Source organism: Nocardia amamiensis, from assembly GCF_015477605.1.
GTDB classification, from domain to species: domain Bacteria; phylum Actinomycetota; class Actinomycetes; order Mycobacteriales; family Mycobacteriaceae; genus Nocardia; species Nocardia amamiensis_A.
Window position 1 is genome coordinate 1 of record NZ_JADLQX010000038.1, and the last position, 56,202, is coordinate 56,202.

Below are 56,202 nucleotides of genomic sequence, written 5' to 3' on the forward strand. Positions count from 1 at the left end.
CCCCACACCAGCGATCGTAAACGGTCACAGTGCGTAGCCGCCCAGACAACCGAACCCGTCCACCCACCGGCACGGTTAATGTGCCCGGCCCGCCACGCACACCAACCCCTTGGAATCATTCATCTAGAGGTCGATGACCAGGGAGTCGCCCGCCGCTCGGGACACGCAGGCGAGCATGTGATCGCCGCGTTCGGCGCCGGGCAGGATGTGGTCCCGGTGATCGATCTGCCCGGCCAGCACGCCGATCTTGCAGGTGCCGCAGAAACCCTGCTGGCAGGAGTAGACCGCTCCGGGAACCGCGCGCCGGATCGCGGTGAGCGCGGTTTCGTCGGCACCGACCCGGATGGTGCGGCCGGTGCGGGCCAGGATGAGATCGAATTCCCGGCCGTCGATGACCGGCGGCGCGGAGAAGCGCTCGGTGTGCAGCGACCCGGTCGGATTGATCGCGAACATGCTGCGCTGGGCAGCGGCCAGTACCGGCGGCGGACCGCACACGTACACGGCCGCACCCGGTTCCGCTCGCTTCAGCAGTTCCGCGATATCCGGCACGCCGCATTCGTCGTCGGGACGAATCTCGGCGACCGGCAGTTCATCGACAAACGGCATCGAATCCCGCGTCCGTCCCAGATACACCAGGTGGCCGCGTGCCCCGGCCGCCTGCACCATCGGCAGGATCGGTGTGATGCCGATGCCGCCCGCGATGAACAGGTATGACGGGGCATCCACGAATGGGAACGCATTGCGTGGCCCGCGCGCCCGCAACAATTCGCCGGGCCGCACGGCGTAATGCATCTCGATCGACCCCCCACCGCCATCGATGATGCGCCGCACCGCGATTCGATAGCGGAACGGGTCGTTCGGATCGCCGCACAGCGAATACTGTCGCTGCTTGCCGGACGGGAGGAACACATCGAGATGCGCTCCCGGCCGCCACTGCGGCAGCGGCCCGCCATCCGCCCGGCGCAGCGTGAAGCTGATCACGTCGACTGCCTCCGCGTGCACTCGGTCGACCACCAGATCGAGATCGAATCCGTAATGCCGCACCGGTTTCGATCTCGACAGCAGCGGCGCGGCCGGACCGGAGACGAAGACGTGCTTATAAGCATCGATCACCGTGCCGAGCATGCGCAGGCTCGGCGGCGGCGTGAATTCCGCTGCGACCATGACGTTTCCCATCAGTGCTCGGCCGCCCGGGCGGCGGGCGAGTGCGCGAGATACCGCAGCGCGGTATCCATCGAACCCAGCTGCGATGGATGAAAGCTCGGCCGGAGATATCTCGGCATCTCGGTGAAAAACACTGTCCAACTCGGGATCACACCGCGCCGGGTCGCGCTGACGAACTGCCGGATCCACGACCGGCCCTTGTGCTCCGACGGATCCCTCTTGTACAAGTACGCCGTCGACACGATGAACAGCGGCAGCAGTGTAGCGGTGGCCAGGATCGCGGTACGCGCCCGGCGCGCGTAACTCCCGTCGACGTACTGGAACGCGTCGAACACGACGCTGCGATGCTCGACCTCTTCCGCGCCGTGCCAGCGGACCAGGTCCAGCATGGCCGGATGCATGCCCTGTTCCGCCAGGATGTTCGCGTTCAGCAGCCATTCGCCGATCACCGCGGTGAAATGTTCCATGCCGGCGAACAGGCCGAGGCGCTCCTTCAGCCATTCCTCGCCGGCACGGCCGGTGAGCCCGTGGCCGCCGAGGATGCGGTCGACCAGCCAGGCGACCTTCGACACGTAGGAATCGACATCCAGGCCGATCGACTGCAGATGCTTGCGCGCGCCCTCGTGACTGCTGGCATGCATGGACTCCTGGCCGATGAAACCCTGCACCTCCTCCCGCAGCCGCTCGTCGTCGATATGCGGGAGGGCCTCCGCCAGACACTGCGCCATGGCGCGCTCGCCCTCGGGCAGCACCAGATGCATCACGTTGACGATGTGGGTCGCCAGCACCTCGCCGGGGATGTAGTGCATCGGAACCGAGGCGAAGTCGAACCGGACGTCGCGGGCATTGATCGCGTGCGCCTCGTCGCGGTAGGGGCGCTCCGTCGTAGCAGCTTTCTCAGCCATGGAACGGACAGTACACCGCAACAAATTCTATTGCAATGTGTCCGCAACATTTGATTGCCATATGTTGCAGAGCCCTCGAAAACTGCTACGCTTCGAGGCGTGATAGCCGAGCCGACCAGCCCCGTCAGCCCGAAAAGCGAGGACGACAGCATCGAATCGCGGATCCTCGACGCGGCCCTGGTCCAGTTCGAGAAGGTCGGCGTCAAGAAGACGACCATCGAGGATGTCGCCCGTCAGGCGGGCGTCGATCGCGTCACCGTCTACCGGCGCGTCGGCTCACGCGACGACCTGGTGCGAGCAGTGGTCAGCCGCGAGGTCGGCGCCGTCCTCGCCGAAGTGGCGCAGATCCCCGACCGGCACGACAACATCGCCGACCTGGTCGCCGACATCTTCGTCACCGTCCTCACTCGGTGGCGCAACCACTCGCTGGTCCACCGGATGCTGACGATCGAGCCCGACCGCATGATCACCAAGCTCACCACCGAGGGCGCGACGACATTCGCGATGTCCGTGGCGACCGCGGCTGCCGCCCTCGAACGCGCTGTCGAGCGCGAGTTGCTCCCCGAGACACCGGACGTGATGGCCCGCGCGGAAGTCGTCTGCCGCGTCGTCCACTCCCTGATCCTCGCCCCGGACGGCGGCATGCGGCTCGACTCCGACTCGGAGATGGACGATTTCGCGCGAAAGTACCTTCTGCCGATCATCGTCTGCTGAAGCAGTCGGCCCAGCTCGCGTTGTCCCGACCCGCTACGGGACTGCCTTCGTTGAAGCAGATTCCCGCGGCAGTAGCCGGCGACCCGGGCCGGACAGAATGACCCACCTCGGCGGAGGCGGGTAATCCGGCCGAGGCGGTGGGGCGACTCATGTCGTTGTCTGCACGACCGGAGGCCAGTCCTGGGGCTCCACATTTCCCGGCTGATGGGACAGCAAGGTTTCATCCCAATCGAACGTCGGCGGTGGCGGACCCCACTGACGTGGGTTTCGGAAAGATACCGGGTCGGTGCCGAACTCGGTCCTACCGAACGTTGCCCTGTCTCGGAATGCCACTCCCGTGAAGTTGGTGGAGCTGGAGAAACTCGCTCGTGAGAACTCTACTGAGCCGGAGAACGTCGTCGCCGAGAAGTCCGCCTCGCCGGAGAACGCCGCCATAGAGAAGTCGGCCTCGCCGGAGAACCTCGCCCCTTGGAACTCCGCCCTGCCCGAGAACCTCGCCGACAGAAACCGCGCCTCGCCGCAGAAGCTCGCCTGTGAGAACTCCGCTGTGATGGCGAAACTCGCGAACCCGAAGTCTGCCGAGCTGGAGAATGTCGCCTTCGGGAAAATTCCTGAGCCGTCGAACTTCGCCTTCGAGAAGTCCGCATCGCCGGAGAATGTCGTCGCCGAGAAGTCGGCCGGGCCGGAGAACCTCGCCACCTCGAAGTTCGCCGGGCCGAAAACCGTCTCAGTGAACCTCACTATTCCGGAGAACTTCGCTCCCCCGAACAGCGCCTCGCCGGTGAACGTCGCTTTCGTGAAGCTTGCCTCGCCGGTGAATCTCGCCAACACGAAGAGCGCCATGCCGGTGAAGGTCGCCTGCGTGAAGTCCGCCGCGATGTCGAACCTCGCCTGCCTGAACCAGGTATCGCCGGAGAAGGTCGCTCCCGGGAACGACGCGGTACTGGTGAACTTCGACTCCCGGAAGTTCGCGGTACCGGAAAACGTTGCCCCCTCGAACACCGACCAGCCTATCGTCGCGCCCAAGAACGACACGTCGCCGGAGAACGTTGTCTCCTCGAACCACGCCGCGCCGGAGAACGTCGCTCCCGCGAACTCTGTCGTACCGGAGAACCTCGCCTGGTCGAACCGGGCGGTGCCGCGGAATTGAGCTCCGTAGAAGTTGGCGGATTCCAGCTGAGCGGTGCGGAAGTCGAAGTCGTTTGTTGTCCAGTCGTATTCGGCATCGGGACGCAGATGGTCGGCGATCACGCGGACGATGGTTTTCCGGACTTCGCGGTCGTTCTGCCGGTATTCGGTGTGCTCCTCCTGCTCGACATCGGCTGCCCCACTGCTGGTGCGCTGCACCACCGTTTTCGTCACCAGCTTGGCGCGGCCGCTGCCGCCGTGCGTGGCGTCGTAGGGAAGTCGCAGATACCCGCACAGGACGTCGATGCACTGCTGGCGGTTGAGTCCGCTCGATTCGTCGGCGACACCGGCCATCGCGTATACCCCGGCCATGCGGATCGCGACATCGGCCGAGCCCAGCTGCGCCGCGGCCGCGCCGAAGCGTTCGGTGAAGCGGTTCTGCTCCAGGTCGCGTTGACGGCGGTAGGCCACCACCAGCGCTACCGCGCCACCGACCCCACCCACGATGGTCAACGCCAGCTTCGTGATGTCGATCGGGGCTGCCGCGTTCTTATTGGTGGCGATCACCTGTGACAGCACCCACTGCGCGATCGCCGCGATACCGACGCCGACGACCAGCGCCAGCGCGACCGAGGTGAACAGCGGGACCCTGCCGACGCGCCGACCGAGACCCACCATCGAACGTTTCGTCTGCGTACCCGCCGCACGCACCCACCCGAACACTGCTCGATTGTGAGCCGTTCAGCTGCGCGAGGCGACCCGAACGGACGATCCAAGCCCGTTGGCCTGCAGACCTGTGGGCGCCTACGCCGCCACAGCGAACTGGACGCCACAACCTGATCCAGCACCCCTGGCTCCGAAGCGTTCCCCGCGTATCACTGGAACTCTTCCAGCAGCAACACGCCGAGCAGTCCAATTCAAAGTGACTGTCGCCCAGGCATTTACGTACGCCTACGATAGTTTTCGGCAGTCGGACGCCGGCATACGACGAACTTCGTATACCACTCTTGACGCAACCTGATCTCCGGGAACCGTTGGTGCACAATGCTGGAATGGAGGCTGTGCCAGGGGGAGACGCCAAACGCATCCACGATCTCGCGCTGCAGATCATCACCGAGAAGGAGCCGGTCCGGGTCTGGCCGCTGCTGATGGAACGATTGACCGCCGATCTCCCATGCGACTTGGCGGTTCTCATCGACCTGAACTGGCGGGCAGGAACCGGCCATGCGCTCACCGGATCGCCGGACTGGCTACACGAGGCACCGCTCGACGCACTGATCCATGCGCATATGCGTTCTCATCCTTTGCTGCGGCATTACGCGCAGACGCAGGACAATACTCCGCTGACGATGGATGAGGTGGCCGACGACCGCTGGTGGAAGGGCGAGGCATACCGGGCGGGAAAGGATGCCATCGGTATCGACCGGCAACTGGCGTTGCCATTGAGCTCCGAACCCGGCCGAATCCGCGGCGTCATCATGAGCCGCAGCGGTCACGGATTCAGCGACCGCGATCTCGAGTACGCCGTGCTCGCCCGTTCGCTGCTCGACAAAGTCGAAGCGCACGAGGCGGCAGCTTTCGCCCACCACACGACGCTCGCCGATCCGGCGGAGTACAAGATCACTCCCCGGGAGTCGGCGGTGCTGGCGCTGCTGTGCGAAGGTCTTACCGCTCACGCCATCGGCACCCGGCTCGGGATCAAAGCGGCGACGGCCACGAAACATACCGAGAACCTCTACCGCAAGCTCGGTGTGCACGACCGCATCGCGGCACTGCGAAAGGCGCAGTCCCTCAACCTCATTCCTCCACCCTCCGGACAGTAGACGGCCATGTCGTGCCGCCGTCCGCGCGCGGGCGCCCGCGCCGTCACGGCGGACCGGGTCGATCATGGTTGTCGGTGCTGCATGTTAGCTTGCGCGGCATGACAGACAGGCGCAGCACGGGGTCGCGTTGACGCGGCGGGTCATCGAGTCGGTGCAGCGGGATCCCGGCCGGTCGATGTTCGAGCCCGTCGCGTGGGTCGGCCACACACCGTGGGGGGAGGGAGAGCCCCGGCCGATGCCGGAGGACGCGTTGGCGGGGGTGATGTTCCCGTCGGGGCGCCCGCTGTCGCCGAGTCTGCGAGAGTGGCTGGCGTTCGACGCGGGCCTGTTCGAGCGCTACGGATGGTTCGCCTCGGACGGCGGCTTCGCGCCCCGCCCGCTGGACCGGCTGGTCGACGACGAGCTGGGGCAGCCGTGGGGCGGGACGTATGAGCCGCTGGCCGAGCGGTTCCCGGAATGCTTCCTGCTACCGGGCGGGTCGGACTCCCGGCGCGTGCTGGCGGTGGGTGAGCCCGACTCGGAGGGTGAGTACCCGGTGCTGGCCCTCGACGTCGACGACATGCCGTACGCGGGGCTGATGTACCCGGGCTTCGACGTCTACGCGGCTGAGGCGGCGGGGTTGGTCCACTGCGAGTTCGAGACCTACACGGACCTGGCCGGGGACCCGGTTTACGGGCGGCGCATGCGCGAGCACGCCGTGCGCAGTTTCGCGGGCCAGTTGTGCGCGGAGTACCCCTTCTGATCCGTGTCGCCTATCCACGACACCAAACGCGCCACCGGCCCGTGCGAATGGCATCCGGCTCGGTCCCCGCCAAAACCGCTGCGGAGGAATAGCATGTGCGCTCCGCCTACATCGTGAGGGACGACGCCGAGATCCGCCCGTTCCCCCGCTCCGCGACCCATGGAATCAGGCTGTGAGCGGCATCCGCATCGCCACAGTGGTCCCGCTGTCCCCGGTAGTCACATTCACCTCGGGAATCACCGCGCGGATGATCGCGAGCCCGCGGCCGCGCACGGACGTCGCCTGCGGGTCGGGCGGCTTCCAGCGACCGTGATCGGCGACCGCGACGTTCAGCTCCGCGCCGGTGCACGAGGCGCGCAGGCGCACGGTGCCGCCGTCGCCGCGATGTCCGTGCTCGACCGCGTTCGCGCACGCCTCCCCGACCGCGAGCAGCACGTCGTAGATCCGGTCGGCGTCGATGCCGCATCGCTCCAGCCAGTCCTGAAAGGTGTGCCGGACTTTGGCCAAACGATCGGCGGTGGCCGGAAACTCCAGCTCCAACGGTCTGGGCGGCGTTCGAAGCCGAAGTGAGCGGAACGTGGTCACCTCGCTGCCTCCCTGCAACGTCGATATCGATTGCTCTCTAGCTCGTAGCAATACCCATTCGTTCACCGCGCAAGCCCGATCGAACGCGATCAGGCGCCCGATAGTGGTGTCCGTCTCCGTATTTCGGCGCGGCGATTAGGCCGGTCACAATCGGGTAGGTTGACTTCGGAGAACGCTTACAGCCTTGTCGCGCCCCGGCGTGACGAGGCTCGATGCTGCAGAGGTGGGAAAGTGACGAATTGCGAGCTGGGGTGTCAGCTGTGAGCGGCGCGGGCGCGTCCAAGGTTCTCGACCTACAGGTGCGCGAGCGCGGCGAGGTCGTCGTCGTCATTGTGCACGGCGAGGTCGACATGGCTTCGGCGCCGCAGCTTGGCGCCGCCTTGGAAGAGGCTCAGCGGGGCGGAAAGCCGCTGGTCGTCGACATGTCGGAGGTCGACTTCCTCGGCTCGGCGGGACTGAGCGTGCTGCTCGTCGCTTCCGAAGCGCAGCAGGCACGACTGCGCGTCGTTGCCTCCGACGCGGTGCGCCGCCCGATCGAACTCACCGCGCTCGATGAGCTGCTTTCGGTGTTCCCCTCGCTGGACGCCGCGCTCGCAGCGGACGGGAGCAGCACCGCGAGCTGATCGCGCCCAATGGGCGCTGGTCGGCCGAGGTCCGTCCGAAGCGCCGCGCATGACCGGGGTGCAGGCGGAGGAACGCCTAACGCTGCCGTGGCAACCGTACGACCTGCACGAAGAACTCGTCGATCTGCTTGATCGCGGCGACGAACTGGTCGAGATCCACCGGCTTGGTCACGTACGCATTGGCGTGCAGTTTGTAGCTGCGCAGAATGTCCTCCTCGGCCGCCGAGGTGGTCAGCACGACGACCGGGATGTGCGTCAGCTCCGGATCGGCCTTGATCTTCTCCAGCACCTGCCTGCCGTCGTACTTCGGCAGGTTCAGGTCTAGCAGGATCAGATCGGGTCTCGGCGCGTTCGCGAACGGCCCCTGCCGGTACAGGAAGTCGAGCGCCTCCTGCCCGTCGTGCGCGACGTGCAGTGTGTTGCCGATCTTGTTGTCCTCGAACGCCTCCCGCGTCATCAACTCGTCGCCTGGATCGTCCTCGACGAGCAGGATGTCGACCGGCTGGCCGGGAATGGTCATACGCTGCTGGCTCCTTCGGTGCGTGAGCTGGACTCCGTGCTCGCGGATTCGACGGGTTGGAGGGTGAAACAGAGACGGGTGCCGTCGCGGTGGTCTGTATCGATCCAGATTCTGCCGCCGTGATATTCGACGATCTTCTTGCAGAGAGCCAATCCGATTCCCGTGCCGGTGTATTCGTCGCGGCCGTGCAGACGCTGGAAGATGACGAACACCTTCTCGGCGAACTCCGGTGCGATGCCGATGCCGTTGTCGGTCACCGAGAACTGCCAGCCCCCGGGCTCTTCCGTGGCGCGCTCGCAGTCGATGCGCACGACCGGACAGACGTCGGGCTTACGGAACTTGACGGCGTTGCCGATCAGGTTCTGCCACAACATCGCCAGCAGGGTCGGCTCGCCGAGGATCTCGGGCAGTTCGTCCGGCAGTTCGATGGTGGCGCCGCTGTCCTCGATCGCTGACGACAGGTTGGTGAGTGCCGCGTGCAACGGCTGGTCGAGCCGGGTCGGCTCGATCCCCTCGCTGATCCGGCCGACGCGGGAGAACGTCAGCAGGTCGTTGATGAGAACCTGCATGCGCTTGGCTCCGTCCACCGCGAAGTCGATGTATTGCTTGCCGCGTTCGTCCAGCTGCGAGCCATAGCGCTTCTCCAACAGCTGGCAGAACGAGGCGACCTTGCGCAGCGGCTCCTGCAAGTCGTGCGACGCGACGTAGGCGAACTGCTCCAGCTCCGCGTTCGAGCGGCGCAGCTCCTCGGCCTGGGAGTCGAGGTCGGCCTTCTGCTGCTCCAGCAGCGCCTGCTGCGCGCGGGAAGCACCGAGTTCGGCGACGATTCGGCGTCGCATGTCCTCCACCGACTCGGCGACCAGGGAGAGGTCGGCGGGACCGTGGGCGTCGATGCGATGGTCGAAATCGCCGTCGGCGACCCGTTTCGACGACTCGGTGAGGTGGCCGAGCGGGCGCGCGACCAACCGCCGGATCAGCACCGTCAACACGACGCCGGTCAGCAGGATGGTGGCGATCAAGCCGGAGAGCACCACGTTGCGCACCGTGCGGGCGCGCGCGAGTTCCTCGTTGCCCTGCACGACCTCGGCCGCGATGTTTTCGCGCTGCGCAGCGGAGGCGGCACGCACGCGATCGAAGACAGCTTTGCCGCGCAACGCCGCCGAGGTTTCGACCGGACGGCTGGTGTCCGCGGTCACGGTCGCGGCCAGCGGGTCGGCGTACTCGTCGCGCCACTGCTGCGCCGCCCGCTCCACCGCCTCGACATCGGCGATCCGGTCCGGCCGGTCGGCGAGCAGCTCGCGCAGCCGGGCCGCAGCGCGCTCTTGTTCCCGTTTGCCTTCGTCGTACGGCTCGAGGAACCGCGAGTCGGCGGCGATGGCGTAGCCGCGCAGTCCGGTCTCCTGGTTCACCAGCGCGCTTTCCAGGCGGTACGCCTCGGCTGCCGCGGGCATGGTCTGGCTCAGCAGCCGATCGGTGACCCGATTGGTGTGCGCGATGACCTGCCCGCCCGCGATCGCGCCGACAATCACCAGCAGGACCATCACGGCGAGCACGAGCTGGAACCACCCCTGTGCGGTCAGCCTGCCGACGGTTGTTCTCGTCATCGGTCCGGCCTCCCGTCCGCTCGCCAGCGCAGATATAAAATCGCCAGGTCATCGTCCAAACCGCCCGCGGCGCCGCCCAACTCCTCGACCCGGCGGATCAGCTCGTCGACGAACAGTTCGGTCCGTTCGGCGGGAACCGTGCCCGCCAGTTCGAGCAGGCCCTCTTCACCGAGCCGCTGCGCACCCGCGCCGACGCGGCCCTCGAAGAGGCCGTCGGTGAACAGCATCAAGCCCGCGTCGCCCGGGAGATCGATCTCGTGACTCGGCCATTGGGCGCGCCCGGGCAGGAATCCGAGCGCGGGTCCGCCCGGTACCTCGAGCCAGTGCAACTCGTCGCCGCGCCGGCGCAGCATGCCGGGGTGCCCGGCGCGCCAGACGCGCACCCGGCGCGTCCGCGGGTCGAGCACCAGGCTGGTCGCGGTCGCGAAGGTCTGCCGATCGGTCCGCTCGGCGAGCAGCACCTGCTCCAGCAGACGCAACTGCCGCATGCCGGTGGCACCGCTGAGAACCAGTGTGCGCCAAGCTAATCGCAACGCGACGCCGGTGGCGGCGGCGTCGGGTCCATGCCCGGACACGTCCCCGATGACGGCGTGCACGACGCCGTCCTCGCCCTGGACCACATCGTAGAAATCGCCGCCGAGCAGCGAATGCGCGCGACCCGGGCGGTACCGCGAAACCACGTCGACGGTCGGGTCCGGTCCGAGCAGCGGTGTCGGCAGCAAGCCACGCTCCAACCGCGCGTTCTCCTGCGCCCGCATCTGGCTGGCCTGAAGTGCGGCGCTGGTGCGTTCGGCGTGTTTGCGCTGTATCGCGTAACGCACCGCGCGTACGAACACTTCCGGTTCGACCCTGCCCTTCACCAGGTAGTCCTGCGCACCGGAGGCGACCGCCTCGAGGCCGGTTCGCTCTTGGTCGAGGCCGGTCATCACCACGACGGCGACCCGATCGTTGTACGCGCGGATCCGGTTCAGCGCCTCCAAGCCCTGCGCGTCGGAGAGGTGCAGATCGAGCAGCACGCAGTCGGGAACCGAGACGCGCAGCCGCTCGCCCGCCTCGGCCAGCGTCCGCACCCACTCCAGGCGCAGCCCCTGCGCGACGTCGGCGACGAGCTCCTCGACCAGCAACGCATCGCCGGGGTCGTCCTCGACCAACAGCATCGTCGGTTCCCGGTCCAGCCCCCCCGAATCGACAGCAACATCAGCATCGTGGGTGCGCAACAACACCACGGCCTCCGATCACGACAAACTGGCGTCACCCAGAAGGCACGCCGACATACTCAGCGGCCGGTTGCTGGACCGAGAGGCAGCAGTGATCGTATCCGATCTTGTGTGCGTGTCGCGCACTCGCCTGCAAACCGGTCAACGACAACACCGTCGTAGCCCTTTCCCAGCAGGAACCCCTCCCCGCTGGAGCGCTCCGACGCCCGCCCCTCGCCGGTCCCCGGGTCACCCATGTGGGAATCACCGAGTCGGTAGTATCGGGGCCTGCCTGCGCACTATCCTCGACTGGTTGCAAGCCTGCGGAATTTGCTCTTCGATGGCAGGATCCAGTCAGGCCCAGAACTGTTTCATCAGGTCACCGTAGAGTTCTGTGACGAAGGCCAGGTGTTCCGTCATCAAGACCGCCGCAAGAACGCGCACCACTTCAGCCACGCCGGGCTGCGGTGCGGAGTTTGCAGAATCGGCTATTCGACGGTCATCTCCCCCATTTCAGACCAGTCGGTGGCATCGATGGTCTGACTGATAATGCGCGGGGTCTGCGCCAGGGCCGCGGGAAGTTCGGCCATTGCGGCCTTGAAGTGGGGGCTGCCGACGTGTGCACTGCCGGCGGCCTCGTCTCGGAATGCCTCCACCAGGACAAATTCGGTCGGGTCGTCGACACTGCGAGACCAGTCGAACCAGAGGTTGCCCTCCTCGGCTCGGGTAGCGGCGGTGAACGGGCCGACGACGTCGAGCCATTCGTCCGCCATTTCGGGCTTGGTCTTGAATTTGACGACGATGAAGATCATCACGCGCCTCCTACGGCTGGCCGGGCTGCCGCGACACAGGCCGACTCCCACTGGTGTCGGCCTGTGATCGTCGCGCACATCCCATTGTCGGACGGTCAGTAGATGTTGGAGGGGCGAACGAGGCCTCCAGCCAGATCACCGAATCCTTGTGCGACGATCGCGCCCGGATTCACATGCATCAGGGACTTCGAACTGCACGGCATTGTGACTATCGAACCACACCGACAGATCGATGCAGGCCATCTCTGAGCCATGGAGCGCTGCAGCGATTGTCCCACCGGCGACACGCGTCAACCAATCCCTCCGAACCAACACGGCAACACCGCGGTTCGTCAGTTACGCCCTTCGACACCAACCACCTATTGTCTCTGTACTGTGGTTATCAAGGCGACGTCGGGCCTCTATTCGTATGATCGAACACAGAAGCGACCGTTGTGGATGTGGGTCTTGCCAGGGGTCGCTGTGCTGCTACTTGCTTGCGTCGGTCAAGCGGGGGTGTCCTCGGCGCAGAACCTGGACGCGATCCGAGAAATCGCGGCTCCTCCCACCTATGCCGGAACCGTGGACAACAGCGCCGACTGTAAGCGGCAGTACCAGACCCGCGGCTTCGAACCGGAACCTGCTGGTGCCGAGCGCTATCCGTTGTTCCTCTACTTCGTCGGCACCAATATCGGCAAAGATGCCGAAACCGACCGCCGCGAGAACGCGCCGGCAGCGAACGCCGTGACCGAGTCGATGGCCCGCCGCGGCTTCGTCGCGCTCACGGTCGAGTACGACAACAGCCTGCTGGCATTGTTCAGCGATCACGGCAATCAAACCCGCTGCCTGTTCGCGAAGCAGGAGCCCCGCAGCCTGCTCAACGTCGCCTGCGCGCTCGGTAATGTCGACTGCGAGTCGGGTATTGCGGCCTGGGGCCACAGCCAGGGCGGCGCTGTCGCCCACCTTGCTCCGAATCACGATCCACGGGTGCGCGCTGTATGGGCTACTGGCTACGGAGGCGACGTGTGGTCGGTACTGCCGAAGAACCGCCTGCGCGTTCTCGCCGGCGAGAAAGAGGACAACGGCAAGGCCGGCGTGCTCAACAAGGCCGCCGGTTTCACCCTGGCCGAATGCCCTGACGATGGCCGCAGTCAATGCCTGCGCGGCGACGGCAGTGGCTGGGTGATCGTACCGAAATCCGACGTCGAGACCAGTGCCGATCACTGCTGGTTCTACCGGCGCTCATGCTCGGACTACGAGGGCTTTCTCGAGCCGAGTTGGATCGATCGGAAGTCGACAAAGCCCTATGCGATCGAGTCCAACGCCGACTGGCTGGCCCGAACCGCGCGCACGCCATTGTGAAATTGCGGTCGGTCCTCGCCCACCGGCACGGTGGGCATGGATGACGACCGCGGCGCTCGGATTCGGTGCCAGACTGCTGGTGGCCGCCGCGGGCGCCGGTCAGTCGCCGTCGTGCCCGGCGAGCTGCCGCCCGAACAGCGTGGCCGCGTCGACGATGCCGCCCAATGGTCCTTCATACTTCCAGGCGTTCTCGAAGACTTCGTCGGGCTCGACGGCCTCGGTGAGCGGGAGCGCGTGTCGCAGCATGATCTGCTCATCCATCACGACGAGCCCGCCGATAGTGCCCGTGCTGCCGACCTTGTTGAGCACGGCCAGGAGATCCACCTTGTCGGCCCTGGCGAACGGCCTGTCGATCTGGATCCAGTCCTCGCCCGCCCGCCTGATCACCACGTCCGGGGCATCCCAGTCCTCTTCGGCGTCCTCGATCTCGAGGCTGATCTTGTCGGGCTTAATGCACGCCGTAGCTGTTCTCGGAAATGCGCTCGACCAGAGCGTCCCACTCGCAGCTGTTTCCACGCGTTTTCCTCCCCAGGCCGCGAGCTTTTCCGGATACAAAGTGTAACAGGATCCGCTGCGGCGGAAGGGAATACGTCCAATCTATACGCTGCTGCACGACCGGCTGGCCGCCGCCTGCGTTTCCTGGCTGCGAGCATGGTCTAGGAGTGCCCCCGGCTATCACGTCCGGAGATGACCGACGTGCCGCTGGATCGCCGGCCTGTGATGGCCCGTGTGCGAGTTCGCCGCCTCGCCTGCCCGAGATTATTGTGCTGCAACGAATTTTGACGAGCAGGTGCCCGGCGCTCTCGAACGCTGCAAGCGATGCACCACGCGCCTGACCACACAGCTCGTCCGGGAACTGGCAAGACGAGCTGTCCAACCGTTCTTGCGTTCCGAAACCCGCAAGCAGGCCGACACATACTCCCGCGCCCGCCCTCGCGGCTCGGTCCGAGTGAACCGCTCTCCGATCCGCGACATCAACGAATCCTCGGTAACAGCGCTATCCAACACCACGCGACAGGACTGCAGCAACGAGTCACGCGAGTGCAGTTGCAGTAAAAGCTGGGCGGTAGAGAGCAGGTACCGGGCGCCGGTCCGCTCAGCGCTGGCGCCAGCTCAGCGGACCCGGCAGGTCCACACTGTTCTTCTTGCTTCTGGAGTTCCACGACCACGGGCCGATCTTGATACTCCACGAGGACAGACCCGACTGTGTGAAGTTGAGTTTCAGCGGCCCAAAGGATTTGCGCTGACGATATCTGATGGGCATGAGAAACCTCCCTGACTCACCCCAGGATAGCCGATCAGGGTTATCCCTAAGGGCGTCGCCGGTCAGAAGTGACCGAACACCGAACCACCGGCTTACGGATTGGAGCTCTCCGTAATAGCGGGGGAACCTCAAGTCGCGGACGGGGCCATCCCCCCGCGTGTGCGGGGCCGACTCACTGATCCATTGCTGGCGTTGCGTTCACCTGGTGGGTGGATGGACGGTGGTAATGCCGGTGAAGAACAGGTCGATGCCGCTGAGGAATTGTTCGGTATCTGGACTGGCGGGCTGGTGTGCTACGGGACGTAAACGATGCGGTCGTCGGTTTGGGCGTTCCACGTCTCGCTGACCTGAGCGAGGGGCACGGGACGGGCCCGCACGTCGATCGCGTCGGTGTGCACCGCGACGGCGAGTTCGGGCAGCTCCGCGAGGAAGTCGCGGGCCGGTACCGAGCCGATTCCGCTGCCGCAGATCTGCAGCCGCGACGCGCGCAGCAGCGAGGAGTCGACGGGAATCGTCTGACCGGCGACGGATCCGATCTGGATCCAGTCCAGCGGAGCGCTGCGGTCGCGGCGGGCGGTGATCATCGCGGTCATCGCTCGGGTGGACGGTTCTCCCCACACGTAGTCGATGACGATGTCGACGTCGGCGGCGCGGTCGGCCCGCTCGAAGGTCACCGTTTCGTCCGCGCCGAGGTCGTGCAGCGCGGCGAGCCGGGAAGCGTTGCGTCCGGCGGCGATCACGTATGCGGCACCGAACCGTTTGGCGATCTGCACCGCCATCCGGCCGGCGCTGCCGGTGGCGCCGAGGACGAGGACGCGTTGCCCCTCCCGGAACGCGATGCGGCGGCGCAGCGCGACCCAGGACGACATTGCCGGGTTCATCGCGGCGGCGATGCGCACCGGGTCGGCGTCGTCCGGCAGTAGCACGCTGCGGCGGAGGTCGATCACCGTCTGTTCGGCGAGCGTGCCCAGGTCGCTGTCGTCCAGCGCCGCGTACCTGAGATTTCCGTGCTGGTCGCGTACGACGGCGTCGACGCCGGGAACGAACGGGACCGTGCCGGTGCTGCTGTAGTGCGTGCCGTTCGCCCGAGCCCTGACCAGTTGGTGCAAACCTGCCGCGAGAACGTCCACGACCATCTCGTTCTCCCCCTGGGCGACCGGGGCGGGGTACTCGCTGTACCGCGGCGGAGCGTCGAAGCTAGTGACAACAGCGGCGTGCATGGCAACTCCTCGCATTTGATTGGTATTACAAACTATGTTGATTTTGGTTTGTAATACAAACCATGTCAAGTAGAATCTCGGCATGGGATCCGACGACGCGCTCGAGGACGCTCTCGTCCGAACGTCATTCCGGGTGATGGCCCTGCTCACCCGCATCGGTTCGGAGCACGATCTGTCCCTCACCCAACTGCGGCTGCTCGGTCTGCTACGCGACCGCCGACCGCGCATGACCGATCTGGCGGCGTTCCTGGGGCTGGACAAGTCCACGATGTCCGGCCTCGTCGAACGGGCAGAACGCCGAGGCCTCGTAGCACGAGGCAAGTCGCCGCAGGATCGCCGGGTGGTCGACGTGTTCATCACTCCGATGGGCAGCGAACTCGCGCGACGGGTGCAGGAGGAGATCCGTGCGGCCCTCGCGCCCTATACCGACCGTCTAGCTGCGGACGACCGCCAGGTGCTCACACAACTGCTCGACTCCCTTTCGGGAACGCCAACGGGGGACGACGGGAAAGAAGGGTCGACGAACGCACTGTGAGCCAAGATCAACGCACCGACCCCGATACGGGAACGTCGAGCAGGCACCACCGGCGATCACGGGCCAGGATCGGTGATCGGTGACGGGCCGACCTCGGAAATAGGCAATAGCTTGTGCGCCACCTCATCTGGCACAAGACAGCGGACCTAGTGTCGGGAGCGGGAGAGACCGCCGGAGTCCGGTTGGGCAGCTCCAGCACGGGAATCGCGATCCCTCAGACGTCATACGTACCGGCGATGACCAGGCGTTTTGCAGTTGCCCATGTTTTGCGTGTCCTGCCGCGGGCACTAACCTACGGCAAACCGGACCAGAATCGTCACGCCACCGCTATCCGCCGATGACCAGCAGTTTTCGGTGTTGCAGCAGGTTGGCGTACTGGTCTATATCCCCTCGCGACAGGATCACCCACGCCGCCTGACGATTCCGCCATCCAACCCGTGCACGCGAACGCCGCCCTATGGGACACAAAGAACCGCGACACGCGCGTTTGCTAGACAATAGCCATTGCTCTGGATTCGTCGGCGTGTCTTGTTGGCGACACGCCGCGACGGTCGGATGCGTGCATAGCTATCCCTGGGTTGCCACGTTGCTGACAAACGTGCTCCGCGGGGAGATTAGTGGCCGCGAGCCAAGTCGCTTCCAATGGCACACCGGAGCGCTCCGACGTCACGCAGCCGATTCAACGAGGTTCCCTGTGCGACCATCGAAGCCGATGCCGTCAGCCTGGCCCGCTCCCAGGCGCCACTACCGGAGGCCCGGCATGAGTGACAACACCGGACACTCGCATGACTGGACCGACGAGGAACTCGCCTACATCGACGAAGTCCAGCAACGACTCTCCGGCCCCCTCTCCGAACGCCAACTGGCCGTGCTGCGCCGATGGTGGCAAGGCGGCTACGCCACAGACCAATGAAAGACCGTGAGCCCAGCGTACCGCTCGAACAACCCCGCGCCCGGCACACCGAAGCACCCCATGGGAACGAACACCAGCAGTCGAACCAACCCTTCCACCATATGCCCCGACGCTCCAGGGCACGCCACACGGGACCGCGAACTCACCCCGCCGCAGCGTGATACAGCTCGCGATGCTCCGCCCACGGACGCTGCCGCTCCTCCGGACTCATCGCCAGCAACTCCCGCAACTTCCCCCACGCCACCTCATCGGTCGGCGTATACACCTGCATCCACGCATGCGGCACCGACGGCAACGACATACTCGTCAAAAACATCTCCAACTCCCCCACCGCCAGATTCCGCACCTGCTTCGTCCGGCTCACCGGAACCGCCACATCATTCAACGCCCACAACGACGCGAAACTCGCACTCTCCGAACACAACTCGGCGATGAACTCATCCCAGCCCGGATCCCCCAAATTCTTCGCATACGCCCCACGCAAATAGCCCACCATCCGACGCAGATCATCCCAATTGTGATGGTAGGTATTGCAGCATTCCGGCGTGAGGAAGACCCGGCGCGCCACATTCCGCTCCCCGAGCAGAAACCCCGGGCACAACGCCTCATACGACTTGTTGTGCGCCAGAACGTCATACCGCGCACTCAACACCACACCCGGCAACGGCTCCAGATGATCCAAAATCAGCTGCAACTCCTCCGGCAACGCCGTCCCCGCATGCGCCACCGGCACTGTCGGCACATCCGCCAACCGATACAAATGCGCCTTCTCCGCCGCATCCAACGACAACGTCCGAGCCACCGCATTCAACACCTGAACACTCACATTAATCTCGCGACCTTGTTCAAGCCATGTGTACCAGGTGATGCCGATCCCAGCCAGCTGTGCGACCTCTTCGCGACGAAGACCGGGAGTCCGCCTGCGCGGGCCCGGCGGGAGTCCCACGTCTTGCGGTGCGATCCGGGCACGCCGGGATTTCAGGAATGCTCCCAGTTCGGCGCGCCGGGCCTTGCGCACGGCCTGAACATCGGCCACTTCGGTCATCCTGTGATCTTCCCGTACCGAGCTAAAGGTATCCAGGTGCTGTCAGTACCAGTTTTGGTGGCCGCTCGCGGCGGCTGAGCGTGGGGTTCCGTCCGCCTTCGACTGCGGCGATCGGAGTTACCCCGCCGGTGGAGTGGGTAGCGCGAGAACATGGTGGCGACAATGTTCCGCGACCGGCGCGACGCGGGCCGAGTGCTGGCCGGGCTTCTCGACGAGTACCGTGGCGGGGACGACGTGGTCGTGCTGGCCCTCCCCCGCGGTGGCGTACCTGTCGCGTACGAGGTGGCCGTGCGCCTGGGCGCACCACTGGACGTCTTCGTGGTGCGCAAACTCGGCGTACCCGACTTCCCCGAACTCGCCATGGGGGCGATCGCCAGTGGCGGCGTCATCGTGACGAACGACGACGTGCTGCGCGCGGAACAGATCGATCCGCGCGATTTCCAGCGCGTCGCCGAGCAGGAGGGCCGGGAGCTACGCCGACGTGAGAAGGCCTATCGCGAGGGCCGCCCGGTGGCGGACGTCGCGGGCAAGACGGTGATCCTGGTGGACGACGGGATGGCCACGGGGGCGACGATGCGCGCCGTGCTGGAAGCCGTGCGGCAGCTGGATCCGGCACGGATCGTCGTGGCCGTTCCCGCCGCGCCCGCGTCCAGCTGTCAGGAGCTGAGCCATATCGTCGACCATGTGGTGTGCGCGACCACGCCCGCTCCGTTCTACGCGGTCGGTGCTGCGTACTGGGAGTTCGGCCAGACCAGCGACGACGAGGTCAAAGAGTTGCTGCGGAAAGCGGCAGCCGCGCCGGCAGAGGCGCACAACGAGGATCGGGCGTCGATCGCGCGCCGCACGCTGGTCCAGGCGCCGCACGGCATGCCTCCGGACGATGCGCTGTTCGAGTGGGTCGGCGACGCCCGCCTCGTGTTGCTCGGCGAAGCCTCGCACGGAACACACGAGTTCTACTCCGCCCGCGCGGAAATGACGAAGCGGCTGATCGAGGACAAAGGGTTCCAGGCGGTCGTGTTCGAAGCGGACTGGCCGGACGCCTACCGGGTCAACCGGTACGTGCTCGGCCGCGGTGACGACGGCTCCGCCGAGCAGGCTCTGCGTGGGTTCGAGCGTTTCCCGACCTGGATGTGGCGCAACACCGTGGTGTCGGATTTCGTCGACTGGCTACGCGAGCACAACGCGCGCATCGCCGCGCCACCGGAGCGGACCGGTTTCTACGGGATGGACCTCTACAGCCTGTATCGCTCCGCCGAGGACGTGATCCGCTACCTCGACAAGGTCGATGCCGACGCCGCGCGCCGGGCACGCGAACGCTACTCGTGCTTCGAGCAGCACGGCACCGAGGGGCAGGAATACGGGTACTCGGCCGCGTTCGGCTCGAGTTCGCCGTGCGAGCAGGAGGCGGTGGCCCAGTTGGCCGACCTCCAGCGGCACGCGACCGAGCATGCGAAACGAGACGGGCTGGTCGCCGAGGACGAACAGTTCTTCGCCGAGCAGAACGCCCGCCTGGTGCGTTCGGCGGAGGAGTATTACCGCACGATGTTCGGTGGCCGGGTCTCGTCGTGGAACCTGCGCGATCAGCACATGGTCGAGACGATCGAGGCGCTCGGCGACCATCTCGGCAGGCATCGCGGGGTACCCGCCAAAATGGTCGTCTGGGCGCACAATTCCCATCTCGGTGATGCCCGCGCTACGGAAGTCGCGTCGGTTGGCGAGTGGAATGTCGGGCAATTGCTCCGCGAGCGCTACCCCGACAAGTGCCGGATCCTCGGATTCACTACCCACACGGGTACGGTGACCGCGGCCGACGACTGGGGCGAGCCCGCCGACTGCAAACGAGTGCGTCCGGCACTGGACGGCAGCGTCGAGAAGTTCTTCCACGATCTTCGTGCGGGCGATTTCTGGACGAGTTTCGAGGATCCCGAACTGGTCCAGGCGCTGCGATCGGCGATGCTCGAGCGCGCCATCGGCGTCGTCTACCGGCCCCGGACCGAGCGGCGCAGCCATTACTTCCGGGCACGGATAGCCGACCAGTTCGATGCCGTGATCCACATCGATCGGACCACCGCGCTGGAACCGCTCGAACGCACCTCGCAGTGGGAGTCCGGCGAGCTACCCGAGACCTATCCGTACGCCGTCTGAGTGATCGATCTGGCGCGCAACGGTTCTCGTGCTACGGCCGACCTGCCCGGATGGCCGGCACCGAGCCGGCGTTGGCGGTCCCGTCGATGCGTCGGCCGAGCGGCATCTGTGGTTCCGGAGGACCTGGCTGGGGCGGAGCGAATCGCAGAATCCCCGAGAAACCCGGAAATCCACCGGGTATCGGGACTTGGATCTCGGGGAAACCGGGGATGCCACCCGATGACGGCTCCGCGCGGGCGGGCGCGGCCGCAGCGAGCGCTGCGACGGTAGCCAGGGCGAGGGCTCCGAAGGCTGCGCCCAAATGTCGTAGTGCGCGTTGCTCAGGCCGACCATCGACGCTCAATGCCATGATGCGGTCCTCCGATCTCCGTCGGCAGGCCCGATGCGACCCGTCCGGGTCTCGCGGGAATATCACCGAGCCGCGAATGAATTTCGAAACACCACGGTGTCGTCGGGCCAGCGGATCCGGAGAGTCATGTTTCTGCACGCACTCGAATGCGCAAAGCCGGACACTCGCATTTCGCGATAACGAAACGATAACCGGAAATATGTATCCGTCAGGGACTTGCCCGCCTGCCGTCATTACAGCGGACATGTCGCGGCGGCCGGTCGCAACCGGCCGCCGATGGCGTCAGATCAGGCTTTGGCCTGGGTTGAGGAGCGAGCCGGGTTGGCCTGGGCGGCGGCCTTGGGGTCGCGCTCGTTCCGCTTCGCCCGCACGCCCGCCTCGACGCGATCACCGAGATCCTTGTCGACGTTGCGCCAGTACTCGAATGCCCGGTCCAGCACCGGCGCGGTGACGCCGTTGAGCAGGTGTCCGACGATGTTGTTCACCAGCCGCTGACGTGCCGCATCGTCGAGCACTTCGCGGACCATGGTGCCCGCCTGGCCCCAGTCGTCGTCGTCCTTGCGCAAGGTGTAGGCCTCGCGCACCATCTCGCCGTCGGTGTACCAGGTGGGAATCGGCCCCGCGACCGCGGGATCGGCGTGCGGACCGCCCTTGGAGTTCGGCACGTACACCGGGTCGCCCGGATTGTGATGGCGCATCGCGCCGTCCTTGCTGTACGAACGCACCGTGGTGGCATGGGCCGTATTGACCGGCAACTCTTTGTAATTGGCGCCGATGCGGTAACGGTGGGCGTCGGGGTAGGAGAACCACCTCGCCAGCAGCATCTTGTCGGGGCTCGGGCCGGTACCCGGCACCGAACTGCTCGGCTCGAACGCCGCCTGCTCGATCTCGGTGTGGTAGTCAGCCGGGTTACGGTCGAGCGTCATCCTGCCGACCTCGATCAATGGATAGTCGCCGTGCGGCCACACCTTGGTCAGGTCGAAGGGGTTGAAGCGGTAGGTCTTGGCCTCCTCGAACGGCATGATCTGCATCTTCAGCGTCCAGCTCGGGTAGTTGCCGCCCTCGATCGCCTCCCAGAGATCGCGGAGATGGTAATCGGTGTCCATCGAGGCCATCTGGTCGGCTTCGTCCTGGGTGAAGAATTCGATGCCCTGATCGGTCTTGAAGTGGTACTTGACCCAGAACCGCTGCCCGGAGGCGTTGAACCACAGGTACGTGTGACTGGAATAGCCGTTCATGTGCCGCCAGGTGCGCGGAACACCGCGGTCGCCCATCAGCCAGGTCACCTGGTGGGCGGATTCCGGTGACAGGGTCCAGAAGTCCCACTGCATGTCGTGGTCACGCAGATTGTTGTCGGCTCGGCGCTTCTGGGAGCGGATGAAATCTTGGAACTTCATCGGGTCGCGGACGAAGAAGATCGGCGTGTTGTTGCCGACCATGTCGAAGTTGCCCTGCTCGGTGTAGAACTTCAGCGCAAACCCACGCGGATCCCGCCAGGTGTCGGGGCTGCCGCGCTCGCCTGCGACCGTGGAGAAGCGGGCCAGCATCGGCGTCTTCTTGCCGGGTTGGAACAGGTCGGCCATCGTGTAGGCGCTCACGTCGTTGGTGACCTCGAAGGTGCCGAAAGCCCCGCCGCCCTTGGCATGAGGCTGACGCTCGGGCACCCGCTCCCGGTTGAATGCCGCCATCTTCTCGATCAGGTAGGCGTCGTTCAGCAGGATGGGGCCATCGGGACCGATCGTCAGCGAATGCTCGTCGCTCGGAACCGGGATACCGGCGTCATCGGTGGTGTAGTTCGGAATAGACATCTCTCTCCTCTTCTACGAACCGCGGGCGGGAGCCCGACGGCGAACCGTCAGGACGAAGGGCACCGAGGACCGGATCCCGACCCGATACGTCGGGGTGGCACGAAGCGGAGACAGCGTGATCGCTCGACTTCCCAGGTGCCCACTCCCCAAACTACGCCGACCGGGGCTTACGCCGAGAGATCCACCCGAATCGCCGCATGTCGGCCGCAGGTTCCTACGGTTGAGCCAACGGCGAAACGACGTGCGATGCGGGCTGACCGGGATTCCGGCTCTGGTTGGGTAAATTGCCCCGCGATGTCCAGCATCCATTCGACGTCCGATACGACCGCGGTGACCGACCCCGCGGCACTTGCCGTCTCGATGGTCGGGTGCCGGTATCGGTCCTGCGACTACTACGAGGTCGGACGCGAGAAGATTCGCGAATACGCCCGTGCGGTGCGCAATAACCACCCGGCCCACTGGTCGGAGGACGCGGCCGCCGCCCTCGGCTACGACAGCCTGCTCGCGCCGCCGACCTTCGGCGCGGTCCCCGGCTATCTGGCCTATGCCGAAGTGCTCGACACGATCCTCCCTGGTTACGACCTGAGCCGGATGATCCATACCGATCAGATGGTCGAACTGCACCGCCCGCTCTTGGCCGGCGACCGGATCGGCTTCGAGGTCTGCCTCGACTCGTTCCGGCACGCCTTCGGCGGCGACCTCATGGTGCTGCGCCAGACGATCCTGGACCAGGAGGATCGGCCCGTCGTCACCTCGCGCACCAGCATGGTCGGGCGCGCCGACGGCACGCTGCCGGATTCGCTCGACGCGGTCGTGATGCACGGCGCACGACCAGAGGCACGCAGGGCGCACCGGCCCGCGGACCCGCGGTATGTCGGTCCGGTCACCGAGCCCCTGCGCGAAGCGCGGACCGTCCCGGCGAGCGAGCACGCGCGGCGCTTCGACACCGTGGTTTCCGGGGAAGAGCTTCCGCCGCGCATGCTCACCATCAGCCGCGGCGACCTGGTCAACTACGCCGGCGTCGCGGGTGACCCGAACCCGATCCACTGGAGCGACGAGATCGCCGCGCGAATGGGGCAGGAAACCATTGTCGCCCAAGGCATGTTGACCATCGGCCTGAGCGTGGACTTGATCACCACATGGCTGGGCGACCCCGGCGCCCTGCGCGCCTACAACGTGCGACTGACCAGCCCGGTCCATGTCGGCGCCACAGGCGGCCGGATCCAGTTCCGGGGCCGGGTCAAGCACCTGGACGCGGGCGCTCGAACCGCCACGGTGGCGATCACCGCCGAGCACGACGGGCACAAGATCTTCGGCCGCGCGACGGCCGAGGTCGCCCTCGCGTGATCGCACGTCTCGTCCGCCCCCACCGGAATCCGTGTGTTTGGTCCGGAGAAGCCGGGGCACGTTGGAGACGGAGCGCGGTCGCCCCTCGATCGGCGGACGCGTAACCGGTACCCGATGAGCGGGCAGCAGGCCCGCTCGCACCCGAAAGGACCTATCTGTCGTGGTTGTGCTTCTTGCTGTGATCGGCTCGGCTTCCCTGGCCGTCATCGCGGTCCATGCCACGGTCGTCGCACGCAGCTTGGCCGAACTCCGCTCCCCGCGCCGTAACAGCGCGCAGGTGCGCGGCGAACAGGACGCCCGGCTCACGCGCACATCGGTCTGATTCCCGGCTCGCCGATCTTGCCCTTCGATGCCAGGGGCCGGGCATCGTCGTGCCGGCGCTGCTACAGACCTACTTCTGGTCCGGCTGACGTTTCTGCGCGTCACGAAGGCGGACGTTGTCGGCCTGCAGCCGGTCATTGTCGGCGTGCAGGTCGGCGTTCGCGTCCTCCAGGTCGAGGATGCGCCGGATGCCGACCAGGTTCACGCCCGTGGCGACCAGGTCGGTGATCCGCCGCAGGCGGGCCAGATCATTACCGCTGTAGCGGCGCGTGCCGCCGTCACTCCGCGCGGGCGTCAGCAAGCCATGGCGCTCGTACAGGCGCAGCGTCTGCACTCCGATGCCCGCCAGCCCAGCGGCCACCGAGATCCCGTACACCGCTTGACCGGGATCCGGCAGATGCCCCGAGTCGCCCCGCTCCTGCGCCATCCATCCTCACTTCTGTTGCGAACTAGATTTCCTAGTTTAGTGCCTTGAACTCAACTCAACCCAGTGCTATAAAAAATCTATGCCAGATGGCAGAGGTTATCTGGCCCCTACTACGGAGAATGGAGTGAGTTGGAGGTGGCGACCATGCTGATGCGTACCGATCCCTTCCGCGATCTGGACCGTTTGACGCAGCAGGTGTTCGGCACGAAGGCGCATCCCGCGGTGATGCCGATGGACGCCTGGCGCGCGGGCGAGGAGTTCGTGGTCGAGTTCGACCTGCCCGGTATCGACCCGGATTCCCTGGACCTGGACATCGAACGCAACGTGGTGACGGTGCGAGCGCGCCGCCCCGAACTCGACACCGGCCGGGAGATGATCGCCGCCGAGCGTTCCCGCGGTGTGTTCAGCCGGCAGCTGTTCCTCGGCGAGAATCTGGACACCGACAACATCCGGGCCGACTACACCGATGGCGTCCTCCGTCTGACGATTCCGGTCGCGGAGAAGGCCAAGCCACGCAAGATCGAGATCGCTCGTGGCGACGGGCACAAGGCGATCCACGCCTGACCGCGCCGGGATCTGCGCGCCGAGCGCGAAGGTGAGGTGATGCCGAATTCGGTGATGGGAACAAATTTGCGACCAGTGTCGCGTCACCCTTCGTGCGGGTCCGGAGAACCGGGCCCGCACGCGGCACACGAAAGGCGTTACAGCACAGGGCTATCCTTGCGCACGGAACACCTGATGGAGCATCCGATCATGGCACCGACCCACCCACGCGACACCCTGCCACGGCCGACCGAATCCGAGCCGGCGCGCCCGGCCGAAGCGCCGGTCGTCTGGCCGGATCCCAGCCCCCTCGATGCCTGGTGGCAGCGGGTCATGCACTCCGACCGGCCCCACCGCAGTGTCGCGTGACCGCGGCCAGGACCACTCGCGTGACCGACCGGCACACCTATCCCAGCACCTCGGCCGAACTCTGGCGCCGCGGCACGGTCGTGTGGTTCAACGTCGAGAAGGGCTTCGGATTCCTCCAGCCCGCGGACGACCCGACGCCGGTTTTCGTCGAGTACACCAGCATCGAGACCACGGGCTACAAATCGCTCAGCGCGGGTCAGCCGGTCATCTTCACCGCCACCATGCGCAAGCGCGGCCCGGAAGCGACCGCGGTGCGGCCACTGCTTCCCGACACCGCGGACGTCCGGCCGACCGGGGACGCCTGATCTATCGGCCAGATCGCCGGTCCCATGCGTGCACGGGACCGGCGGTCTCGGTGGCGCGAGACGATCATGCACTCTCTCGACACCTGGAGCTATCGCCCGGCAAGCAGGACAATGGGAGAACAAGCGGCGGTGGATCAGGGGGTGCTGCGGGCACGCCGTCGTCACAGAAGCTCCCAAGCTGCGGCCTGGACCCTTGTCCGAGCAGGAGGCGACAAATGTCGATAGCCACCGCACCCATGCCCGTCGAGCGATACGCATTCTCCTCGACCGACTCCGCCGAGATCACCGACTACATCGACCGCATGTACGCCGGCAACCGCACCCGGTTCCTCGAGGTCTCACCGGATGCCACATTCACCGTCACGGGCGTCTCAACCGACACGATGGCCACGGACCGGGTCCGTGGCGCGATCGGTTACGCCACCGACTCCGAACCCTTCGACTACCTGGTGTTCGAACATCTGATCGCGGGCCGGTACCTGCTGCGCGGCGGTGAGGAACTGCTGATGCGCCCCGGCGACGTCGCGGTGGTCCCGATGGGGGTCGGGCTGTCGTTCGAAGTACACGATCTCGACATGTCCCTGCTCCGGCTGCCGATGGACCGTGTCACCGCGATGGCGGAGGAGCAGGTCGGCACGCCCGCCGGAGGCGTGCGGTTCCAATCCACGCAGCCGGTCTCGTACGCGAGGGGACGGTACTGGCGTGATCTGGTCGCCGCGGTGCACCGCGAACTCATGGATCCCGAATCGCCGATGGGAAATCCCTTGGTCGCCGAGCAGGCGACCGCCGGGATTGCCGCTGCCGCGCTGACCACCTTCCCGAACACGGCGATGACGGTCGACTACGTACGCGAGCCCGGCCACCTCACGCCGATGGCCTTGCGTCGCGCGACCGACTACATCAACGCCAATGCCGATCAGCCCCTGACCCTGACCGACATCGCCGAGGCCGCCGGTGTCACCGCGCGTGCCCTCCAGCACCATTTCCGCCGGCATTACGACACCACGCCACTGGGCTACCTCCGCCGGGTGCGCCTCGAGCGCGCGCACGAGGATCTGTCCGCTGCCGAGCCCGGAGACGGGCGGACCGTGGCCGCCATCGCCGAACGGTGGGGCTTCGCCCACCCGGCCCGCTTCGCCGCCGCCTACACCGCCCGCTACGGTCAGCCGCCCAGCTACACCTTGCACTCCTGACTGCCCAGCGGACACCTTCGAGATCGCCAGGCCTCAGGTCACCGCGGGGTATGGCGCGGAGGGGTTCGTGCACATCTCGACCCGCGCCACCGGAATCGCGTGGCCGCTGTTTCGGCACGGCGATAGCGGTCATGCTGCACGCGCGGAGTGAATCGTGCCTCCGTGGCCACGCTGACATACGACGTGGTCGAACCCCGGGAAGGGAGGACACATGGCCTTGCGAGACGTGATCGCCCAGCTCCACCAGGACATCACCACCGCCGAGGACGCCGGCGACGAAGCGACCGCAGCGCGGCTGCGCGCGGAGATGGCCGAAGCCATTGAAGCCGCTCGGCGCGGCGACAAGGACGAGGAATAGCGCGCGCCGCGCCGCCCCGGTTTCCGGCGGGTTTGCCAGGGCAACCAGTCAGCATGGAATCCGACAAGGCGACCCGCGAGACACCTGCTTCCGAGCCCGCGTCAACCAGCGCTTCTTCGTCCGCTGTGGTCCGCGAGGACGATCTGCGCCGATTGCTGACCATGAGCGAGCCGAGCGCCCGGCTCGTCCTAGAAGAGGGACGCGTCCGGATCGAGCAGGGTTCCGAGGCCGAGCCGCTCGGCATGCTCATCGTGACCCGCGCCGATCTCGCCGACCGTCTCGGACACGATCCCACCACCACCGCGCTGACCGAGCAGGCCACCGAACTGAACAATGAAATCCGCCTCCGCGGCGCCTGAAGCAGACGTCATCGGCGCACGCCGGGGGCGGGCGGACTCATCCCGGTCAGCCGCGTGACCATTCGTGCCCCCAGTAACTGTCTGCGGTGATCTCCTCGGCGCTGTAGGTGGATTCGTCGACGAGTACGCCTTCGGTGCCGTATTCGAGATCCCAGCCGCCGGGAGTACGGACGTAGAAGGAGATCATCTTGTCATTGGTGTGCCGGCCCAGCGTCGACGACAGCGGGTAGCCCGCTCGCATGACGCGGTCGAGGGCCCGGCCCACCGCGTCGAGCTGGTCGACCTCGACCATGATGTGCACCAGTCCCGGGCCGTCGGGGCGGGTGCCCGGGATCAGCGCGAGGCTGTGGTGGCGCTGGTTGACGCCCAGGAATCGAACCCGAACGGGCCCCACGCCGGGCGGAGTGGGCACCCGGAACGAACCACGCGGCAGGAAGCCGAGCACGTCGCAATAGAAGCGGTTCGCCTCCTCGAGGTCTGGCACCGGGAGAACGACATGGCCCAGACCCAGCCCCTCGGTGACGAAACGATTCCCGTGGGCGGTGACGACCGGGCTGTGGTCGAGCACCGGGCCGTGGAAGACCTCGACGGCGAACCCGGCGGGATCGGTGAAGGTGAAGGCTTCCTCCACGCGCAGCGCCTCTACTTGCTCCCGCGTGAGCGGCGTGACGGCGACGCCCGCCTGCTCCAGCGTTTCGCGCACCCGGGCGAGCGCGCGATAGTCCCGCACTTCCCAGCCGACGGCCAGCACGCGATCCTGGTCGGCGGGGACGAGTTCGAAGCGGTAGGCGTGCTCATCCATGCGCAGGTACACGCTGTGCGGATTCGGTCCCGTGGCTTGCGCGAAGCCCATCACATCGAAAGCGAAGGCGCGCCAGGCCGCCACATCGGCGATGGCGACTCGGACGTAGCCGAGCGAGGCGATGTCAGCCATGTGTTCGTCGTACTCCTCAGGAATAGGTGACTTGCACCGTGTCGGTGACCGGGACCGCCTGGCAGGCCAGCACGTAACCCTCGGCCAGATCGGCGTCGTCGAGAACTTCGTTGTGCCGCATCTCGACCTGTCCCGAGACGATCCGGCAGGTGCAGGCGCTGCACGCGCCCTCGCGACACGAGTAAGGCGCCGCCAGGCCGTTGGCCAGCAGGACGTCGAGCAGGACTCGCTGCCGAGGCCACGGGAATTCGTATGTCTGCCCGTCCAGTTCGACTTCGACCGCGGCGCTCTCGCCGGAATCGGTGCGCTCCGGCGCGGCGGTCTCGAACGGGTTGCCGCTCAGCGACACGAATTTCTCGACGTGCACACGCTTGCGGTCGGCGCCCAGCCCGATCAGCGCGTCGGAGGCGGCGTCCATGAAGGGCCCCGGGCCGCAGATGAACGCCTCGCGATCACACCACGGCCTGGCCAGGGCCGCCAGATGCGCGCGGGTGGGCAGTCCCTGCACGGTCTCCAGCCAGTGCACCACGAGCAAACGGTCCGGATGCCGGGCGGACAGATCGGCGAGCTCGGCGGCGAAGATGACCGACTGCTCGTCGCGGTTGGCGTAGATCAGCGTGCAGTGCCCGGAACCAGCCGACAGCACCGATTTCAGAATCGACAGCACCGGGGTGATTCCGCTGCCCGCGGCGACCAACAGCACGTCGTCGTCGAGCGATGCGGGAGTGAAGACCCCGGCCGGCGGTAGAGCGTCGATGGCCATGCCCGCGATGGCGTTGTCGCACAACCAGTTCGATCCATAACCGCCGGGCGTCCGCTTGACCGTGACCTTCAGCGGCACATTCTCGTGCGGCGCGCTGGAAAGGGAGTAACAGCGGCTCACCGAACCGGTCAGGTCGCTCGGTATCCGGAGGGTCAGGAACTGGCCCGGGCGGTACTCGACGGCCTTCGCCTGCTCCGAGGCGGGAGCCAGCTCCAGCGACACCGCGTCGCGGGTTTCCCGGATCACGTGCGCAACGCGGAGAGTGAGGATTCCGCCTGGTCGGCTCTCCGTGGTGTTCACGGCACATCCCCGTCACGCGTGCTGACCCCGAGAGCGCCGACCGCGACGGCGGCATCGATGCTGTCGCGCAGAGCGATACAGGTCCGCACCCGGGCACCGTCCGCCCCGGCCAACTCGGCGCACGCCGCCATCGCGACGGCGCTCCATTGCACACTGGTGTGCTCCACGCTGAACTTCTCGACCAGCACGCAGGTGCCGCAGGCCCGGCACGCAATCCGTTCCATGGCCATCCACTCAGGATCCGGCGGCGGCGCGCTGCTCGGCCAGATTGTGAGCGACCTCCGCCTCCCACGCCGTGACCGCTCGGGTGGTGTCGACCTCGAACTCGAACCGGTCGGTCATCTTCGGGTCGATATCGGCCACGTCGGTGTAGAACTGCTCGTACCAGCGGCGGAGCTGGTAGACGGGACCGTCCTCCTCGCACAGCAGCGGATTGTCGATGCGGGTCTTGCGCTTCCAGATCGCGGCGTCCTGTTCGAAGCCGCGGCCGAGACCACTGGCGAATTTCGCCGCGATCTCCTCGGCCTGCTCCGGTGGCAGGCCGAGGGGCTTCCGCACGATCGCGCCGTACTGCAGCACGAATTTCGTCGGCGATACCGGATAGTGGCAGTTGATCAGAATGCCCTCGACCGTCAAACCCGCACTCTCGCTGCGCAGCTGGTCGATCATGTAGGAGGGGCCGTAGTACGAGGCATCCGAGTGCAGCACGTTCTTGCCGCCCAAAGCCTTCGCCGTCTCCCCCATCATGTCCTCGCGCGACACCGACGTCATGTACTGGCTGGCGACGTGGCCCTCGAAGACGTTCTTGAAGTAGGTGGGGAAGCCGAAGTGCACGTAGAAGAAATGGGCCATGTCCACCACGTTGTCGATCACCTCGCGGCAGTTGGCGCCGTCGATCACCATGGTGTTCCAGGTCCAGTCGGTCCACTCGTCGCTGAAGACGCCGTCGATGCGCGGGATGGTGACCTGCTCCGGCGGCGGGTTGCCTTCCGGGTCGTTCCACACGAACAGTTGCTTGTTCTGCTCCAGCGTCGCCCAGGACCGGGTGCGCGCCCGCGGCGGCACCCGGCGACCGTAAGGGATGCCGGTGCAACGGCCGTTGCCGCCCCAGCGCCAGTCGTGGAACGGGCAGGCGATCGAGTCCCCTTTGATCCGGCCGTCACCCAGGTTCCCGCCCATGTGCCTGCAGTAGGCGTCCAGCACGTTCAGTTGTCCGGAGGCGTCGGCGAAGACCACCAGTTCGGTGCCGAAGATCGCCACGGTGTGCGGTTTCCCGTCCCGGAAGTCCTCCGCGCGACCCAGGCAGTGCCAGCCGCGCGCGTACCGCGCGGGCGGAGCGCCCGCGTCGATCACTCGAACCTCGGTGTCGGTAGTCATCGGTTCCTCCACGATTCGCCCACGTTTGTCCTCTCGATAGTTCGGTTGCCGATCCCGGCGCGGAAATGCGCAGTCCCACTGGCCGGGAGGCGCTTCAGGCTTCGTCGAACCGCCCGAACGCGGAGCGGTAGAACAGCAGCGGCCCGGCCTCGCGGTGTTCCGACAGTGCGGTGACCCGCGCGATCACGATGGTGTGGTCACCGCCGTCGACCTCCTGCTCGAGTTCGCCGTCCAGCCACGCCATGGTTCCCGCCAGCCGCGGCGATCCGTTCGGTGACGGCACCCAGTCGACCCCGGCGAACTTGTCCGCGCCGCTGCGCGCCAGCTGCCGGCAGATGTCTTGCTGGTCGTGGGCCAGGATGTTGACGCAGAACCGGCCCACCGCGCGTATGCGCGGCCACGACGTAGACGTGCGGGCGGGGCAGAAGCACACCGCGGGCGGCTCCAGCGACAGCGCGGAGAACGATTGGCAGGTGAATCCGATCGGCCCGTCCGCGGACCGCGCCGTGATCACCGTGACTCCGGTGCAGAAGCGGCCCAGTACGGCCTTGAAGTCGCGTACATCCAGCGGGGATCCGTCCATCGCAAGCACCGGTTCCATCGGGCCTCCTATTTCGATCAGGTATATACCTGATCGCTATGACAGCAGGCACCTGCCGAAGGGCGTCAAGATCGGGGTCCGGTCAACGGGATGGAGATCGGTAGAAGCTACGTAGTTCTCCCGATTCATCCCGGTCGCGCACCCGTCAGTGTGAAAGGAGACACAAACGGCCGAGCACGTCATGCCTGGTCGACGTAGACCGAATGTGACCGACGGAGGTTCAGATGACCGTCACCCTGCTGCCCGACGCGCAGGCGCGCACCAGCCGGGTCCCCCACCACGCCCGCCCCCGAGCCGCCGGAGCCGGCGCCGCCGAGGTGCCGGTGTCGATGATCGAACGGATGACCCTGATCCTGGACGCGTTCGATGCCGCCACCCCGACACTGACCCTGCTCGGCCTGGTGGAGCGCACCGGCCTGCCACGGTCGACAGTCCACCGGATTCTCGACCAGATGATCCGGCTGCGCTGGCTGGCCCACACGTCCGGCGGTTACCGGCTCGGCATGCGTACCCTCGAACTGGGCGGGCTCACCGCGGACCACAACGAGATCCGCGACGCCGTGAGCCCGCTGCTGCACGAGTTGTGCCAGCGCACCGGCATGGTCGGGCATCTGGCGGTGCTCGACGGTCATGAGGTCGTGTACTTGGACAAGGCCGGTGGCCGCCTGGCCGCGATGCTGCCGACCCGGCTCGGCGGCCGCATGCCCGCGCACTGCACCGCGCTCGGGAAGGCGATGCTGGCCTGCCTGGAGCCGAGTATCGCCGAAGCGGCGTTCCGTTCCCGGCTGCCGCGACTGACCGCGCACACCATCACCGAGCCCGAGGCACTGCATCGCACCTTGGCCCAGATCCGGCTGCGCCAAGGCGTGGCGCTGGACCGTCAGGAATCGCTGGACGGAATCGGCTGTGTCGCAGCGCCGTTGCGCGTCCGTGGCACCGCGCCTGCGGCACTGTCGCTGTCCGGGCGCGTCGACGCGATGAGCTTCGACAAGCTGGCGCGGGTGCTGCTCGAAATCTCCCATGAGGCCGGTCGGGCGCTCGTCCCACGCCGCGCCCGCTGGCGATAGTTCGAGGCGGAATATGCCCGGGCGGTACAGTCCGACGATGACCGATGGCGTGACACCCGCGGTGCCCGATCTGCCGACCACCGCGTGGGCCGTGCTCGGAATGCTCTCGCACGCCGACGAACTCTCCGGCTACGACCTGAAGAAATGGGCCGACTGGAGTCTGCAGTTCTTCTACTGGAGCCCGTCGTTCAGCCAGATCTACGCCGAACTCAAACGTCTGGAGAAGCACGGCTACGCCACCTCCCGGACAGTCACGCAGGAGGACGGCGTCCGCGGCAAGCGGATGTACGCCATCACGCCGGAAGGCCGTGCCGCCGCTGCGGCCTGGGTCAACCACGCCCCGGTCGAGGCGCCGGTGCTCAAGCACAGCGTGATGCTGCGGGCCTGGCTCGGCAATCTCGCCGAGCCCGACCGGCTCCGTGAGATCCTCACCGAGCACATCGGCTACGCCGAGCAGATGCGCAAGCGCGCCGAGGCGGACGCCCAGGGCGCCGGGGCCAATCCGGACTGGGCCTATCCGGAACTCGTGCTGCGCTGGTGCGTACGGCACTACGAGGCCGAGCGCGATTTCGCCCGGGACTTGCTCGCCGACATCGATCGCCTCACTGAGTGAGACCCCGCCTGGCTGTTCCCGCACCAACATATTTCGATTAGGCATATGAAGGTGGCGGACAATGACCGGTGAACTGGACACGGTGCCTGCCGCGGTGGCGGCGATCGCGAGCGGCGGCATGGCGCTCGTCGTGGACGACGAGGACCGCGAGAACGAAGGCGACCTGGTGCTGGCCGCGGAGAAAGCGACCCCGGCGAACATCGGGTTCCTGGTGCGGCACACCAGCGGCGTTTTGTGCGTGCCCATGGCCGGTGCCGACCTGGACCGGCTCGACCTACCGCCGATGACAGCCGTCAACCAGGATCCGAAGGGCACCGCGTACACGGTCTCGGTGGACGCCGCGGTGGGCATAGACACCGGCATATCGGCCGCCGACCGCGCCCACACCATGCGCCTGCTCGCCGATCCCGGCACCACACCGCAGGACCTCACCCGTCCCGGCCACGTGTTCCCGCTGCGGGCACACCCGTTCGGCGTATTGGGGCGGCAGGGGCATACCGAGGCCGCGGTCGACCTGGCGCGGCTGGCGGGCCTGCGCCCGGCCGGAGTCATCGCCGAAGTGGTGCGCGACGACGGGTCGATGGCCCGGCTGCCCGAACTGCTGACCATGGCCCGGGCGCACGGGATTCCGATAATCTCCATCGCCGACCTGATCGACTATCGCCAGCGGCTCGAGTCGAGTGTTCTCCGTGTCGTCGAAACCCGGCTGCCCACTCGCTTCGGTGAATTCCGGCTCATCGGCTACCGGGACGCGGCCGGCAACGCCGAACATCTCGCGCTGGTTCTCGGTACGCCCGGAGCCCGGAATGTACTCACCCGGGTGCACTCGGAGTGCCTCACCGGCGACGCGTTCGGTTCGCTGCGCTGCGATTGCGGCGAGCAACTGGACGCCGCCCTGCAGGTCGTGGCCGCCGAGGGCCGCGGCGTCGTGGTGTACCTGCGCGGACAGGAAGGACGCGGCGTCGGACTGCTGAACAAGTTGCGCGCTTACGAGCTGCAGGATGCGGGCGCCGACACGGTCGACGCGAACCTCCGGCTCGGGTTGCCCGTCGACGCTCGCCGCTACGGCGCGGCCGCGCGGATTCTGACCGACCTGGGCGTGCGGTCGGTCCGGCTGCTGAGCAACAATCCGGCCAAGCAGGCCGGGCTGACCGAGTGCGGCATCGCCGTCGAACGGCGAATCCCTTTGCAGGCCATGCCCACCGAGCACAACGTGCGCTATCTGCGTGCCAAGCGTGACCGCATGCGCCACCAGCTGACCGAGGTCGACGCCGCGGTCGCCATCCGATGAGAACTGGCGGTTCCGGAGCCGAATTTGTCCAGAATGCTCTTCCGCACGACGCCCGGTACCTAGGGTTGACATCCATGGCGCGGCGTCCAATCGGCAATCTCCCTGCCGAGGTCACCAGCTTCGTCGGGCGCCGGGAAGAACTCGCCGCCGCGAAGCGGCTGCTGCCGACGACACGGGTGCTGACCCTGCTCGGTCCGGGTGGCGTCGGCAAGACACGGTTGTCCCGCCAGATCGGCGCCGCGGTCGCGCGCGCGTTCCCGGACGGCGTGTGGCTGGTGGAGTTGGCCGACGTCCACGACCCCGATCTGGTCACGGTGACCGTCGCGGAAGTGCTGGCGTTGCGTGACGACACGGCCGACCCACTACCCCGGCTGACCGAGTTCCTCGCCGACAAGCGGCTGCTGTTGATCTTGGACAACTGCGAGCACCTGGTCGAGGCCTGCGCGGAGCTGGTCGACCGGATCGTGGCGGGCACCCCTGGCGTGCGGGTGCTGGCGACCAGCCGGGAGGTGCTGGGGGTGCAGGGCGAGCAGGTCATGCCGGTCGCGCCGCTGCCGCTACCGGACGACGCCTCCGCGGACAGCGATGCCATGCGGCTGCTCGCCGAGCGGGCCGGGGCCGCCAACCCCGGCTTTGCGGCGACTGCCGCCAATCGCGGTGCGCTGGCGGCGATCTGCCGCAGGCTCGACGGCATTCCGCTCGCGCTGGAACTGGCCGCGCTGCGGTTTCGCATGTTCACGCCGGAACAGATCCTTACTCGGCTCGACGACACCATGGGTCTGCTGAGTGCCGGACCACGCCTCGCGCCGCAGCGGCAGCAGACCATCGAAGGCGCGATCCGCTGGAGCTACGATCTGTGCACCCCGGCCGAGCAGCGGTTGTGGGAGCAGCTGTCGGTCTTCGCAGGCGGCTTCGATTACGAGGCAGCCGAGGCCGTGTGCGTGGTCGACTCCGGCAGGCGGACGCTCGTCGACGCGCTGACCGGCCTGGTCGACAAATCGGTGCTGAGCCTGCGCTACGAGGGCGACGCGGGCCGCTATTCGATGCTGGAGCCGATCCGGCAGTTCGCCTGCGATCGGCTGGCCGAGCGGGGCGACGAGCCCGCGGTGCGGGCGCGCCACCACGACCACTACCGGCGGCTGGCGCTGCGTGGACGGACGGCGTACGGGAGTTCCGACGACGTCGCCTGGTTCGGTGAACTCGACCGCGAGCACGCGAATCTGCGCGCCGCCCTGCAGTTCGCCCTCACCAGCACACCGCAGTCGGCTATGGAGATGGCCACGGTGCTGCGGCCGTTCTGGGAACACAACCGATTCCTGACCGAGGGATATCGCTGGCTGACCGATGCCCTGGCGAAGTCGAACGAACCGACGGAGCTTCGTGCGCGTGCGCTGTCCTCGGCGGCCTCGCTCGCGGCGCTGCTGTCGGATCGTGGATCCGCTCGCCAGTTGGTGGACGAATGCGTCACCCTGGCACGCAAACTCAATGCCCCGGACATCATCGCGGAGGCGATGCTGGACTCGGCGCTGCTGGCCTTCAACGACGACGACACCGCCCGTGCCCTCGAATCGGCCGAGACCGCAGTGCACCTGGCAGCGGAGTGCGGGCACCACACCATCGAGATGGACAGCCTCGCCTTCGCGTTCGTGTGCGCGCTGGTGCTCGGCGACGCGCGCTCGACCGTCTTCGCCGAGCGGCTGGTGCACGTGACCGCCGAACGGCGACCGCATCTGCTCGGCGGGCTGGCGCAGTGGTCGATGGGCCTGGATCACTGGCGTCGTGGCGATCAGAAAGCCGCTACCGACTATCTCGCCCGGTCGGTCGAAATGTTCAGCCTGTTCGACCGATGCGTCTGGCTGGCCTCGGCGTTCGAGGGACTGGCGTGGACGGCGGTCGCGTGCGGCGACTTCGAACGGGCCGCGCGCCTGCTCGGCGCCGCGGAGATTCTCGCGCGTAGCACGGTACGCCTGGCACACGCCATCACCGGCGTGCTGGGTGACAAGATGCGCAACCAGGTGCGGGAAGCGCTGGGCGAGAAGGCATTCCAGCAGATATTCGACAGCGGCGCGGCGCTGCCGCTGGACGAGGCGATCGACTACGCGCTGGGTCGCACACCCGCTGCGGCGCAACCGGTGCGGCCGCCCGCCGCGGAGCCCGAGGCGGCGGCGGACGTCCTTACTCGCCGGGAGAAGGACGTCGCCCGGCTGGTGGCGGCCGGCCACAGCAACAAACGCATCGCCGCCGACCTGGTCATCTCGGTGCGCACCGCCGAAACCCATGTCGAGCACATTCTCACCAAGCTGGGCTTCACCTCCCGGACCCAGATCGCGGGGTGGGTCCGGGATCACGGTGTCTGACCGGTGGCCGCGTTCAGAGCCCGGCGGTGAGGAAGTCGACGACGGCGCGTTCGAACGCCGACTTGCGCTCGATCTGCACCCAATGTCCGCACCGGGCGAAGATGCGCAGGTCAGCGCCCGGAATCTGCCGTGACGGCAACAGCGACGCCTCGACCGGTGTCACCCGATCGTCGCGGCCCCACAGGATCTGCGTCTCCTGGCGCAGGCCGCGCAGCCGGGCCCACAACGGAACCGGTTCGGCGAGAGCGGGATCGGCGAAGGTCGCGTAGGCGTCGCGCAGCGCGGCGATGGCGGCCGGGTCCGAGGCGGCGATCAGCCGGGCCTCGATCAGCTCCTCGGTCAGGGTCGCCGGATCCGACACCATGGTGCGCAGCCAGGACAGCAGGCGCTCCCTGGTGGGATCGGCGCTGAACTCCAGCAGCCGCGTGATCCCGTCGGACGGTTCCGGCCCCAGCACATTCACCCCGACGCCGCCGGGCGCCATCAGCACCAGCCGATCGACCCGGTCCGGATGTTCCAGGGCCAGCAGCGTCGCGACCGCGCCGCCCATCGAATTGCCCAGCAGGTGCACGCGTTCCAGGCCGAGGTCATCGACCAAACCCAGCACCGCCTCGGCTGAGATGCGCAGGTAGTTGCGTTCGTACACCTCCGGACGGCCGCTGCCGCCGAAGCCCGGCTGATCCACGATCAGGCAGCGGAAACGCTCCGCGAGCGCCGGCAGATTCGCGCCGAAGTTGGCCCAGCCCGAGACGCCGGGCCCGGATCCGTGCAGCAGCACCAGCGGTGCGCCCGACCCCGCCTCGTGGTATCGCACTGTCAGCCCAGCCGTAGTGCTCCAGCGTGTGGTGTTCTCCGCGGTGAGCGTCATCAGATCATCCGATCCGTGACCGGCAGCCCGAATGCGTCCCGGCCGTAGAGCACGAGCGCGCGTTCGACGTCGTTGATGACGTGCACGCTGCCCGCGTGCGCGTCGCGCCAATGCCGTTCGATCGGATTGGGTTTGCGGATCGAATGGCCACCGGAGTTGTCGAAGAGCAGGTCGATGGCCTCGATGGCGCGTTCGGTGCCGCGCACCTGGTCGCGGCGGCTGCGCACCCGCAGTTCGAAGGGGATCTCCTCGCCCGCTTCGGCATAGCGCAACTGCTCGCCGATATTGCGCTCCATCTGCAGGATGGCCGCGTCGATCTCGGAGGCGGCGCGGGCGACCCGGACGTGCGCGAACGGATCTTCGGCCGCTTTCTGCCCGCCATAGGAGATCCGCACCCGTTCCCGCATGCGCTCGATGTGCGCTTCGTAGGCACCCTGGGCGGCGCCGATGATCGGTGCGGTAATGGTGTTGGAGAACACCGCGCCGAACGAGATCCGGTACAGCGGTGCGGTATTGACCTCCTGACCGGGCCCGCGCAATTCCGCTTGCGCACTGGCGCTGTAGGTCCGGTAGGCGGGTACGAACGCGTTCTCGATCACGATGTCGTTGCTGCCGGTGCCGGACAGACCCGACACGTGCCACACGTCCTCGATACGGTAGTCGGTGCGCGGCACCAGAACGGTCAGATACTCCGCTTCTCCTTCGTCGTTCGCCACGACCGCGCCGAGGAAGGCCCAGCGGGCATGATCACATCCGGACGAGAAGCTCCAGCGACCGCTGATCTCGAACCCGCCCTCGACGGGCACGAGTTTGCCGGTCGGCGCGTACGACGACGAGACCAGGGTGTCCGGATCGGCGCTCCACACGTCCTCCTGCGCTCGCAGCGGGAACAGTGCAAGCTGCCACGGATGCGCGCCCAGCACCGACGACACCCAGGCGGTGGACGGGCATGCGGTGGCGATGGCGCGGATCACCGCGTAGAACGCGGCCGGCGAGGATTCGTCGCCGCCGAAGCGGGACGGCTGCAGCATGCGGAACACACCGGCCTCGACCAGCTCCCGGATGCTCTGCTCGGGCACGCTGCGCCGCAGGTCGGTGTCGGCGGCTCGGTCCCGGATGGCGGGCAGCAGATCCCGTACCCGATCGAGCACCTTGTTGGTCATACCGGTAGTCCTCCTCGTAGTGCTTGCGTTTCGACGCTAGGTCGCTGCGCCGCCGTCGGATCCGATTCATCCCGATGATCGGAACCCACCGTGGAGCTCAGGTGTCACGGGCGGCGGCGATACCCGCGCGGCGGCCGAAGAAGGTGCCGTCGCCGAGCGAGGTGCCGCTGATATAGCCCTCGCCGTGCAGGTTGCTCGCGGCGCGGCCCGCGGCGAACAGTCCGGGGATCGCGGCGCCATCGATATCGAGCACCGCACCGTCGAGGGTGGTGTGCAGCCCGCCGAGAGTGAAGACGGAGGCGCCGGTACCGCGGCGATCGCCGGACTCCGACGGCGGCCGCACCCCCGCCCGCACATCGATCGCGGCGAGCGGTGGTGTGAGCGGCCGCACCCAGCGCGCCGCTTTCGCGAACTCGGGGTCCACGCCGTCGGAAGCGGAGGCGTTGTATCGGCGGACGGTATCGGCCAGCGCGGCCGCCGGGACGCCCATGAGCTCGGCGAGTTCCTCGACGGTCTCGGCCACGTGCGTGGGCCGCACACCCCACCGCTGCTGTTGCGGCACCTCGTCGTAGGCGCGTTCGTCCAGCACGACCCAGGTGTCCATGCCCGGCCCGAACAGCGCAGCCTGACCGATTCGACCAGGGTAGGTGTCCTCGTTGACGAACCGCTGCCCACGCCCGTTCACCACTATGCCGCGTGCGGCGAGGCCGGGGACGAGCGAGATGCCCACCTGCCCCGTGGCCATGTGCCGCACGGCCGCGCCGATCGCCTGCGCCATCCGGATGCCGCTGCCGTCGTCGGTGCCCGCGCTGACTTTGGTGTGCCCCAGCAGTTTCGGCGCGTGCGCGGCCAGCATGGCGTCGTTGTCGACGAATCCACCGGTCGTCAGCACGACGCCGCGGCGGGCCCGCACGGCCAGCTCGGTGCCGTACCGCCGAGCCATCGCGCCGACGACCGCGCCGTCGTCCGCGACGATCAGGCAGGTCGCGCGAGTGTCGAAAAGCGCCGTCGCACCGGCGGATCGAGCGGCCTCGGCAAGGCAGTCCATGAGGAGCTTGCCGCCGAAGTCGTGGGCGGCCGGGCGATGTCCGCGGGGCGCGGGCGCGGCGAGTTCGGAGAACGGCCAGCTGTTCTCCCCGAGCCACATGAGACCGTCATCGGTGGGCGGCACCCAGGCAGGCGCATCCCATAACGTGGGCTTGAACGGAACGCCGCGGGCGGCGAGCCAGTGGAAATGCGCGACGCTGTCCGCGCTGTAGCGAGTGATCTTGTCCGGGTCGGCGCCCGGGCCGAGCGCGGCCGACAGAAACGCGGCCATGGCCGCCGGGTCGTCGTCGAATCCGCATGCCTGCTGGATCGGTGTGCCGCCGCCGAGATAGATCTCGCCGCCCGACAGGGCCGACGCACCGCCGGGACCACCCATCCGATCCAGCACCAGCACCTGCGCGCCCGCCCGCGCCGCCTCGAACGCCGCCGCGGCCCCGGCGCATCCGTAGCCGACCACCAGCACATCGGTCTCGATGTCGTAGGCGCGCACCTCGGCGGCATCCCGGGGCGCGACCGAAATACGACCACTCATGGCAACGACCTTCCCCGGCGTCCGGAGGTTTCCGGTCGCCTGTCTTGATGAGCGACCCCCCGGTCCCGTTCATCGGGACTGCGGGCCGTCGGGGGGTCGCGGGCTGGCGATGGTTGTGAACGGCGTCACGTCTGCGTGGACGCCAGCGAGGAGGAAGAATTGATGCGGGTCCTGGTCACCGGAATTTCCGATCCGACCGGTCGCGCGGTGGCGCGCATGTTGCTGGCCGCCGGCTACGACGTGGTCGGGCTGGACCGCGAGCGGCACCGGTACGTGGACCCCCGGGTCCAGGTGATCACCGGTGATCCGGCCGATCCACCGATCTGCGCCCAGGCCGTCGCCGGTTGCGCGACGGTGGTGCACCTGGGCGGTTCGCTCGCCGCGATCGCGGTGGCGGCCCGGGATGCCGGAGCGCGGCTCGTGGTTCCCGTGGTCGCGAGCCGGGATTCGGCCGCCGCGGATGTCGTGCGATCCAGCGGCGCGAAGGCCCTGATCGTGCGCACCGCTCCGGTCGCGGGCAGGCGCGTCGAGCCGGACAGTTGGCGAATCCTGGCACCGCTGCTGGGTTCCCGCCGGTCGGGCGGGTTCCAGGTGCTGCACACTGACGACTTCGAACGATTCCTGGTGGTTGCCGCGGTGTCGCCGCGTACCGGCGTTGTCGAACTGGCCGCGCCCGGCACGGTTTCCGGCGAGGACGCGCGCCGCATCGCCGAGGCGGCGGGCAGGCGAACGGCCGGCTGGGTGTCGCGTGTCCGGCCGGTACCGCTGGTGGATGCGACGGCGGCGCACGACGAGTGGGGATTCCGCTGCGGTTGGACCGCCTCCGAAGTAGCTGCCGATATCGTCCGGGGACTGGTGGGCCGCAGGTTCGACGGCGACGACTTCGCCGCCCAGCCCGGCGCGATCCCGTTGCCTGGCTACGTGATACCCGCTCGGGCGAGCACGTCCGACGGCCATTCCCTTGTGTCGGTGGCGCCGGAAGGACTCGAAGGCGAATTCGATGATCGCGTCGACCCGGCCTACCCGGTACACACCGCGACGAATACCTCCGAGGCGCTGCCCGGACCCCTGACGCCGCTGACCGTCGATCTGCAGGCGGGCGCGATCCGCCTGGCGAACGCGGCGATGGGCCGGATGATCGCGCTGGACGGAATAGCGCTGGAGCACTGGACCAGTCGCGTCACCACCGTGCTCGGGCATCACATCTACATCAACGCGTCCATCGGCGTCCTGGCCGCGGAGAACATGCCCGGATGGGACGAGCAGAGCATCCGCCGCGACGTGTACGGCAACATCCCGGCCGAGATCTCGCTGACCCCGCATGGCAAGCCGCCCACCCCGACCGGTTTCGCCAGTACCCGCGCCACCTGGCGCGCGGCGGGCCGGGTATTGCGCACGGCGCTGAGGTATCGCGAGACCACCGAAGGGATCAACGCCGCCGCGCATCAGGAATCCCTGGGCGCAGCGGTGATACGCGAGCTCACCGACGAGCAGTTGCACGCCAGAGCGCTGCTGTGGCGCGACCGGCTGAATCAGTCCTGGGCGGCCGCGTCCATCGGCGTCATGATGACCGGCGCGGCGACGGCCATCCACTCCCGCGGCAAGGATTCCGCGGCCGTGCCGATCGATCTGGAGCGGCTGGAGTCGGCCCGGACCATGCTCGCCGTGGAGCGGCTCGCCGAATTGTGCCGCGGCGACACCGCGCTGCACGGCGCGGCGCACGGGGGCGATGTCGCGGCGGCTCGAGTGATCTCCTCGCCCTTCGCCGCCGCGCTGGACGAGGAGCTGCGGAAGATCGGGCATCGCGGACCGGGCGAATGCGAGCTGATCAACCCGACTTTCGCCGACCGGCCCGAACTGCTGGTGATCGCCGCCGCGCGAGCCGCCGAGCTGCCCGCGCCCAAGCGGGAGCCGGTCGACCCGGCGCCGAGCCGCACCGCGCGGATGGCGGCGGGAGCGACGATGGCGCGCGAACGCGTCCGCGACGCCGTCGTCCGGTACACCCATTGCCTGCGCCTGGCCGTGCGCGAACGCGCGGAACGGCTGATCCGGGCGGGGTGGCTCCAGGCACCGGAGGACGCCTGCTTCTTGACGCTCGACGAAATCCTGTGGGCTCCTGCCGATATGGCCGAGCGCGTGGCACGACGGCGGGCCGAGCTGGCCCGGCTGCGGGGCGTGCGGATGCCGGATGTGATCGCGGGTGAGTGGGAACCGCTGCCCGACGCGGGTGCACTGGCACCGGGCGACAGCCTGACCGGCATCGGGGTGTGCCCCGGCGTGGTGGAAGGCACCGTGAAGCGAGTGCTGTCCCTCGACGACGACATCGAGCCGGGCGACATCCTCGTGGCTTCGGTCACCGACACCGGGCACACCGCGATGTTCGCCTACGCCGCCGCGGTGGTCACCGACATCGGCGGCTCGGCTTCGCACGCGGCCATCGTGGCCCGGGAATTCGGCATCCCCTGCGTCGTCGACACCAAGACCGCCAGCACCAGCCTGGCCGACGGGCAGCGGGTGCGCGTGGACGGGTCGGCCGGCACGGTCACGCTGCTCGCCGACGCCTGAGTTCGGGCCGGGATCAGCCGGCCCATCTGCCGGTTCGGCGTCGCCGGGCCGCGACCCAATGGAAGGAATGATCCAGTGACGATTTCGCGTGCTGTTCGCGGTGCGGTGGCCGGTGTCGCCGCCGCATTGATCGCCGTGTTCCCGTCCACCACCACGGCATTCGCGGGCCCTGGGCTCGTCCATACCGTGCACAACCGTTCCATGGAGCTATCGGCGGCGCCGAATGCCCGGGATATCGGCGACTATCCCACCCAAGGCAACGGCAAGCTGCGCACGGGCGTCGTCTTTCGCACCGAGGCCATGGACAAGATCACCGCCGCCGACCAGCAGAAGCTGGTGACGCTGGGCATCACCAAGGTGATCGACTTCCGCAGCCCGACCGAATCACAAGCCAACCCGGACAAGCTCCCGGCCTCGATTCCCGTGCAGGCGCGTCCGGTGTACGACCCGGCCAACGACTTCTACGTCATGGTGGGCAAGGCAGTGCAGGGCGGGCCCGCCGTGCAGCAGCAGATGTTCGGTGACGGCAAGGCCGCCGAGATCATGCGCGCCTACTACCGCTGGTTCGTCACCGACGCCACGGCTCGCGCACAGTTCGGCGCCGCCATCCGGGATGTCGCGAACGCCACCGGACCGGTGCTGTACCACTGCACGGCGGGCAAAGACCGCACCGGCTGGATGACCGCGATCCTGATGACCGCGCTCGGCGTGCCGAAGGGGCAGGTGTACAAGGACTATCTGGAATCGAACGACAACCTGGCCGCGGGCAACAAGGCGCTGATGGATGGCCTGGTGGCCAGAGGGCTGGTCACCGATCCCGCCCTGTTCGATCCGATCCTCGGCGTGCGCAGCGACTTCCTCGACGCTGCCTTCGACCAGGCCGGCGCGTCATTCGGGTCGTTCGACCGGTTCGTCTCCGACGGACTCGGTGTCGACGGTGCGACCCTGGACGCGCTGAAATCCAAGCTGCTGCCACGGTAGTCGCGAAAAAGGGCGGGTCGGTCAACCGTAATCCACCGACCCGCTCACTCATCTCAGCCCCGCGCGTCAACTATCGGGCACCGATCAAGCATTGAACGATCCGTCGGTGCTGTGGCCGCCAGTCGAACCGAACGGCATGCGATCAGGAGAAGATAGCGTGCACCTGGTCGACTGCTTCAGGCCCGTAGCCAACCGTGCCCACGGGCACCGCACCGTCGATTGCCTCGATGACGCGTCCGGCCCAAACGGGCCCGAACCCCCCGCACAGCTCGATCAGTTGCACACCCTCGCCCACCAGGCGGCGCGCGACCTCGATGCCTTCCTCGGGCCTCTCCACCCCCACGAGGACAGTGCGGCACTTACCGGTGTCCACGACGCTGACATCGCCGCCCGCGGCGCTGCCGGCCGCTGTGTAGATGAATCCCCAGTGCAGCAACGCCATGCGTGGTGAACCTCCCTCAAACCGTCGAAGCCACAAGCCAAACAGATCTCGGGCGAGAACGTCCAGGATCGGAGGTGAACCCGTGTGTGATCCGCACCTCCCTGACTCCGCCCGCTTCGCGATCCACTATGTAGGCGCGATGAGCACCTCGCGCAGTCGTGCCAGCTCCGCGGTGGTCAGCCCGCTGGTCAGCAACCACCCGGCCGCACCGCCGTGCGCGGCGGACAGGTTCGCGAGGAAACTCCGCATCACTTCGGCTTCGACGCCGAGAATGCCGGTGCTGACCGGGGGCAGGCCCTCATAGGACGGCAAGGCGTCGAGCCGGTCGCGGATTCGCCGCATGCGTTCACCGGTCAGCGCGTAGTCGGCCGCGATCGCCTCCGGCGGCACGCCGACCGCGTCCAGCAGCACCGCGGCGAGCACACCGGTGCGATCCTTGCCTGCGGCGCAATGGAACAGCACCGAATGGCGGCCCGCGTCGAGGACGAGCCGTACGGCCGCCACGATGGAATCGGCGCTGCCCGCCAGCAGCTTGTCGTACAGGTCGGCCAGATCGACCCGGCTCGAGTCCGGCACCAGATCGCGTGCCGCGAGCGAGGATCGCGGCGACTTCCGCACCGGCAGGCAGACTCGCGCCACCTCTGCGGTGGCGAGCAGTCCGTAGCCCTCGCGCTCCACCTCGTCGGGCAGCCGCAGGTCGATCAGCGTGCGCAGACCGATCGGGCCGAGCAGTTTCGCCAGATCGGACCGGGTGAGGTGCTGTGGAGTGCTGGAACGATAGACCACCCCGAAACGCGTTGTACGGCCATCCTGTACCGGCAGCCCGCCCAGGTCGCGCACGTTGTCGATCTGAGCGAACTCGACCCAGCGGCCGTCCGGCACTGTCGACTCCCCCGCGGTGTCAGTGGGCACGGCCGGCCGCCGCCTCGTCGGCGCGGCTGAGGCCGCACAGTCCGATCAGGTCCTCGTGCAGCTCGAACCATACGGTGTGGTAGCTGTCGAGCACGGGCCGGGCGACCCAGGAGTGGTCCCCGGCGGCGATCCGCTCGATCGCATGCGCGAACCGGGCCGCGTACCGCGCCAAACGCGGTGCGACCGCACCGATCCGCCGCAGCAGCGGCTGCACGGTGCCATGCAGTTCGGTGAGCCGGGCCAATACGGCGCCGTCGTAGCCGGCGTCGGCGTGATCGTTGACGGTGTCGGGACCCTTCATCTGCCACGCGGTCACGATGTTCTTCAGATCGCCGTTGAAAGCGCAGAACTCGGCGTAGACGGAGGCGATCGCGGCCCGGTCGGCTTCCCGTCGTTCCGTCGCGAGCAGCCCGCCCAGGTACTGTCGGCCTTCGGCCGTGAGGCGCACACCGATCGGCGTCGCGGCGCAGAGGCCCTCGGCCACCAGCTCTTCGCACCGGGCGGCGACGGTCTCCGCCGAGGCCCCGAGGCCGGTGGCGAGCGCATCGTGGGTGGCACGGCCCTTGATGCCGATCAGCCGCAGCAGATCGAGGTCGGGAACATTCGTCACCGTGGCGAGTTCCGCGTGTGCCTGGGTGGCGGCGGCGGTCGCACGCGCGTCCAGCCACGCCGCCAACCCATCCGCGTCGGTGCCCGCCCAGTCGGCCAGCCGGCCGACCTCCGCGAAGGTGCTCGCGTCGACGGGTTTGCCTTCGACCCGGCCCGGCCACACTGTGCCCGCGCCGCCGTCGACAGTGACGATTCGACCGGCCAGCCCTTCGACCACACCGGGGCCGCAGCCGACCACACAAGGCCTGCCGATTTCCCGGCTGACCAGCGCGGCGTGCGACGTGACGCCACCCAGTCCGGTGACGATCGCCCGGGCGGCGATCATGCCGTGCAGATCATCCGGGCTGGTGGTCGGACGCACCAGGATCACGTCCTCACCCGCCTCCGCGCGGCGCTCCGCCTCGTACGGATCGCTCACGACGACACCCGCGGCCAGTCCGGGACAGGCGGATTCGCCGCGGGCCAGCGGCGTCCCCGTGTACGCGCCGGTCGCGGGACGCAGTACGGCCCGCACCTGATCGGAAGTGACCCGTTCCAGCGCCTCCTCCGCGCTTATGAGTCCCTCGTCGGCCATCGCCACCGCGGCGCGGACCGCCGCCAGCGCCGAACGCTTCGCGGGACGGGACTGCAACAGCCACAAGGCGCCGGATTCGACGGTGAATTCGATGTCCTGGATATCGCGGCCATCGCGTTCCAACAGCTCCGCCGCGGCGACGAGTCGACCGTGCGCCTGCGGCAGCAGAGTGGCCAGGTCGTCGAGTGGCCGCGGGGTCGTCCGGCCCGAGACCACGTCCTCGCCCTGTCCTCCGACCAGCCATTCGCCGAACATCGCCCGTTCGCCGGTGTTGGGGTCGCGGCTGAACAGCACACCGGTGCCGGACTTCTCGTCGAGATTTCCGAATACCATCGCCTGTATCGTGACCGCGGTACCCGACGGTCCGGACACCCCGCGATTACGCCGGTACGTCTGCGCCCGCGGCGAATCCCAGGACCGGAACACCGCGCTGATGGCAGCACGCAACTGCTCCCACGGGTCCTCGGGCACCGCACCGGCGGGATCACCCAGCACGGTTTCGCGGTATTGAGCGCGGAAGCGCTCCCAAGTATCGGCCGCATAGGTGGAGTTGCCGCGCTCGGCGGCCAGGGCTCGCGCCACGGCCTCGTTCATGCCGAGATTCAGCACCGTGTCCATCATTCCCGGCATGCTCACCGCGGCACCCGAGCGCACCGACATCAGCAGCGGACGGGGGCCGGATCCGAAGGTCCGTCCGGTGCCGCGTTCGAGCGTGGCGATGCCCGCGCGGACCGCGCGCCAGACGTCTTCGCCGATCACCCCGTGGGCCGAGAAGTCGGCCCAGGCGTCGATGGTGATCACGAACGCGGGCGGCACCGAAAGACCGAGGGCTCGCATCCGGTTGATGCTCCACGCCTTCCCGCCGATGCGTTCTCGGGACAGCGAACAGGTGCCGTCGAGTTCGACGACCCGCGCCGCGCCCGCCGCCCCGTCGTTTCGCTCCACTAGCTCTGCTCCGGCGGTCATATCACTCCTTAGCAATCACTGAACAGCCTGCGCCGCAGCGCGATTCGGACTTCCGATCCGGACTGTGTCCTGCCGGGCGCGAACCGCGGCGCGGCACACCTGTCGCCCGATTCGAGCCTGCCGTGCTATCGGTCACCTGCCGTAGCCGTGGTCCCGCTGAGCAGGATCAGCGCGCGGCAATCCGAACGGGGGTCCGCAGACGTAACACCGGCGGCAACGCCAGGGCCCGGAGCGTATGGGGAAGCGAATCTTCCCGGTCAGCGGGATATGTGGCAGTGATCGGGCGGCATCGAGCGACTCGTACGGCAGGATCGCGGCATGGATCGACGGCGCGAGGCCACCAGCGAGCTCGCGACGATTCCCGCGGTGGTGGCCGACCGGGCACGGCGGCACGGTGCGCGCGTTGCGGTGGTGACGCCCGAGGAGCAGCTCACCTACGCCGAGCTGGCCGCGGAAGCACAGCGCGTCACGCGGGCGATGATGTGGCTGGGAGTGCGGCCGGCGGACCGCGTGGCGATCTGGGCACCCAACGGCGCACGATGGGTGATCGCCGCGCTCGGCGTGCTCGGTGCGGGGGCGACGCTCGTCCCGATCGGCACACGGCTACGCGGTCCCGAGGCGGCCGAAATCCTCGCTCGCAGCCGGTGTCGCCTGCTGTTCACCGTGCGCGAGTTCCTCGGCACCGACTACCCGCGCATGCTGCGGGAATCGGGACACGCGCTGCCGGAGCTGCGAACCACGGTGCTCCTCGACGAGGACTCCTCATGGTCTGGGTTTCTCGCTGTCGGCATCGGAGTACCCGTTGCGGAGGCCGCGTCGCGGAGCGCGTCCGTAGACCCCGGCACGGTCTCCGACATCGTGTTCACCTCCGGCACCACGGGTGTCCCGAAGGGCGTGCCGGCCACCCACCGGCAGACGATCGAGACGTTCACGCGCTGGGCTGATGCGGTCACCCTCTCCGGCGACGACAGGTACCTGCTGGTCAACCCGTTCTCCCACACCTTCGGCTACAAGGCGGGGGTCATCGCGTGCCTGCTGCGCGGGGCCACCATGGTGCCGGTGGACCGATTCGATCCGGAGCAGGTGCTTCGCCTCGTCGAGCGCGAGCGGGCCACCGTGCTGACCGGGCCGCCGACGCTCTTCCACGACTTGCTCGACCATGATCGGCGGGAAGCCCACGATCTGAGTTCGCTGCGTCTGGTGGGCACCGGTGGTTCGAGCGTGCCGACCGGGTTGGTGGAGCGGATCCGTTGTGACCTCGGTGCCGAAAAGGTGTTCACCGCATACGGACTGACCGAATCGAACGGCGTCGTCACGGTGTGCCCGCCCGACGCGCCCGTCGACCGCATCGCGGGCACGGTCGGACAGGCGCTGCCGGGTGTGCAGGTTCGCATCGTTGACGCGGCCGGTCGTCCCGTGCCGGCCGGTGCGTCCGGTGAGATCGTCGTTCGTGGTCCCACCGTGATGCACGGCTACCTCGATGATCCCGGCGCGACGGCGGCCGCCATCGATTCCGGCGGCTGGCTGCACACCGGTGACATCGGCGCCCTGGACGCCGACGGCTACCTGCGCATCACCGATCGCCTCGCGGACATGTTCATCGTCGGCGGCTTCAACGCCTACCCGGCCGAGATCGAGCGAATCCTGCTCGACCACCCCGCTGTTCGCGAAGCGGCGGTGGTGGGCGTCCCCGATTCCCGGCTCGGTGAGGTGGGCTGCGCCTTCGTAGTCCGCAGCGGCCCCGCCGACATCGACGCGGCGGAGATCATCGCATGGGCCCGTCCCCGCATGGCCGGATACAAGATCCCGCGTCGCGTCGAGTTCGTGGCGGCCTTACCCCGCAACGCCAATGGAAAGGTTCTCAAACGCATTTTGCGTGGCCGATCCTGAGCACCTGTGCCACCTCTCCGAGAGCCGCTGCGGGCCGCATCGCTCGGTGAACACCGACCGGCATCGTCGAATCCGAACCACGGTAGTTCGCGTGGAAACCGGAAACCCGGCCCTTCGCGAATGCGCTGAGCCGGGTCTCCAGCTGGAGTTCGTGATCAAGGGTTTGGGACGTGCCCGAAGTACCCCGTGGTGGTGACGTTGCCGGGCACTGGCGCCGACAGCCGTGCTAGGCGACTTCGTTCTTCATCTGAGCAGTGAGAATCTTCTGATATCCGGCACCGAAAAGCCGTGGCAGCCAATCGATCACGTGCGCGTCCCGACCGACCAAGATCTTCGCCTTGTTCTTGCGGATGCCGTTCACGATGACCCGGGCGGCGTGCTCGGGCGTGGTCTTGGCCAAGCGGTCGAAGTTGGCGGCCAGCGCGTCACGATCGCGATCCCCGCCCGCACGCGCCTTCCAGGCGATCTCGGTCTTGATCATGCCGGGGTGCACGCTGCTGACGCCCACCGCGTGCCCGGCGATGGTCATCTCCTGCCGCAGCGCGTCGGTGAAAGCCCGGATGGCGAATTTGGTCGCGCTGTAGGCGCCCTGACTGGGGCAGGCGGCCAAGCCGAACATGCTCGACACGTTCGCGATGTGCCCGTCACCGGAGGCGATGACGTGCGGCAGGAACGCCTTGGTGCCGTATGCGACGCCCCAGAAGTTGATGCCGACGATCCATTCGAAGTCCGCCCAGCTGAGTTCCTCGACGTTCGCGGTGAGCGAGACGCCGGCATTGTTGACGACCAGGTTCACCCCGCCGAAGTCGCCCGCCACCTCGTCGGCGTGGCGATAGACCGCGTCCCGATCGGTCACGTCGAGCTGGTAGGCGCGGGCTCGCGCGCCCTCCTTCTCGCACAACGCCGCGGTCTCCGCGACGTTGTCCATGGCGCGGCCGGACAGCGCCAGCCTTGCGCCGCGGCGGGCCAGCTCCACCGCCAATGCCCGGCCGATACCGGCGCCGGCGCCGGTGATCACCGCGGTCCTGCCCTCGAAGTTCTGCACGGTTGATTCCTTGTCTCACATGGCGGTCGGCCCGCCGGGTTGCCCTGCCGGACCTTTGTCACAGGGACGTGTAGCCGCCGTCGGCCACGAATTCCGAGCCGGTGCTGAAGCTCGACTCGTCGCTGATCAGGAACAGCACCAGATTCGCCAGTTCCGCCGGGCGGCCGGGCCTGCGAATGAGCTGACTAGCCGACATGCCTTGGGAGCGTGCCGAATCGGCGGTCATCTCGGTGGCGACCACCCCGGGATGCACCGAGTTGACCCGGATGTCGTCGGCGGCGAACTCCTGCGCCGCGGTCTTGGTCATGCCGCGCACCGCCCACTTCGACGCGGTGTAGCCGAGGATGTCGGAGAAGGCGATGAGTCCGCCGATCGAGGAGATGTTGACGATGGAGCCGCCTCCGGCCCGGCGCATCGACCCCAGTACCGTTTTCATACCGAGGAACACCCCGACCTGGTTGACGTCGATCACCTTGCGGAAGTCGGCTTCCGACAGCTTCTCGATCGGGTCGACATGCACGATGCCCGCGTTGTTGACCAAACCCGAGACCGGCCCGAACACCTTCTCGGTGTATGCGACCACGTCGTTCCATGCCGCCTCGTCGGTGACGTCGAGCGGGACGAAGGTCGCGGCGTCGCCCAGCTCGGAAGCCAGCGCGACGCCTTCGTCCACCAGAACATCCGTGACCACGACCGTGGCGCCCTCCGCGACCAGCCGGCGAGTGAACGCAGCGCCCATGCCGCGGGCGCCGCCCGTCACGATGACGTTCTTACCGTCGACCCGTCCCATCAGCGCGTTCCTTCGCCGTCCACCGGGCTCGCTAGCGTTTTCGCGGTCACGCCGGGCTCGCTGGCGATGTGATCGGCCGCGATGTAGCCGAACACCATGGCCGGTCCGATGGTCGCGCCCGCACCGGCGTAGTCGTTGCCCATCACGGAGGCCGAGTTGTTGCCCGCCGCGTACAGGCCGGTGATCGGGCGGCCCTCGGTGTCGAGGACGCGGGCGTGCTCGTCGGTGACCAGGCCGCCCTTGGTGCCCAGATCGCCCGGCACCATCTCGACCGCGTAGAACGGACCGCGCTCGATCGGGGCGAGACACGGATTCGGCCGCACGGTCGGGTCGCCGTAGTAGCGGTCGTACGCGGACTCGCCGCGCCGGAAGTCCTCGTCGCGACCGGCACGAGCGAAGCGGTTGAACCGCTGCACCGTCGCGGTCAGCGTCGCGGGCGAGACGCCGATCTTCGCCGCGAGTTCGGCGAGGGTGTCGGCCTGCTCGATGATCCCGGCATCGAAGTACTTCTGCGGGAGGGGCCGTCTGGGGAAGTTCCCCAAGAACAGGTACCGATCCCGGAAGCGCTGATCCATGATGAAATACGACGGAATGTGGCCGATGCCGGTCGCTTCCTGCTCGTACATCGTGTGCACCACGTTCACATACGGAGCGGACTCGTTGACGAACCGCTCACCGGCGTGGTTCACCATGATCCCGCCGGGCTGGGAACGCTCGGCCAAGCAGAAGAACGGCGGCCCGTCGGGGTTGCGCACGGACGGCCCCCACCAGGCGTCATCCATGAGATCGACGGCCGCACCGGCCTTCTGGCCCGCGACGATGCCCTCTCCGACATTCTCGGTGGCGCCCACCGTCCACTCCGTGGACTGTGGCCCGCTCAGGTACTGCTCGCGCATCTCCAGGTTGTGCTCGAAGCCGCCGGCCGCCAGCACGACGCCGCGGCGGGCCCTGATCACCACCGGAGTCCCGTCGCGCTCGGCGCGCACGCCGACCACCGCGTTCCCCTCCGTGATCACTTCGGTCAGCGGCGTATTCAGCCATACCGGCACCCCGGCGTCGCGCAGCGACAACCACAGCCGAGCCACGAGCGCCTTGCCCAGGCTGAGGGGCAGCCGCCCCCGCAGCTTGTTACCTACCGCCTGCACACCGACCTTGATGGCGGTCCGCTTTCCCGCCCAGGTGCGGGCGATCATGTTCAGATCATGGAAGTCGCTGACGGTGAAGGCGATTCCTTTCGGCCCGGACATGGTCGGCTGGTTGATCTTGTGCAGATCGGCTCCCAGCAGCCGTCCGTCGAGCGGCGCGGGCTCGATGCTGCGCCCTTGGGAAAGACCGCCGGGAAACTCCGGGTGATAGTCGGAATAGCCGCGGTCGTAGCGGAATTCCCAATACTTGCTGCGGGCGCCGAGGTAGCGCATCATCTCCGGACCGCGATCGAGGAACGCCCGCTGTTTGGCCTCCGGAACCCGCTCGCCGACCACCGCTTCGATATAGGTGCGGGCCAGTTCCGGACTGTCGGGCACGCCTTCGCGCTGCAGCACCGGATTGTTGGGGATCCAGATACCACCGCCCGACCGTGCGGTGGAACCGCCGAAGGATCGGCTCTTCTCGATCACCGTCACCGACAGCCCGCGATAGGCGGCCGTCAGGGCAGCGGTCATGCCCGCGGCGCCGGAACCGACGACCACCACGTCGAATTCGAATTCCTGAGTCATCGCATCGCTTCCGTCAGTAGCCGCAACCGGTGAGCATGCCCCCGTCGACGACGAATTCGCCTCCGGTGCAGTAGCTGGCGGCGTCCGACGCCAGGAACACCGCCACATGAGAGACCTCCGCGGGCTGCCCCCAGCGCGGAATCGGCAGACTCGCGAAGAACTCGTCGCCGTCGACACCGGACGCGCCGGACACCCCCGCGGTCATGGGCGTGGCGATGCCGCCAGGATGCAGCGAATTGACCCGGATGCCCAAGTGCCCCAGCTCGCGGGCAGCCGACTTCGTGATGCCGCGAATCGCGAACTTGCTCGCGCTGTACGCGGACAGACCGGCGGCGCCGACGAAGCCTTCCACGGAGGAAACGTTGACCACCGATCCGCCTCCGGTCTCGGCGAGCACGGGCGCGGCGGTCTTGATGCCGAGCCAGGTGCCGGTGACGTTCACATTCATGATCGCGGTGAAGTCGGCCAGGCCCATCTCGGCGATCGGAACGAATCGCAGGATGCCCGCGTTGTTCACGACCGCGTCGAGCCGCCCGTACTGGGTGACCGCCGCGGACACCGCGGCGGACCAATCGGCTTCACTGGTCACGTCGTGGTGCACGTATCGCGCGGCCGCACCCAGCTCGGCGGCCAGCGCCATCCCCTCGTGATCGAGCACGTCGCCGAACACCACTCGCGCGCCCTCGGCGACGAACTGCCGCACATGCGCGGCGCCCATCCCGCATGCTCCGCCGGTGACCAGCGCCACCTTGCCGTCGAGTTGTCCCACCGATTCCCGTCCTCTCTGACCGTCGCTCGGCACCGACGCTAGGACCGCCATCGGCGCCCGGCACCGGACGGTCCCGGCCAGCGGGACGGGCTCCTGACGTTGGTGGTTCCAGTGGTCATATTTCGATTAGGCATACAGCTTCCGCCCGTCCCACGCCGGGACGAGCCACCCCGACGAAACCGGACCCGCCCCGGACCGGGCGCCCGAGAAGGAGACCGGATGAAGTTCTCGATGATCTTCGAGGCCCAGCTGGCCAACCCGTCACGCGAGCACGAGCACCAGGTGCTGCGCGACTGCGTCGAGCAGGCGGTGCTCGCCGACCAGATGGGATTCGACACCGTCTGGGCGGTCGAGCACCACGGCCTGAAGTGGTATGCGCACATGAGCGCCCCGGAGGTCTTCCTGACCTGGGTGGCCGCCAAGACCGAGCGGATCCGCATCGGGCACGGCGTGGTGTGCATGCCGTTCAACTTCAACCACCCGGTGCGGGCGGCCGAACGCGCCGCGATGCTGGACGTGCTGTCCGGTGGGCGGCTGAATCTCGGCGCGGGCCGCGGCGCGACCCCGGTCGAGACCTCCATGTGCGGTGTCGACCCCGAACGCACCTACCAGGAGGTCGAGGAGTCGCTGCGGATGATCGGCAAGGCGTGGCAGGACCCGGAAGCCGAATTCGAGTACCACGGTGAACTGCTGCAGGTCTCGCCGCATTCGCTGCTGCCGCGGCCGGTGCAGTTGCCGCATCCGCCGCTGTTCATGGCCTGCACCAAGAAGGACACGCTGAAGATGGCCGCCGACTACGGAATCGGCGCTCTGGTCCTTGGTTTCGCCGGTGTGGAGGAGATCGCGGAACTGCGCCGCACCTATGACGAGGCGATAGCCGCCCGAACCGGTGAGCGTTTCGTGTCGAGCGTCGTGAACGATCACTTCGCGGCACTGTGCCCCACCATCGTCCTCGACGATCGAGAGAAGGCCCAGCAGATCGGCGCCCGCGGGCAGCGTTTCTTCGCCCAGTCCATCAAGCACTATTACGGTGCGGGCCCGGCCCCCGACGAGGCCGTCGATCCGAACGTGGACGAGGTCGCCGCGATCAAGCAGGCCGCCGAAGACCACGTGGCTTACCTGCACGAGGCCAAGATCCCCGTGAAAGCCGGTGCCACCTCGGTCTTCAATGCCGACCATGCCTACGGCAGCCCCGAGGACGCCATCGCCTACGTCGAGCGTCTGCAAGCCGCGGGCGCCGACGAGATCCTCTGCCTCATCCAGATGGGCACCGTGCCGCAGGACGCCTGCCTGGAGACCATCCGGCACTGGGGCGAGAAGGTCATCCCCCACTTCCGCAACAGCTGACCCGGCGACCACCGAAACATCAAGGAGTTCATCATGGTTGACCTGAATGGAAAGGTCGCCCTGATCACCGGCGCCGCCCGCGGACAGGGCGCCGCCGAAGCGCGGTTGTTCGTCGAGCGCGGCGCGCGCGTGGTGATCACCGACGTGCTGACCGCCGAAGGACAGGAGCTGGCCGCATCGCTCGGCGACGCAGCACGATTCGTCCGGCACGACGTCAGCAGCGGCGAAGACTGGGAGGCCGCCGTCGCGGCGGCGGTCTCGGCCTTCGGCACGCTGGACGTCCTGGTCAACAACGCCGCGATCTACACTGCCCGGCCGCTCACCGAGACCTCGCCCGAGGAACTCGAGCGGATCCTGCGCGTGAACCTGGTCGGCCCGTTCCGCGGCATCCAGGCGGTGGCCGGGCCGATGACGCGGGCAGGCGGTGGCTCGATCGTCAACATCTCCTCGCAGGCGGGCCTGGAAGGGCTCATGGGTCACGCTGCCTACGGCTCCTCGAAATGGGGGCTGCGCGGTCTGACCAAAACGGCGGCGCTCGAACTGGGGCCTGCTGGAATCCGCGTCAATTCGGTCCATCCGGGCCCTATCGCGACACCGATGGTCCCGTACCTGACCACCGGTCCGGGCAGTTTCCCGACTCTGCCGCTGCAGCGCACCGGCGTACCGGAAGAGGTCGCCGAACTGGTCGCGTTCCTGGCCTCGGACGCCTCGGCCTACATCACCGGCGCCGAGGTGGCGATCGACGGCGGCCTGGCCGCGGGCAAGTTCCTGCCGCCGGACACCCACCAGTAGCCGAAGGGAGCACGACGCGATGCCGCTGACACCCCAGGCAAAAGTAATCGTCGATGCCGCCAGTGCCGCGTTTCCCGGACTGGGCACCGAAGTGCTCGATGCCACCGAGGCGCGGCGGCTGCTCGCGGACCGTCCCGCTCCGGCCGTCGACCCGATTCCCGTCGCGGATGTGCGGGAGCGGTGGATTCCCGGACCGCATGGCGCACCCGAGGTCCGGGTTCGGATCTACCGCCC

General features: G+C 67.6%; 55 protein-coding genes and 1 pseudogene (1 of these 56 only partly in view). 26 read left to right on the plus strand and 30 right to left on the minus strand.

Features of this window, described 5'->3' with window-relative positions; genetic code table 11:
• Positions 1–123: 123 nt before the first annotated feature.
• Together IU459_RS32025 and IU459_RS32030 are read right to left on the minus strand one after the other, a co-directional pair.
• A complete protein-coding gene (locus IU459_RS32025) occupies positions 124–1,164 on the minus strand; it encodes a PDR/VanB family oxidoreductase (protein WP_195133325.1) in 1,041 nt (346 codons plus the stop codon).
• Positions 1,165–1,175: 11 nt separating this feature from the next.
• Complete coding sequence (locus IU459_RS32030; RefSeq protein WP_195133326.1) at positions 1,176–2,069, minus strand: metal-dependent hydrolase; 894 nt, start codon at positions 2,067–2,069, stop codon at positions 1,176–1,178.
• A gap of 99 nt (positions 2,070–2,168) precedes the next feature.
• On the opposite strand from IU459_RS32030, the gene IU459_RS32035 reads away from it, so the two are divergent.
• A complete protein-coding gene (locus IU459_RS32035) occupies positions 2,169–2,783 on the plus strand; it encodes a TetR/AcrR family transcriptional regulator (RefSeq protein WP_324199111.1) in 615 nt (204 codons plus the stop codon).
• A gap of 147 nt (positions 2,784–2,930) precedes the next feature.
• On the opposite strand, the gene IU459_RS32040 is transcribed toward IU459_RS32035, so the two are convergent.
• Positions 2,931–4,634: a pentapeptide repeat-containing protein gene (locus IU459_RS32040; RefSeq protein WP_195133327.1), complete on the minus strand. Its 1,704-nt coding sequence runs from the start codon at positions 4,632–4,634 to the stop codon at positions 2,931–2,933.
• 329 nt (positions 4,635–4,963) lie between these two features.
• On the opposite strand from IU459_RS32040, the gene IU459_RS32045 reads away from it, so the two are divergent.
• Positions 4,964–5,734, plus strand: coding sequence for a helix-turn-helix transcriptional regulator (locus IU459_RS32045; RefSeq protein WP_195133328.1), 771 nt, complete (start codon positions 4,964–4,966; stop codon positions 5,732–5,734).
• 127 nt (positions 5,735–5,861) lie between these two features.
• On the plus strand, positions 5,862–6,476 hold the full coding sequence (locus tag IU459_RS32050; RefSeq protein WP_195133329.1) for a hypothetical protein: 615 nt from the start codon (positions 5,862–5,864) through the stop codon (positions 6,474–6,476).
• 165 nt (positions 6,477–6,641) lie between these two features.
• Here the strand turns inward: IU459_RS32050 and IU459_RS32055 are convergent, their stop codons facing one another.
• Positions 6,642–7,061, minus strand: coding sequence for an ATP-binding protein (locus IU459_RS32055; protein ID WP_195133330.1), 420 nt, complete (start codon positions 7,059–7,061; stop codon positions 6,642–6,644).
• Between the two features lie 260 nt (positions 7,062–7,321).
• Here IU459_RS32055 and IU459_RS32060 point away from each other — a divergent pair, with 260 nt between their 5' ends.
• Positions 7,322–7,684 (plus strand): STAS domain-containing protein, encoded by a 363-nt coding sequence (locus tag IU459_RS32060; RefSeq protein ID WP_195133331.1) that lies wholly within the window; start codon positions 7,322–7,324, stop codon positions 7,682–7,684.
• Between the two features lie 76 nt (positions 7,685–7,760).
• On the opposite strand, the gene IU459_RS32065 is transcribed toward IU459_RS32060, so the two are convergent.
• The 4 genes from IU459_RS32065 to IU459_RS32080 all read right to left on the minus strand — a co-directional run bounded on the left by IU459_RS32065 (position 7,761) and on the right by IU459_RS32080 (position 11,816).
• On the minus strand, positions 7,761–8,204 hold the full coding sequence (locus IU459_RS32065) for a response regulator (RefSeq protein ID WP_195133332.1): 444 nt from the start codon (positions 8,202–8,204) through the stop codon (positions 7,761–7,763).
• Positions 8,201–9,808: a sensor histidine kinase gene (locus tag IU459_RS32070; RefSeq protein ID WP_195133333.1), complete on the minus strand. Its 1,608-nt coding sequence runs from the start codon at positions 9,806–9,808 to the stop codon at positions 8,201–8,203. Before IU459_RS32070 ends, IU459_RS32065 begins: the two co-directional genes overlap by 4 nt.
• The gene (locus IU459_RS32075) at positions 9,805–10,965 is read right to left on the minus strand and encodes a PP2C family protein-serine/threonine phosphatase (protein WP_195133334.1); all 1,161 of its coding nucleotides are present in this window, start codon (positions 10,963–10,965) and stop codon (positions 9,805–9,807) included. Before IU459_RS32075 ends, IU459_RS32070 begins: the two co-directional genes overlap by 4 nt.
• A 527-nt stretch (positions 10,966–11,492) precedes the next feature.
• Positions 11,493–11,816, minus strand: a complete 324-nt coding sequence (locus tag IU459_RS32080) for a putative quinol monooxygenase (protein ID WP_195133335.1) — start codon at positions 11,814–11,816, stop codon at positions 11,493–11,495.
• 495 nt (positions 11,817–12,311) lie between these two features.
• Here IU459_RS32080 and IU459_RS32085 point away from each other — a divergent pair, with 495 nt between their 5' ends.
• Entirely contained in the window at positions 12,312–13,157 is an 846-nt protein-coding gene (locus IU459_RS32085) for an alpha/beta hydrolase family protein (protein ID WP_195133336.1), read from the plus strand.
• 99 nt (positions 13,158–13,256) lie between these two features.
• Here IU459_RS32085 and IU459_RS32090 read toward each other — a convergent pair whose 3' ends face one another.
• The 4 genes and pseudogenes from IU459_RS32090 to IU459_RS32100 form a co-directional block, all read right to left on the minus strand.
• The gene (locus IU459_RS32090) at positions 13,257–13,712 is read right to left on the minus strand and encodes a hypothetical protein (protein WP_195133337.1); all 456 of its coding nucleotides are present in this window, start codon (positions 13,710–13,712) and stop codon (positions 13,257–13,259) included.
• Between the two features lie 315 nt (positions 13,713–14,027).
• Positions 14,028–14,168, minus strand: a pseudogene (locus IU459_RS40550) (IS701 family transposase); the annotation flags it as partial.
• Positions 14,169–14,253: 85 nt separating this feature from the next.
• Positions 14,254–14,421 (minus strand): DUF4236 domain-containing protein, encoded by a 168-nt coding sequence (locus IU459_RS32095; protein ID WP_083911812.1) that lies wholly within the window; start codon positions 14,419–14,421, stop codon positions 14,254–14,256.
• Between the two features lie 293 nt (positions 14,422–14,714).
• Positions 14,715–15,641, minus strand: coding sequence for a quinone oxidoreductase family protein (locus IU459_RS32100; RefSeq protein WP_195133338.1), 927 nt, complete (start codon positions 15,639–15,641; stop codon positions 14,715–14,717).
• Positions 15,642–15,723: 82 nt separating this feature from the next.
• Here IU459_RS32100 and IU459_RS32105 point away from each other — a divergent pair, with 82 nt between their 5' ends.
• Positions 15,724–16,176, plus strand: a complete 453-nt coding sequence (locus IU459_RS32105) for a MarR family winged helix-turn-helix transcriptional regulator (RefSeq protein ID WP_195133339.1) — start codon at positions 15,724–15,726, stop codon at positions 16,174–16,176.
• 760 nt (positions 16,177–16,936) lie between these two features.
• Positions 16,937–17,089 (plus strand): hypothetical protein, encoded by a 153-nt coding sequence (locus IU459_RS32110; RefSeq protein ID WP_195133340.1) that lies wholly within the window; start codon positions 16,937–16,939, stop codon positions 17,087–17,089.
• A 142-nt stretch (positions 17,090–17,231) separates the two neighbouring features.
• Here IU459_RS32110 and IU459_RS32115 read toward each other — a convergent pair whose 3' ends face one another.
• On the minus strand, positions 17,232–18,134 hold the full coding sequence (locus tag IU459_RS32115) for a helix-turn-helix transcriptional regulator (RefSeq protein WP_195133341.1): 903 nt from the start codon (positions 18,132–18,134) through the stop codon (positions 17,232–17,234).
• A 150-nt stretch (positions 18,135–18,284) separates the two neighbouring features.
• Between IU459_RS32115 and IU459_RS32120 the strand changes: the two genes are divergently transcribed.
• Positions 18,285–20,279, plus strand: a complete 1,995-nt coding sequence (locus tag IU459_RS32120) for an erythromycin esterase family protein (RefSeq protein WP_195133342.1) — start codon at positions 18,285–18,287, stop codon at positions 20,277–20,279.
• A 636-nt stretch (positions 20,280–20,915) separates the two neighbouring features.
• On the opposite strand, the gene IU459_RS32125 is transcribed toward IU459_RS32120, so the two are convergent.
• Entirely contained in the window at positions 20,916–22,436 is a 1,521-nt protein-coding gene (locus IU459_RS32125; RefSeq protein ID WP_195133343.1) for a catalase, read from the minus strand.
• Positions 22,437–22,730: 294 nt separating this feature from the next.
• Here IU459_RS32125 and IU459_RS32130 point away from each other — a divergent pair, with 294 nt between their 5' ends.
• Together IU459_RS32130 and IU459_RS32135 are read left to right on the plus strand one after the other, a co-directional pair.
• Positions 22,731–23,783 carry a fused (3R)-hydroxyacyl-ACP dehydratase subunits HadA/HadB gene (locus tag IU459_RS32130; RefSeq protein ID WP_195133344.1) on the plus strand — a complete coding sequence of 351 codons (1,053 nt, stop codon included), beginning with the start codon at positions 22,731–22,733 and terminating at the stop codon, positions 23,781–23,783.
• 160 nt (positions 23,784–23,943) lie between these two features.
• Positions 23,944–24,105 (plus strand): hypothetical protein, encoded by a 162-nt coding sequence (locus tag IU459_RS32135; RefSeq protein WP_195133345.1) that lies wholly within the window; start codon positions 23,944–23,946, stop codon positions 24,103–24,105.
• 69 nt (positions 24,106–24,174) lie between these two features.
• Here the strand turns inward: IU459_RS32135 and IU459_RS32140 are convergent, their stop codons facing one another.
• Positions 24,175–24,531 carry a MerR family transcriptional regulator gene (locus tag IU459_RS32140; protein WP_195133346.1) on the minus strand — a complete coding sequence of 119 codons (357 nt, stop codon included), beginning with the start codon at positions 24,529–24,531 and terminating at the stop codon, positions 24,175–24,177.
• A 144-nt stretch (positions 24,532–24,675) separates the two neighbouring features.
• Here IU459_RS32140 and IU459_RS32145 point away from each other — a divergent pair, with 144 nt between their 5' ends.
• The 6 genes from IU459_RS32145 to IU459_RS32170 all read left to right on the plus strand — a co-directional run bounded on the left by IU459_RS32145 (position 24,676) and on the right by IU459_RS32170 (position 27,658).
• A complete protein-coding gene (locus IU459_RS32145) occupies positions 24,676–25,095 on the plus strand; it encodes an Hsp20/alpha crystallin family protein (RefSeq protein WP_195133347.1) in 420 nt (139 codons plus the stop codon).
• 189 nt (positions 25,096–25,284) lie between these two features.
• Positions 25,285–25,443 carry a hypothetical protein gene (locus IU459_RS32150; RefSeq protein WP_195133348.1) on the plus strand — a complete coding sequence of 53 codons (159 nt, stop codon included), beginning with the start codon at positions 25,285–25,287 and terminating at the stop codon, positions 25,441–25,443.
• A gap of 20 nt (positions 25,444–25,463) precedes the next feature.
• Positions 25,464–25,748, plus strand: a complete 285-nt coding sequence (locus IU459_RS32155) for a cold-shock protein (RefSeq protein ID WP_195133349.1) — start codon at positions 25,464–25,466, stop codon at positions 25,746–25,748.
• Between the two features lie 215 nt (positions 25,749–25,963).
• A complete protein-coding gene (locus tag IU459_RS32160) occupies positions 25,964–26,941 on the plus strand; it encodes an AraC family transcriptional regulator (protein WP_228838826.1) in 978 nt (325 codons plus the stop codon).
• Between the two features lie 211 nt (positions 26,942–27,152).
• The gene (locus IU459_RS32165; protein ID WP_195133350.1) at positions 27,153–27,299 is read left to right on the plus strand and encodes a hypothetical protein; all 147 of its coding nucleotides are present in this window, start codon (positions 27,153–27,155) and stop codon (positions 27,297–27,299) included.
• 53 nt (positions 27,300–27,352) lie between these two features.
• On the plus strand, positions 27,353–27,658 hold the full coding sequence (locus tag IU459_RS32170; RefSeq protein ID WP_195133351.1) for a hypothetical protein: 306 nt from the start codon (positions 27,353–27,355) through the stop codon (positions 27,656–27,658).
• 46 nt (positions 27,659–27,704) lie between these two features.
• On the opposite strand, the gene IU459_RS32175 is transcribed toward IU459_RS32170, so the two are convergent.
• The 5 genes from IU459_RS32175 to IU459_RS32195 form a co-directional block, all read right to left on the minus strand.
• Positions 27,705–28,592 carry a VOC family protein gene (locus IU459_RS32175; RefSeq protein WP_195133352.1) on the minus strand — a complete coding sequence of 296 codons (888 nt, stop codon included), beginning with the start codon at positions 28,590–28,592 and terminating at the stop codon, positions 27,705–27,707.
• A gap of 16 nt (positions 28,593–28,608) precedes the next feature.
• A complete protein-coding gene (locus IU459_RS32180) occupies positions 28,609–29,655 on the minus strand; it encodes a 2Fe-2S iron-sulfur cluster-binding protein (protein WP_195133353.1) in 1,047 nt (348 codons plus the stop codon).
• Entirely contained in the window at positions 29,652–29,885 is a 234-nt protein-coding gene (locus IU459_RS32185) for a hypothetical protein (RefSeq protein WP_324199112.1), read from the minus strand. The genes IU459_RS32180 and IU459_RS32185 overlap by 4 nt, the downstream gene beginning before the upstream one ends.
• Before the next feature lie 4 nt (positions 29,886–29,889).
• On the minus strand, positions 29,890–31,032 hold the full coding sequence (locus IU459_RS32190) for a Rieske 2Fe-2S domain-containing protein (RefSeq protein ID WP_195133354.1): 1,143 nt from the start codon (positions 31,030–31,032) through the stop codon (positions 29,890–29,892).
• Positions 31,033–31,126: 94 nt separating this feature from the next.
• A complete protein-coding gene (locus IU459_RS32195) occupies positions 31,127–31,633 on the minus strand; it encodes a flavin reductase family protein (RefSeq protein ID WP_228838827.1) in 507 nt (168 codons plus the stop codon).
• 224 nt (positions 31,634–31,857) lie between these two features.
• On the opposite strand from IU459_RS32195, the gene IU459_RS32200 reads away from it, so the two are divergent.
• The 4 genes from IU459_RS32200 to IU459_RS39850 all read left to right on the plus strand — a co-directional run bounded on the left by IU459_RS32200 (position 31,858) and on the right by IU459_RS39850 (position 36,961).
• Positions 31,858–32,700, plus strand: coding sequence for an IclR family transcriptional regulator (locus IU459_RS32200; protein WP_195133355.1), 843 nt, complete (start codon positions 31,858–31,860; stop codon positions 32,698–32,700).
• Positions 32,701–32,737: 37 nt separating this feature from the next.
• The gene (locus IU459_RS32205; RefSeq protein WP_195133356.1) at positions 32,738–33,313 is read left to right on the plus strand and encodes a PadR family transcriptional regulator; all 576 of its coding nucleotides are present in this window, start codon (positions 32,738–32,740) and stop codon (positions 33,311–33,313) included.
• Between the two features lie 61 nt (positions 33,314–33,374).
• Positions 33,375–34,604 carry a bifunctional 3,4-dihydroxy-2-butanone-4-phosphate synthase/GTP cyclohydrolase II gene (locus IU459_RS32210; protein ID WP_195133357.1) on the plus strand — a complete coding sequence of 410 codons (1,230 nt, stop codon included), beginning with the start codon at positions 33,375–33,377 and terminating at the stop codon, positions 34,602–34,604.
• 74 nt (positions 34,605–34,678) lie between these two features.
• On the plus strand, positions 34,679–36,961 hold the full coding sequence (locus tag IU459_RS39850) for an ATP-binding protein (RefSeq protein WP_195133358.1): 2,283 nt from the start codon (positions 34,679–34,681) through the stop codon (positions 36,959–36,961).
• Positions 36,962–36,974: 13 nt separating this feature from the next.
• Here IU459_RS39850 and IU459_RS32220 read toward each other — a convergent pair whose 3' ends face one another.
• The 3 genes from IU459_RS32220 to IU459_RS32230 all read right to left on the minus strand — a co-directional run bounded on the left by IU459_RS32220 (position 36,975) and on the right by IU459_RS32230 (position 40,571).
• Positions 36,975–37,829 (minus strand): alpha/beta fold hydrolase, encoded by an 855-nt coding sequence (locus tag IU459_RS32220; protein WP_195133359.1) that lies wholly within the window; start codon positions 37,827–37,829, stop codon positions 36,975–36,977.
• Positions 37,829–38,992 carry a 3-hydroxy-9,10-secoandrosta-1,3,5(10)-triene-9,17-dione monooxygenase oxygenase subunit gene (gene hsaA / locus IU459_RS32225; RefSeq protein WP_195133360.1) on the minus strand — a complete coding sequence of 388 codons (1,164 nt, stop codon included), beginning with the start codon at positions 38,990–38,992 and terminating at the stop codon, positions 37,829–37,831. Before hsaA ends, IU459_RS32220 begins: the two co-directional genes overlap by 1 nt.
• A gap of 97 nt (positions 38,993–39,089) precedes the next feature.
• Entirely contained in the window at positions 39,090–40,571 is a 1,482-nt protein-coding gene (locus IU459_RS32230) for an FAD-dependent oxidoreductase (protein WP_195133361.1), read from the minus strand.
• Positions 40,572–40,733: 162 nt separating this feature from the next.
• Between IU459_RS32230 and IU459_RS32235 the strand changes: the two genes are divergently transcribed.
• Entirely contained in the window at positions 40,734–43,136 is a 2,403-nt protein-coding gene (locus tag IU459_RS32235) for a PEP-utilizing enzyme (RefSeq protein ID WP_228838828.1), read from the plus strand.
• 75 nt (positions 43,137–43,211) lie between these two features.
• Positions 43,212–44,117 carry a tyrosine-protein phosphatase gene (locus IU459_RS32240; protein WP_195133363.1) on the plus strand — a complete coding sequence of 302 codons (906 nt, stop codon included), beginning with the start codon at positions 43,212–43,214 and terminating at the stop codon, positions 44,115–44,117.
• A gap of 142 nt (positions 44,118–44,259) precedes the next feature.
• Here IU459_RS32240 and IU459_RS32245 read toward each other — a convergent pair whose 3' ends face one another.
• The 3 genes from IU459_RS32245 to IU459_RS32255 all read right to left on the minus strand — a co-directional run bounded on the left by IU459_RS32245 (position 44,260) and on the right by IU459_RS32255 (position 47,620).
• Positions 44,260–44,559 (minus strand): DUF6506 family protein, encoded by a 300-nt coding sequence (locus IU459_RS32245; protein ID WP_195133364.1) that lies wholly within the window; start codon positions 44,557–44,559, stop codon positions 44,260–44,262.
• 126 nt (positions 44,560–44,685) lie between these two features.
• Complete coding sequence (locus IU459_RS32250; protein ID WP_195133365.1) at positions 44,686–45,471, minus strand: tyrosine-protein phosphatase; 786 nt, start codon at positions 45,469–45,471, stop codon at positions 44,686–44,688.
• Positions 45,461–47,620, minus strand: a complete 2,160-nt coding sequence (locus IU459_RS32255; RefSeq protein WP_195133366.1) for a pyruvate, phosphate dikinase — start codon at positions 47,618–47,620, stop codon at positions 45,461–45,463. The genes IU459_RS32250 and IU459_RS32255 overlap by 11 nt, the downstream gene beginning before the upstream one ends.
• A 318-nt stretch (positions 47,621–47,938) precedes the next feature.
• Between IU459_RS32255 and IU459_RS32260 the strand changes: the two genes are divergently transcribed.
• On the plus strand, positions 47,939–49,510 hold the full coding sequence (locus IU459_RS32260) for a FadD3 family acyl-CoA ligase (RefSeq protein WP_195133367.1): 1,572 nt from the start codon (positions 47,939–47,941) through the stop codon (positions 49,508–49,510).
• Between the two features lie 226 nt (positions 49,511–49,736).
• Here the strand turns inward: IU459_RS32260 and IU459_RS32265 are convergent, their stop codons facing one another.
• From IU459_RS32265 to IU459_RS32280, 4 genes are read right to left on the minus strand one after another with little or no spacing between them, the layout of a single operon-like run.
• On the minus strand, positions 49,737–50,555 hold the full coding sequence (locus IU459_RS32265; RefSeq protein WP_195133368.1) for an SDR family NAD(P)-dependent oxidoreductase: 819 nt from the start codon (positions 50,553–50,555) through the stop codon (positions 49,737–49,739).
• A gap of 58 nt (positions 50,556–50,613) precedes the next feature.
• Complete coding sequence (locus IU459_RS32270) at positions 50,614–51,345, minus strand: glucose 1-dehydrogenase (protein WP_195133369.1); 732 nt, start codon at positions 51,343–51,345, stop codon at positions 50,614–50,616.
• The gene (gene kstD / locus IU459_RS32275; protein ID WP_195133370.1) at positions 51,345–53,060 is read right to left on the minus strand and encodes a 3-oxosteroid 1-dehydrogenase; all 1,716 of its coding nucleotides are present in this window, start codon (positions 53,058–53,060) and stop codon (positions 51,345–51,347) included. The genes IU459_RS32270 and kstD overlap by 1 nt, the downstream gene beginning before the upstream one ends.
• 13 nt (positions 53,061–53,073) lie before the next feature.
• Positions 53,074–53,829, minus strand: coding sequence for a glucose 1-dehydrogenase (locus IU459_RS32280; RefSeq protein ID WP_195133371.1), 756 nt, complete (start codon positions 53,827–53,829; stop codon positions 53,074–53,076).
• Between the two features lie 219 nt (positions 53,830–54,048).
• Here IU459_RS32280 and IU459_RS32285 point away from each other — a divergent pair, with 219 nt between their 5' ends.
• The 3 genes in view from IU459_RS32285 to IU459_RS32295 are tightly spaced (at most 33 nt apart) and all read left to right on the plus strand, a layout consistent with a single transcriptional unit that may run on beyond the window.
• Complete coding sequence (locus tag IU459_RS32285; protein ID WP_195133372.1) at positions 54,049–55,176, plus strand: LLM class flavin-dependent oxidoreductase; 1,128 nt, start codon at positions 54,049–54,051, stop codon at positions 55,174–55,176.
• A gap of 33 nt (positions 55,177–55,209) precedes the next feature.
• On the plus strand, positions 55,210–55,968 hold the full coding sequence (locus IU459_RS32290; protein WP_195133373.1) for a glucose 1-dehydrogenase: 759 nt from the start codon (positions 55,210–55,212) through the stop codon (positions 55,966–55,968).
• 19 nt (positions 55,969–55,987) lie between these two features.
• A protein-coding gene (locus tag IU459_RS32295; RefSeq protein ID WP_195133374.1) for an alpha/beta hydrolase crosses the window boundary here: on the plus strand, positions 55,988–56,202 show its start. It continues 733 nt past the right edge of the window; the window shows 215 of its 948 coding nt (coding positions 1–215); it begins with the start codon at positions 55,988–55,990; its stop codon lies off the right edge, out of view.

Excerpts from the sequence above, each read along its gene's own strand:
- IU459_RS32025 (WP_195133325.1), bottom strand. The coding sequence starts at position 1,164 with ATGGTCGCAGCGGAATTCACGCCGCCGCCGAGCCTGCGCATGCTCGGC.
- IU459_RS32030 (WP_195133326.1), bottom strand. The coding sequence starts at position 2,069 with ATGGCTGAGAAAGCTGCTACGACGGAGCGCCCCTACCGCGACGAGGCG.
- IU459_RS32045 (WP_195133328.1), top strand. The coding sequence starts at position 4,964 with ATGGAGGCTGTGCCAGGGGGAGACGCCAAACGCATCCACGATCTCGCG.
- IU459_RS32065 (WP_195133332.1), bottom strand. The coding sequence starts at position 8,204 with ATGACCATTCCCGGCCAGCCGGTCGACATCCTGCTCGTCGAGGACGAT.
- IU459_RS32070 (WP_195133333.1), bottom strand. The coding sequence starts at position 9,808 with ATGACGAGAACAACCGTCGGCAGGCTGACCGCACAGGGGTGGTTCCAG.
- IU459_RS32075 (WP_195133334.1), bottom strand. The coding sequence starts at position 10,965 with ATGCTGTTGGTCGAGGACGACCCCGGCGATGCGTTGCTGGTCGAGGAG.
- IU459_RS32080 (WP_195133335.1), bottom strand. The coding sequence starts at position 11,816 with ATGATCTTCATCGTCGTCAAATTCAAGACCAAGCCCGAAATGGCGGAC.
- IU459_RS32095 (WP_083911812.1), bottom strand. The coding sequence starts at position 14,421 with ATGCCCATCAGATATCGTCAGCGCAAATCCTTTGGGCCGCTGAAACTC.
- IU459_RS32100 (WP_195133338.1), bottom strand. The coding sequence starts at position 15,641 with ATGCACGCCGCTGTTGTCACTAGCTTCGACGCTCCGCCGCGGTACAGC.
- IU459_RS32105 (WP_195133339.1), top strand. The coding sequence starts at position 15,724 with ATGGGATCCGACGACGCGCTCGAGGACGCTCTCGTCCGAACGTCATTC.
- IU459_RS32110 (WP_195133340.1), top strand. The coding sequence starts at position 16,937 with ATGAGTGACAACACCGGACACTCGCATGACTGGACCGACGAGGAACTC.
- IU459_RS32115 (WP_195133341.1), bottom strand. The coding sequence starts at position 18,134 with ATGACCGAAGTGGCCGATGTTCAGGCCGTGCGCAAGGCCCGGCGCGCC.
- IU459_RS32120 (WP_195133342.1), top strand. The coding sequence starts at position 18,285 with ATGGTGGCGACAATGTTCCGCGACCGGCGCGACGCGGGCCGAGTGCTG.
- IU459_RS32125 (WP_195133343.1), bottom strand. The coding sequence starts at position 22,436 with ATGTCTATTCCGAACTACACCACCGATGACGCCGGTATCCCGGTTCCG.
- IU459_RS32130 (WP_195133344.1), top strand. The coding sequence starts at position 22,731 with ATGTCCAGCATCCATTCGACGTCCGATACGACCGCGGTGACCGACCCC.
- IU459_RS32140 (WP_195133346.1), bottom strand. The coding sequence starts at position 24,531 with ATGGCGCAGGAGCGGGGCGACTCGGGGCATCTGCCGGATCCCGGTCAA.
- IU459_RS32145 (WP_195133347.1), top strand. The coding sequence starts at position 24,676 with ATGCTGATGCGTACCGATCCCTTCCGCGATCTGGACCGTTTGACGCAG.
- IU459_RS32150 (WP_195133348.1), top strand. The coding sequence starts at position 25,285 with ATGGCACCGACCCACCCACGCGACACCCTGCCACGGCCGACCGAATCC.
- IU459_RS32160 (WP_228838826.1), top strand. The coding sequence starts at position 25,964 with ATGTCGATAGCCACCGCACCCATGCCCGTCGAGCGATACGCATTCTCC.
- IU459_RS32165 (WP_195133350.1), top strand. The coding sequence starts at position 27,153 with ATGGCCTTGCGAGACGTGATCGCCCAGCTCCACCAGGACATCACCACC.
- IU459_RS32170 (WP_195133351.1), top strand. The coding sequence starts at position 27,353 with ATGGAATCCGACAAGGCGACCCGCGAGACACCTGCTTCCGAGCCCGCG.
- IU459_RS32175 (WP_195133352.1), bottom strand. The coding sequence starts at position 28,592 with ATGGCTGACATCGCCTCGCTCGGCTACGTCCGAGTCGCCATCGCCGAT.
- IU459_RS32185 (WP_324199112.1), bottom strand. The coding sequence starts at position 29,885 with ATGGCCATGGAACGGATTGCGTGCCGGGCCTGCGGCACCTGCGTGCTG.
- IU459_RS32190 (WP_195133354.1), bottom strand. The coding sequence starts at position 31,032 with ATGACTACCGACACCGAGGTTCGAGTGATCGACGCGGGCGCTCCGCCC.
- IU459_RS32195 (WP_228838827.1), bottom strand. The coding sequence starts at position 31,633 with ATGGAACCGGTGCTTGCGATGGACGGATCCCCGCTGGATGTACGCGAC.
- IU459_RS32200 (WP_195133355.1), top strand. The coding sequence starts at position 31,858 with ATGACCGTCACCCTGCTGCCCGACGCGCAGGCGCGCACCAGCCGGGTC.
- IU459_RS32205 (WP_195133356.1), top strand. The coding sequence starts at position 32,738 with ATGACCGATGGCGTGACACCCGCGGTGCCCGATCTGCCGACCACCGCG.
- IU459_RS32210 (WP_195133357.1), top strand. The coding sequence starts at position 33,375 with ATGACCGGTGAACTGGACACGGTGCCTGCCGCGGTGGCGGCGATCGCG.
- IU459_RS39850 (WP_195133358.1), top strand. The coding sequence starts at position 34,679 with ATGGCGCGGCGTCCAATCGGCAATCTCCCTGCCGAGGTCACCAGCTTC.
- IU459_RS32220 (WP_195133359.1), bottom strand. The coding sequence starts at position 37,829 with ATGACGCTCACCGCGGAGAACACCACACGCTGGAGCACTACGGCTGGG.
- hsaA (WP_195133360.1), bottom strand. The coding sequence starts at position 38,992 with ATGACCAACAAGGTGCTCGATCGGGTACGGGATCTGCTGCCCGCCATC.
- IU459_RS32230 (WP_195133361.1), bottom strand. The coding sequence starts at position 40,571 with ATGAGTGGTCGTATTTCGGTCGCGCCCCGGGATGCCGCCGAGGTGCGC.
- IU459_RS32235 (WP_228838828.1), top strand. The coding sequence starts at position 40,734 with ATGCGGGTCCTGGTCACCGGAATTTCCGATCCGACCGGTCGCGCGGTG.
- IU459_RS32245 (WP_195133364.1), bottom strand. The coding sequence starts at position 44,559 with ATGGCGTTGCTGCACTGGGGATTCATCTACACAGCGGCCGGCAGCGCC.
- IU459_RS32255 (WP_195133366.1), bottom strand. The coding sequence starts at position 47,620 with ATGACCGCCGGAGCAGAGCTAGTGGAGCGAAACGACGGGGCGGCGGGC.
- IU459_RS32260 (WP_195133367.1), top strand. The coding sequence starts at position 47,939 with ATGGATCGACGGCGCGAGGCCACCAGCGAGCTCGCGACGATTCCCGCG.
- IU459_RS32270 (WP_195133369.1), bottom strand. The coding sequence starts at position 51,345 with ATGGGACGGGTCGACGGTAAGAACGTCATCGTGACGGGCGGCGCCCGC.
- kstD (WP_195133370.1), bottom strand. The coding sequence starts at position 53,060 with ATGACTCAGGAATTCGAATTCGACGTGGTGGTCGTCGGTTCCGGCGCC.
- IU459_RS32285 (WP_195133372.1), top strand. The coding sequence starts at position 54,049 with ATGAAGTTCTCGATGATCTTCGAGGCCCAGCTGGCCAACCCGTCACGC.
- IU459_RS32290 (WP_195133373.1), top strand. The coding sequence starts at position 55,210 with ATGGTTGACCTGAATGGAAAGGTCGCCCTGATCACCGGCGCCGCCCGC.